This is a genomic window from Brevundimonas sp. TWP3-1-2b1 (genome assembly GCF_049896165.1).
GTDB lineage: Bacteria > Pseudomonadota > Alphaproteobacteria > Caulobacterales > Caulobacteraceae > Brevundimonas > Brevundimonas subvibrioides_B.
Map to the genome: position 1 here is coordinate 167905 of NZ_JAFCTT010000003.1, position 54379 is coordinate 222283.

Here is a 54379-nt window from a genome sequence, read left to right on the forward strand (position 1 = left end):
CCCGCAACAGGGCCGCCGCCGCGAACACCCCGGCGCCCAGCCAGATGAAGGCGAAGGATACGGCCCGGAGCGGCGTGAACAGTTCGCCGGCCGCCAGCCCGATGCCGAACTGCATCGTCGGCGCCAGGAACTGGATGAAACCCATGGTCGACAGGGGCATCCGCCGGGCCGCCCAGGCGAACAGCACGAGGGGGAACACGGTCGCCGGCCCGTTCAGCAGGGCCCAGCCGAAGCCCTCCCATGTCGCGAACCCGTGGCCCAGCCCCTGCGTCTGCAGCCAGATCACGAACATCAGACCGAACGGGAGCAGCAACAGGCATTCGATGAACAGCCCCGTCTGGGCGTCCACCGGGATGCGTTTCTTGATCACCCCATAGGCGCCGAAACTGAGCGCGAGGGCGATGGATATCCACGGCGGCCGCCCCAGCGCCAGGGCCTGGAACAGAACCCCCACGGCCGCCAGGCCGATGGCGACCCAGCCCCATTTGTCGATCTTTTCGCGGAACAGCCACAGCCCCACGATCATGTTGAGCAGGGGGTTGATGTAGTAGCCGAGGCTGGCTTCCAGCGTCGCATGGTGGGTCGTGGCCCAGACGTAGATGCCCCAGTTCACCGCGATCAGCACGGTCGCCAGCGCCAGCCAGGCGAGCGTCTTCGGCTGCCCCAGCACGGCCCGGACCTGTTTCGACTGACCGGCCAGCAGCACCAGCCCGCCGGCGAACAGAACAGACCAGAGGGCGCGGTGCGACAGGATTTCCGGCGCGGAAAAGCCCAGGGCCGCCTGGCCCATGAACAGCAGGGGCATGAACCCCCACATGACATAGCAACCCACCGCCGACAGGAAGGCGGCGCGTGTCGGGGTGGGGGGAGAGGACGACGTCATTCTCTATCCTTCCCCTCTCCCGGAGGGAGAGGGCTTGAGGCTCGCAGAGCGCAGCGAGGCGCCAGCCGAAAGGGTGAGGGGTTACGGTGCGAACCGGTGAGGGCATAACCCCTCACCCTTTCGCGCCAGAACGACGGCTATCGCCGCCGTGCGCTCAAGCCCTCTCCCTCCGGGAGAGGGATCGCTAGACCGTCAGGGTGCGATACCCGCTCTTCGGCTTGATCGTGCCCGTCTCGTCCAGCAGCTGGGCGATCTGGACGGCGTTCAGGGCCGCGCCCTTGCGCAGGTTGTCGGACACCACCCAGAAGACCAGGCCGTTCTCGACCGTGTGGTCCTTGCGGATGCGCGAGACATAGACGGCGTGCTCGCCGGCGGCGTCGACGGGGGTGATATAGCCGTCGTGCTCCTGCTTATCGATCACCTGCACGCCCGGCGCCTCGCGCAGGATGGCGCGCGCCTCGTCGGGGCTGATCGGCTTTTCGAACTCGACCGTCACGGCCTCGGAGTGGCCGACGAAGACCGGTACGCGGACGCAGGTGACCGTCAGCTTGATGTTCGGGTCCAGCATCTTGTGGGTCTCGTCCGACATCTTCTGCTCTTCGTCGGTGTAGCCGTCCTCGTTGAACGAGCCGATGTAGGGGATGACGTTGAAGGCGATCTGCTTGGGGAATTTCTTCGGCTTGGCATCGCCCAGGCCATAGATGGCCTTGGTCTGGTTCCACAGCTCGTCCATGCCTTCCTTGCCGGCGCCCGACACGGATTGATAGGTCGAGACGACGACCCGCTTCGCCCTGGCCGCGTCATGCAGCGGCTTCAGCGCCACCACCAGCTGGGCGGTCGAGCAGTTCGGGTTGGCGATGATGTTCTTCCTGCCCGCCAGCTTGATCGCGTCCGGGTTCACCTCGGGCACGATCAGGGGCACGTCCGGGTCCTTGCGGAAGGCCGACGAGTTGTCGATCACCATCGGGCCCAGCTTGCCGATCTTCTCGGACCAGGCGCGCGACACGTCCCCGCCCGCCGACATCAGGACGATGTCGACCTTCGAGAAATCGAAGCTCTCGATGTCCTGGCATTTGATGGTCTTGTCGCCCCAGGCGACATCCATCCCCTTGGATTTTCGCGAGGCGACCGCGTGCATCTCGTCGACGGGGAACTCCAGTTCCTCGAGGATGGTCAGCATTTCGCGCCCGACATTGCCGGTGGCGCCCACGATAGCGACAACATATCCCATAAGCGTAGTCCTTCGGACGCGCTAACGCTCGCCACGCGGTGGCTCGCTGCTTGAGCGCGAAAGTTGGGGAGTCCGAGATAAGCAAATCTCGGGGTTCCGCATTTAGGCGTTCGCGCCTGCGAAGCAACCGCTTTTCAGCCGAAGGCGGGCCGGTTAAGGCCCAGTTCCATGCCGTCACACATCGCCCGCGCTTATGCCGATCGCCTGAAGTCGGGGCTGCTGACCGCCGATCCGGCGCAGCAATCCGCGATCGCGGCCCTGACCCGGCTGGAAAAGGACCTCGGCAAGCGCGGCGTCTTCGGCGGCCTGCCCGAGGTGCGCGGCCTCTATCTCTGGGGGCCTCCGGGGCGCGGCAAGTCCATCCTGATGGACCTGTTCTTCGCCAGTGCGCCCGAGCCGCGAAAGACCCGCGCCCATTTCCACGCCTTCATGGCCCGGGTCCACGACCTGATCCGCCAGTGGCGTACGGGCGACCAGAAGGCGCGCCAGGCCGTCTTCGGCACGCACAGGGGCGATGACCCCATAGCCCCGGTCGCCGCCCTGATCGCCTCGGAGGCGCGCCTGCTCTGCTTCGACGAACTCCAGGTCACCGACATCGCCGACGCCATGATCCTCGGCCGGCTGTTCGACGCCCTGTTCGAGAGGAAGGTCGTGGTCTGCATCACCTCCAACCGCGCCCCGGATCAGCTCTACAAGGACGGTATCAACCGGCCCCTGTTCGTCCCCTTCATCGAACGCATCAGGGAGCGCTGTCAGGTCGTCGCGCTCTCGGGCGCGCGGGACTGGCGGCTCGACCGGATCAAGGCCTCCCGCGTCTGGTATGACCCTGGAAGGCAGCAGGGGGGCGAGGCCGGCGCCCGGCGCGAGGGCTTCGAACAGCTGTGGACCGACCTGAAGGGCGACATGCCCGAATGCCCGGCGCATCTGGCCGTTCTGGGCCGCGACGTGGTCATCCAGCGCACCGCCGGCGGTCTTGCCCGCGCCACCTTCGCCGAGCTGTGCGAACACCCCCTGGGGCCACAGGACTATCTGGCCATCGCCGGGCGGTTCCATACCCTGTTCCTCGACGGCGTGCCGCTGCTGACACCCGACAATCGACAGGCCGCCCGCCGCTTCGTCACCCTGATCGACGCCCTGTATGAGGCGAAGACACGCCTGGTCGCCCTGGCGGCCGGCGCCCCCGAAGGCCTCTATCCGACCGGCGACGGCGCCTTCGAGTTCGAACGCACAGTGTCCCGTCTGAACGAGATGTCGTCGCAGTCCTGGCTGGAACGGGCCGAGCACACGGACTGAACCCCTTGCCGGCCTTCCGTTCGCCGCAAAGGCCTCTAGGCTCGCCCTCTCAACGGAACATGCCCATGAAATCCCTCGCCGCCGCCGCCGCCGCCGCCCTCCTCGCCGTCACCACCGCCCCGGCCCTCGCCCAGGAAGCGCCCGCTGCGCCCGCGACCCAGTCAGCCCCGGCCCGCTGGAGCGGCCTGACGGTGGCGGAGATAACCGGCCGGCTCACCGCCGCCGGCCTGACCGTCGCCCCGCCCCAGACGAATGCCGACCGGGTCTATCTGCGCGTCGATGACGGCCAGATGCGCTGGGTCATGACCCTGTATTCCTGCACCGACGGCGCCTGCCCGGACGTGCAGTTCACGGCCGTCTTCTCCGGAGCCGACGCCACGCCGGACATCGTCTCGCGCTGGAACGGCGACCGCCGCTTCGTGAAGGCCTTCTACGCCGCGCCCGAGACCGAAGGCGCCGACCCCCAGGCCGTGGCCCAGTATGACGTCCTCCTCAGCGCGGGCGCGGGCCCGCAGCAGCTCGACGACCCCATCCAGGTCTGGCGCAGCCTCGCCAACGACCTCGGCCGCACAGTGGCGACGCCGAAGGCGAACTGAGCCCTCATTTCCTTGCGGGCCGGCGCCAGGCGCCGGCGGCGCGGCGGAGCGTCTCCGCTGACAAGTCCGTGTGACGGTATGCGGCCAGGCAACCCGATCGGGTAAAATCGGTTAAGGCCGTACCGGTGATGCTTCCCGGTGCGCACGATCGCCAGCTTCCAGGGGCCGAATGGACACGTTTCTGCTGTTTCTGCTGGTCGGCCTGGTCGCCCAGGCGGTCGATGGCGCCCTCGGCATGGCCTATGGAGTGATCTCCTCGTCGGTGCTTCTGGCCTTTGGCGTGCCGCCCGCGACGGCTTCGGCCAGCGTGCACGGGGCCGAGGTCTTCACCACCGCCGCCTCGGCCGGCAGCCATATCTGGCATCGCAATGTGGACTGGCGGCTGCTGACGCCGCTTGCGATCGCCGGGGTGATCGGCGGCTGTCTGGGCGCCTATGTGCTGGCCGGCATCGACGGCAGGGTCATCAAGCCATTCGTGGTCGCCTATCTGGCGCTGATGGGGGTCTACATCCTGTGGCGCGCCGGGCATGATATCCGCCCGCGCCGCATACGCTCATGGGTGACGGCTCCGCTGGGGCTGATCGGCGGCTTTCTGGACGCCATCGGCGGCGGCGGCTGGGGCCCGACGGTGTCCTCGACCCTCGTGGGGGCCGGTCAGGAGCCGCGCCGCGCCATCGGCACGGTCAACACCGCCGAATTCTTTCTGACCGTGGCCATCTCGGCGACCTTCGTCTGGGCCCTGGTGACCGGACACTGGAAGGATGCGGACGCCCTGACCAACCATGCCTCGGCCGTGGCCGGACTGGTGGTCGGCGGGCTGGCGGCGGCGCCCTTCGCCGGCCTCATCGCCAAACGCGTGCCGCGGCGGGTTCTCGCCTATGGAGTCGGGATCGTGCTGGTGCTGCTGGCCGGCGTCCAGGGATTGCAGCTGGCGGGCGTGCTGGCCTGAGGCCGGATCAGGCGTCGAGGGTGGCGATGTAGAGCTTCATCGTCACTCGGCGGCTTCGAGGGCGGCGGTGCGGGCGGCGTCCAGTTCGGCCGCGCGGGCCTCCACCAGCTCGACGATGTGGTCGATCATCCCGCCATTGGCCAGTTTGTGGGCCATCTTGCCGTTCAGGTAGACCATGCCCGAGCCGGCGCCGCCGCCGGTGAAGCCCACGTCGGTGTAGAGCGCCTCGCCCGGGCCGTTGACGACGCAGCCGATGATCGACAGCGACATGGGCGTGGTCACATGAGCCAGCTTCTCTTCCAGAAGGCCGACCGTCTCGATGACGTTGAAGCCCTGGCGCGCGCACGACGGGCAGGCGATGATGTTGACGCCCCGGTGGCGCAGGCCGAGCGACTTCAGGATGTCGAACCCGACCTTGATCTCCTCGACCGGATCGGCGGCCAGGGAGACCCGGATGGTGTCGCCGATCCCGGCCCAGAGCATATTGCCCATGCCGATGGCCGACTTGATCGTGCCCGAGCGCAGCGGGCCGGCCTCGGTGACGCCGAGGTGCAGGGGGCAGTCGATGGCCTCGGCCAGCTGCTGGTAGGCGGCGACGGTCAGGAAGGGGTCAGAGGCCTTCACCGAGATCTTGAACTCGTGGAAGTCGTGGTCCTGAAGGATGCGGGCGTGGTTCAGGGCCGATTCGACCATGGCCTCGGGGCAGGGCTCGCCGTATTTCTCCAGCAGCTCCTTCTCCAGCGAGCCGGCGTTGACGCCGATGCGCATGGAGCAGCCGTGGTCCTTGGCCGCCTGGATGACGTCGCGGACGCGGCTGGCATTGCCGATATTGCCCGGATTGATGCGCAGACAGGCGGCGCCGGCCTCGGCCGCCTCGATGCCGCGTTTGTAATGGAAGTGAATGTCGGCGACGAGCGGGACCTTGGCCTCACGGGCGATGGTGCGGAAGGCGGCCGTCGAGGCCTCGTCGGGGCAGGAGACGCGGACGATATCGGCCCCGGCCTCTTCCAGCTCGCGGATCTGACCGATGGTCGCATTGGCGTCCGAGGTCAGGGTGTTGGTCATCGACTGGACGCTGATCGGGGCGTCGCCGCCGACCGGCACATTGCCCACCATGATTTGGCGAGACTTCCGGCGCTCGATGTGGCGCCAGGGACGGATGTGGGAATGGTCGCTCATGAGGGGGTCAATATAGGCGCGGAGCGGAGACAAGGCCATGACGGCTTCAGGGTCTGACTTCTCCCTCCCCGTTCGGGGAGGGTGGTCGGAGCGCAGCGGAGACCGGGTGGGGGCGGTAAGGCGAGACCCCACAGGCCTGTCTCCGGGTTACCGGCCGTCCCCACCCCGTCGCTGCGCGACGACCCTCCCCCGAGGGGGAGGGAGATATCAGCGCGCCAGGGTCTGTTGTCCGGTCGATACGGTCTGAACCACGGCCGCCTGCTGGGTCGAGGCCGCCGCGCGGGCTGCTGCGGCCTGGGCGGCGAGGGCTTGGGCCTGGACCTGGGCCGCAGTCTGGCGGGCGAGGGCGGCGGCGCGGGTGTTCAACTGGCTGAGCGGCGTCAGTGCGGCGGTCAGGGCCCCTCCATGCTCTCCGTTCAGATAGACGTCGAAGGCGGTGGGATCGGAAACGTCGATGGTCCCGGACAGGCCGATCGGAGCGCGCCAGGCCTCTCCGGCTGCGAGCTGGCGGGCGAACAGGACACTGCCGTCAGACAGTTTGACGATCAGGGCGCCGGTCTTGCGGGCCTGGAGCACGACCTGGGATGCGGTGGCCGAGGCGCCGTAGACAGCGCCGCGCGGGTTGAAGGCGGCCTGGACGGGCGGGGCGTTCGCCACCCCAGCCGCCGCGACGGCGGCGGTGTCGGACGGATCGACGCCGGTCAACTGCGCCTCCAGGCCGGGCGTGATGTAGAGGACAGGCGTGGTCTGGTCGGCCGGAGCCGGTTGGGGCGCGCCGACGCGCAGGCCGCTCTGGCCCGGAACGTCTCCGAGGCTCCAGCTTTCGGGAACCTCGGCGATGTCGGAGGGCTGGGGCGCGCGGATCAGGCTGACGCGCTGGAACACGTTCCAGCCGATGACGGCCACGACCACGATCAGGATGCCGCCGACGATGCGCGGCGAATAGCGACGCACCTCCTCGAAGGCGACGCCGGCCGGCGCCTGCAGCGGCACCGAGGCGTCCGGCGTCTCGCGTTTGTAGCGTTCGACCGCCAGCTGCTCGTCGAGGCCCAGGGCGCCGGCATAGGCGCGCACATAGCCGATGGCGAAGACGCGCGACGGCAGGCCGGAGATGTTGTTTTCCTCGAGCGCGTTCAGATAGCGCTGGTGCACCCGGGTGTCGGCGGAAAGTTCGGCCATGGACTTGCCGGAGAGTTCGCGCGCCCTGCGCAGGCCGTCGCCCAGAGTCGCCGCGTCGGTGATGGAGGGCACAGGGTCCTTCCAGTCCGGATGAGCCCGAAATTCATCGGGGACATTCCCCGTATCCAGCGCCATGACGCTTCGCCCCACACTCGGCCCGACCGGGAATTCCAGCCGCGCCGTACTCGACCAGGGCCCGCTTACCACGTTGGCATGACGGATCCCGCCTCCCCCCGGAGGCCCACGCATATCGTCCTGTGGATAACCCATTTCAGCCGCCGGTTCAACGCCTTGTTAAGCTTGAATCCGTCCCCGGACGGGACGGATCACAAACCGACGTTCAACTTCCGGGCCAGGCTTTCGATTTCGCTGCGGATCGATCCGGCCGAGGATCCGAGCAGGTTGTTCATGCCGCGCTTCGCCGCTGTCAGATCGGTCGTCAGGATCATCCGTTTGACCGGTCCGATGCCGCCCGCCGGGGCCGACAGGCGGGTGAAGCCGAGGCAGATCAGGGCGAAGGCTTCCAGCGGCCGGCCGGCCAGCTCGCCGCAGACCGAAACGGGCGTGCCGGTCTCGGTGCAGGCCTTCTGGATCGATTGCAGGGCGCGCAGGGCCGGCGGCGACAGGGCGTCGTACCGATCCGAGACCAGGGGATTGGTCCGGTCGGCGGCGTACATGTACTGGAACAGGTCGTTGGAGCCGACCGAGACGAAATCGGTCATCGGCAGCAGGGCGTCCAGGTGCCAGAGCAGGCTTGGGCACTCGATCATCGCCCCGACGCGCAGGGTCGCGGGCAGGGGCCGACCGCGACGCCGGGCCCATTGGCATTCCACATCGACCAGTTCCCGGGCGGCGCGGAATTCGTCCACCGTGGCGATCATCGGGAACATGACGCGCAGCTCCCGCCCGGCCCCCGCGGCCAGAAGCGCGCGCAGCTGGAGACGCAGCAGGGACGGGCGGTCGAGACCCAGGCGGATGGCGCGCCGTCCCAGGGCGGGATTCTCCTCCCGCTCGGTGGTCTCCATATAGGGCAGGACCTTGTCGCCGCCGATGTCGAGGGTGCGGAAGGTGACGGGCCGGTCACCGGCCGCGTCGAGCACCAGTTTGTACAGGGCCGTCTGGGAGTTCAGGCGCGGCAGTTCCTCCGACACCATGAACTGGAACTCGGTTCGGAACAGGCCGATGCCCTCGGCGCCGGTCTCGTCCAGGTTCTCCAGGTCGACGGCGAGGCCCGCGTTGGTCAGCAGGGTGATACGGGTTCCATCGACGGTCACGGCCGGGACGTCGCGCAGCTTGGCGAATTCGGCCTGCCGCTGTTCGCGCACGGCCATGCGCGACTGGATCGATTCCAGCATGTCGGGACGGGGTCGCAGATACGCCTCGCCGGTCTCTCCGTCGACGATGACGAGGTCGCCCTCGCTCAGCCGGTCGCGCACGCCCTGCAGACGGCCGACGCAGGGAATCTGGAGGGCGCGCGCGACGATGGCGGCGTGGCTGGCCGCCGAGCCCTCCTCAATCAGCAGGCCCTTCAGCTTGTGACGTGGATACTCCAGCAGGTCGGCCGGACCGAGGTTGCGCGCCACCAGGATGGCGTCGTCGGGCAGTTCGCGCTGGCCCGGATTGTCTCCGGCCAGCACCCGCAGCAGCCGGTTGGCCAGGTCCTCGAAGTCGTGCAGCCGTTCCTTGATATAGGGATCGCGGGCCTGGGCGAAGCGGGCGCGGTGTTCATTGCGCACCCGGTCGACGGCCGCCTCGGCGGTCAATCCGCCCCGGACCGCCTCCTCAAGAGACCGGTTCCAGCCCCGGTCGTCGGCGAACATGCGGTAGGTTTCCAGCACCTCGAACGACTGGCCGGACAGCTTGCCCTGTCCGCCGTCGAGCAGGGCGTCGATGGAGTTTTTGAGGACCGTCAGCCCCTCGCGCAGGCGGATTTCCTCGACCTGCTGGTTCTCGGCCAGCAGTCGTTCCGGCGGCAGGGGCGCCTCGTGCAGGACCACGCGGCCGAAGGCCAGACCTTCGGCGAACCGTTGGCCCTTGATGCGTTCGGGTCGGTGGGGCGCGACCTCGATGTCACGCAGCTCCTCCTGGGCCAGCAGTTCGCCCGAAGCCACGGTCTCGGCCAGGACCATGGCGATGGTCTGGATGTCCTCGACCTCGTCGGGATCGTAGCGGCGCTCGGCCCGGTTCTGGACGACCAGGACGCCGATGGCCCTGCCCCCGCGCAGCAAGGGGGCGCCCAGGAAGGCGTGATAGGGATCCTCGCCCGTCTCCGGCCGGTAGGAGAAGCTGGGGTGGCTCGGCGCGTCCGACAGGCTGATCGGCTGGGCCAGGCGCGCCACCTCGCCGACCAGACCCTCGCCGGGCTTCAGGCGGGTGGCGTGGACGGCGTCGCGGTTCAGGCCGTGGGTGGCGAACAGTTCAAGCTCGCCCGAGGCCCGGCGCAGATAGATGGAGCAGACCTCGGCCACCATCGACTGGGCGATGGTGGTGACGACGACGTCCAGACGGCCCTGGGCGGGGCCGCCATCGGCCATCGCCTCGCGGATCTGGCGCAGGAGGACGCGCGGTCCCCTGGTCATCGCTCCGCCCGCTATGGCCATCCGGTCTCCCTGTCCGCCCCCGGGATGGGGACGGGTTCAGCCGATACTATACCGCTTCCAGCCCATAGGCCGAATGCAGGGCGCGAACGGCCAGCTCGGCATAGGCGGCGTCGATCAGGACGCTGATCTTGATTTCCGAGGTCGAGATGGCCTGGAACTTCACGCCCTTGTCCGCCAGGGCCTTGAACATGGTCTGGGCGACACCCGCGTGACTGCGCATGCCGACGCCGACGACCGAGACCTTGGCCACGTCCTCGTCGACGCGGATTTCCTCGAACCCGATGTCCTTCTGGGCCGCGCGCATCAGGTCGGCGGCGCGGGCGGCATCGCGGCGGCCGGTGGTGAAGGTCAGGTTGACCGCCCCCTCGGTGCGGGCCTGGGACTGAACGATCATGTCCACGTTGACGCTGGCCTCGGCCAGGCGGGTGAAGACGTCGGCGGGGGCGTCGACCCGATCGCCGAGACCCAGCAGGGTGATACGGGCCTCGTCGCGGCTCATGGTCACGCCGGACACGATGCGTTTTTCCACGATTTCCTCCTCGTCGCAGATCAGGGTGCCGGACTTGGCGGGCAACACGCCGTTTTCGTCGGGTTCGATGAAGCTGGACAGCACGCGCACCGGCACCTGCATGCCCATGGCCAGTTCGACCGAGCGGGTCTGGAGCACCTTGGCCCCGAGCGACGCCATTTCCAGCATCTCCTCGTAGGAGACCTTCTGGAGCCGACGGGCCCGGCTCTCGATGCGCGGGTCGGTCGTATAGACCCCGTCCACGTCCGTATAGATGTCGCAGGCGCAGCCCAGAGCGGCGGCGACGGCCACGGCCGAGGTGTCCGATCCGCCCCGGCCCAGGGTGGTGATCCGGCCGGTCGGCGACACGCCCTGGAAGCCCGGGATGACCGCGATCTCTCCGGCGTCCAGCGCCGCGCCCAGTTTCTCGCCCGGCACGTCGACGATGCGGGCGCGGGCGTGATCCTCGTCGGTGAGGATCGGAATCTGCCAGCCCATCCAGCTGCGCGCGTTCAGGCCCATGTTGCGCAGGGTGATGGCCAAAAGACCCGAGGTCACCTGTTCGCCCGAGGCGACGACGACGTCGTACTCATCGTCCGACAGGGGCAGGCCGGCGGCGGCGCTTCCCGCGCCGTCGGTCCAGGCCACCAGTTCGTTGGTCTTGCCCGCCATGGCGGAGACGACGACGGCGACCGAATGGCCGGCCTTGACCTCGGCGGCGATGATCCGGGCGGCGCGACGAATACGCTCGAGGTCGCCCATCGACGTGCCGCCGAACTTCATCACCAGTCGTGTGTTGGTCGGCCGCGTCATCGTGGCGTTCGTCCCCGTCTTGCCAGAAAGCCGCAAAAGGGGTTCACCCTTGCGTTCATGGCCGCTTCTACCGACCCGTCGACGATGCGCAAACCCCAAACGGGGCAGGGTTTTGCCGATATCGCAGAAGGCGCCAGCATCGATCCCGCCGACGTGGCCCGGTTCTCGGCCCAGGCGGCGGAATGGTGGGACGCGAGCGGCCCGTTCGCCCCCCTGCACCGGTTCAACCCGGCGCGGCTGGCCTTCATCCGCGACCGGGTGGCCGAACGGTTCGGGCGCGCCCCCCGGACGCGCGCGCCGTTCGAGGGCCTGAGCCTGATCGACATCGGCTGCGGCGGCGGCCTGATCGCCGAGCCGATGCGGCGAATGGGGTTTGCCGTCACCGCCGTCGACGCCTCGTCCGAGAACATCGGCACGGCCCGGGCCCATGCGGCCGAACAGGGTCTCGACATCGCCTATCGCGCCGCGACGGTGGAGCAGGTCGAAGCGGAAGGCGCGGGGCCGTTCGACGTCGTTCTGGTGCTGGAAATCATCGAGCATGTGGCCGACCCGGAGGCCTTCATCCGGGCCTGTTCGCGGCTGATCGCGCCCGGCGGGATCCTGGTCGTCGCCACTCTGAACCGGACGCTGAAGTCGCTGGCGCTGGGCAAGATCGCGGCCGAATACATCCTGCGCTGGGTGCCTGCGGGCACGCACGACTGGCGTCAATTCCTCAAGCCGGACGAGATCCGGTCGATGCTGTCGGCCGAGCCGGTGGCGGTGACCGGTCCCTTCGGCCTGAACTATTCGCCGCTCAGCGACCGCTGGAGCGAGAGCGCCGGGGCCGACGTCAACTACATGATGCTGGCCACGCGGGACTGACCGCAAAGCTTACGGAGATTTCATCCAGCTGTCAGACTTGTAACGGGATTCTGGCCGCGCGCGGTGGCAACGAGGAGCCATCGCAATGGAGCCTCCGCCATGAAACGCCTGCTGATTCTCGCCACCGTCTCCGCCGCCCTGATGACCTCGGGCTGCATCACCGTGATCGACGCCGACGGCGACGACTCCTGGCACGGCAACAACGCCCAGCCGTTCGACGCCGCCCGCGAGGAGTGCGACGACCGCACCGAGAGCCGCGACGCCTTCGTCGTCTGCATGGCCGGGAAGGGCTGGACCCGCAGCTAGCCCGCTCTCGTCATATAGCGGGCGTCGGAGCCGTAGCTGGTCAGTTTGGCCGCCATCTCCGGCGTCTCGCGCACGTCGAACCCGTGTCCGCGCCAGAAGTCGACGGCGTCGTTGACCGCGACCAGGGCGATCGTCGTCCGGCCGCTCGCCCTGGCCAGATCGACCACAGCGGCCACCGCCGGCCTCGACCAGCCCTGCCCCCGCATCGCGGGCGTCAGGACGAGGTCGTGCAGATAGAGGATCGAGGCGTCCGCTGGAATCGCCTCGATCAGGGTGTTGAGCGTCGGCGCTGCGTCCCTCGTCCACGGATAGGCGACCAGATAGCCCTCCAGCCCGCCCGGCGTCTGGAGCACGAAACAGCCCGCCGGGTTGAGGGCGAGCCGGTTCTCGAAACAGTCCCGGCCCTCGAAATGGTTGGGAAAACCGATGACGGCGATCCCGGCGACGCGATCGAGGTCGGCTTCGGTCATCGGCCGCCAGCCGGTTGCAGTCGTCACGGGGTGGGACATCTCGTATTCAGCTCGGCCTTGTCGAATCGCCAGTCCATCGCCTGGTCGCGGTCGCCCATCCGTCCCTCGATCCGGGCCGTCAGGACGTCGCCCGTCCGCTGATAGATGACGCGCTGGGGAAAGTCGTTGTCGAGGTTCTGGAACACCACTCGCGAGGCCGAGGCCGCGAGCACTGGAAAGGCGGTCGCCGCCGCGCCGCCGGGCTGGGCGACATAGGCCATGACGCCGTCGATCGGGGCCACCCGCGCATACTCGAACGACGTCTCGCCCGAGGCCACCGTGACCGCCGCGCCGATCAGGACGCTGCCGCGCGGGTCGGTCCAGGTCTCCGATGCCTCGCGCCCTTGCGAACAGTCCAGCCAGTAACCGGCCATCCAGGCCAGATCGGGCCGGGCCGGCGCGGTCTGCAGCGCTGCAGCGGCGAACAGGGCGGTCAGGATAGTCATCGGCGTCCTCCAGGCGGCCGCGTCGTGCGGCGACGGGTCAAGCCTAGGCCAGGTGCGGCGCGCCGGGCTTGTAGGTTTGCGACGCGATGGCGCGGGCCAGTTCGACCTGTTCGCGCGCCCATTCCGTCGCCGTGCAGCCGAGGAAGCGGCGGAAGTCGCGGGCCATCTGCGGCTGGTCGAAATAACCCGCGCCCAGACCGGCCTCCAGCCAGCCGCCCGCCTCGGGCGTCGGCTCCAGCGCATGGTCGAACACCCGCCGGAACCGCAGCACGGAGCGCAGCATCCGGGGCGAGACACCGACCCGGTCGAGAAAGCGGCGCTGCATCGCGCGCTGGTCCCCGGGGGGGCGCACGGCGGCGGGCGCATCGTCCATCATCGCCTCAACTTCGGCGCGGACGACCGGATCGACGGTCCAGCCCTGTTGAAGCCGCAGCGCCTCCAGCCGGTCGGTCATGGCCTTCGTCTGGGCCTCCGGATCGCCGGCGGGCGGCCGGACGCCTCTGAGCCGGTCGACCATGTCCAGCCGCCCGTCGGTCGCCGTGCTCAGCGGGGCGCCCAGCCAGTCGCGGGCGCCGTCGGGGTGGAAGCGGACGGCGACCAGTTCGACCGCGCCGACCGGGCGTATGGCGATGGGCCGTGTCATCTGGCCGGCGAACAGGGCGGACGGCTGCAGGCGCCAGACCCCGTCCGGCCCCTCCTCCTCATAGGGGGCGCCGATGTCGAGGATCAGTTCGGGACAGCCGTCGGGGGCGATCCGCTGGACGGTGTCCGACGGTTCGGGATTGGCGTAGGTCCAGATCACCTTGACCCAGGGGGCCAGGGACGGCGGCGGCGGGAACTCGGCGTAGCGTTCTTCGATGTTCAAACGGCGATCCCCCAATCCTGTTCACCGTGCACCCCGGCGAAGGCCGGGGTCCAGATGGAATGACGCGTTTCAGGGGGGGAGCCGGTACGTCGTCCAACCTGCCCGAGTCCGTGATCTGGAACCCGGGCCGGAGTTTAGCCTCGGGCTGGCGTAGCCAGACCCGGGGGCCGGGATGCACGGAGGGAAGGGACCTCAGTTCGCCTTGCCCGGATCGATCGGGGCCGGCGGCAGGGCGGCGCAGGGGACGCCGTCCTCCTTCAGCGCCCTGACCTCGGCAGGCGTGGCTTCGCCGTAGATCTCGCGCTTCTCGGCGGCGCCCTCGTGGATGGCGCGGGCTTCGCGGGCGAACGTATCCCCGACATAGTCAAAATTCTGCTCGACGTGGCTGCGCACCTCGCGGGCGGCCTGCATCATCATCGTCTGGACCCGGGCCGTCATGTCGGGATCGGCGCCGCGAGTCTTCGTGCCCGCGACGGCCGGCGCCATGATCTGTTTCGACACGGCGTGGGAGCCGCAGAACGGGCATTCGACGAGGCCGCGCACCGCCTGATCGTCATAGGCGTCGGACGACCCGAACCAGGCTTCGAACGGGTGGGCGTGATCGCAGACGAGGGCGTAACGGATCATGGAGCGGTGAACTCCCGGTCGTGACGCAGGGCGGGCACGGAAGAGCGGGCCTTCTCGACGGCCGAGACGTCCAGCCTTGCGTGCAGTACGCCCGGTTCGTCGTGATCCAGTCTGGCGATCACCTCGCCCCAGGGACCGACGACGGTCGAGCGGCCCCAGGTCCTGCGGCCGTCCTCGTGCGTCCCGCCCTGGGCCGGGGCCAGGACGAAGGCGCCGGTCTCGATGGCGCGGGCGCGCAGCAGGGTCTCCCAGTGGGCCTCGCCGGTCGGGACGGTGAAGGCGGCCGGAACCGAGATCATGCCGGCGCCGGCCTTGGCCAGCTGGCGGAACAGATGCGGGAAGCGAATGTCGTAGCAGACCGTCAGGCCCAGACGGCCCCAGGGCGTATCGGCCACGACCGCGCCGTCGCCGGGCCGGATCGTCGAGCTCTCGCGGTAACTTTCGCCATTCGGCAGGTCGACGTCGAACACGTGCAGCTTGTCGTAGCGGGCAACGATGCCGCCGCCGGCGTCGATCAGCAGCGAGCGGTTGGCGGCCCGGTCGTCTCCGGCCTGCTCCGACTTGACGATGGCTGAGCCCATCAGGATCCAGACGTCCAGCTCCGCCGCCAGATGGCGCAGGCCCAGGACGACGGCGTCCTGCCGTTCGCTGACGATGGCGAGACCGCGGCGGTCCTTGCGCTGTTCCAGCAGGTTCGACCCCTCGGGCGTCAGAATGAATTTCGCGCCTTGTGCCGCCGCTTGCCGGATCAGGGGCTCGACATGGGCCAGCGCCGCAGCCTGCGTCCCCGGGGTGCGGGTCTGGATCAGAGCGATGGGCAGGCCCGAAGACATCAGGCGGCCAGAAGCGCGTCGAGCTGGCCGCGCCGGTCCAGGGCGTGCATGTCGTCGGAGCCGCCGATGTGTTTTCCATCGACGAAGATCTGGGGGAAGGTGGCCTTGCCGCCCGACTTCTGGATCATCTCGGCCTTCTTCTTCGGGTCGTTGGAGGCCACGATCTCGGTGAAATCGACGCCTTTGCGCGCCAGCAGGCCCATGGCCGCCATGCAGTAGGGGCAACCGGGTTTGGTGTAGAGGACGACGTCGGCCAAGGCGGCAGCTCCGAAAAATCAGTGTGATCGACCGTGCACGGTGCAAGGCGTACGGATCGAACCGTTCCCCTATCTAGGCAGTTCCCGCGCCGTTCGCACCCTCGCGATGACGGCCAGGTCCACGGCGCGGGCGCCGGCCTCGAGAAGCGCGCGGGCGCAGGCCTCGGCCGTCGCCCCTGTGGTCAGGACGTCGTCGACCAGCAGGATGCGCCGCCCGCGTACCTGTCGCGCCGCAGCTTCGGACACGGCGAAGGCCGATTTCACATTCAGCTTGCGGCCGCGCAGGCTGCGTCCGCCCTGGGTTTCGGTGGCGCGGGCGCGGATCAGGGCCTCGGGCAGATAGTCGCGGTTCGCCGCCCGGGCGATCGGCCGCGCGATCTCGGCGGCCTGGTTGAAACGCCGGGCCAGCAGGCGCGAGCGATGCAGCGGCACAGGCACGACGGCGTCGCAGTCCTCGATGAGAGGCGCGGCGGCCCGGCCCATCCAGCGGGCGAACAAAGATGCGAACTGCTGCTGATCGCCATGCTTGAACTTCAGGATCAGGCCGCGCGAGGCCGTGTCGTAGACGCAGGCGGCGCGGGCCCGGGCGAAAACATAGGGCTGGGCCAGACAGGCGGCGCAGCGATCCGAGGCGAAATCGCCGCCGTCATATTCGAACGCCGCCCCGCAACCGTCGCAGACGGGGTCTTCCAGAAAGATCACCCGGCTCCAGGCGCCGGCGGTCAGGCCGGCGGCGGCCGTCGCTTCGCGGCTGTCATGGGCCATGGGCGGCAGGATCAGGTCGGCCAGGCCCCGGCCGAAAGACGTCAGCCTTCGACCGATCCGCGACCGGCCGTCTTCCCAACGCTCGCTCCAGCCCCCATCCTCAACAGCCATGACCGAACCGGGCCCTCCCCTGATCTTCGACGCCGCGCGGCGGGCGGCCCGGCTGGCGCGGTCGGAGCGCCGTTTCGCCGACGCCGACTTCCTGCATCACCGCGCCGCCGAGAACGCCGTTCTCAGTCTCGAGGCGACCTTGCGGGAGTTTCCGGTCGCCGTCGACCTGTCTGCGCACCCGGGACCGTTCGCCCAGGCTCTGGCCGGGAGCGATGCCGCTGGCCGGGTCGGATCGCCGCGCGCGGTCGGGGATCGGACGGATCGCGCCGGACCGGGCGCCAGGACCCCGGACATCGAGCCGGGGTCGGCTGATCTGATCGTGTCCTTGATGACCCTGCACTGGGCCAACGACCTGCCCGGCGCGCTGAGCCAGATCCGGCGGACGCTGAAGCCGGACGGGCTGTTTCTGGGGACGCTGCTGGGCGCGGGGACGCTGAAGGAGCTGCGCGGCGTGCTGACCGAGGCGGAGCTGGCCGAACGTGGCGGGGCCCAGGCGCGGGTGTCGCCCTTCGCCGACGGCTTCGACGGGGCCGGCCTGCTGCAGCGGGCCGGGTTCGCCCTGCCGGTGGCGGACGTGGATCGGTTGACGGTCCGCTATCCGGACCTGTTCGCCCTGATCCGCGACCTGCGCGCCATGGGCGAGACCAATGTGCTGGCGGGCGCGGTCCGGCCCCTGACCCGGCCGATCATCGCCCGGGCGGCGGCCCTCTATTCAGAACGATATGGCGAGGCCGATGGCCGCATCCCGGCGACGTTCGAGATCGTCAACCTGGCCGGCTGGGCGCCGCATGAGAGCCAGCAGAAACCGCTGCCGCGCGGATCGGCCAGGGTCCGGCTCGCCGACGCGCTGGGCGTCGTCGAGCACGGACGGCACGATCCTTAGCGAGGCGTGGCCTCGACCAGAACTTCGGTGCGGCGGCGCAGGGGTTCGGCCACGCCTGAGGACGTCGTGGCACCCTGATCGCCTGCAGCCGTGAGCTCAAAAGCGGGCGTCGGCCATCCGGCGGCGGTCAGGGCCTCGGCCACCGCGAGGGCGCGTTGCTCGGACAGGGCCTGATTGGCGTCGGCGCTGCCCGTAGACGACGCCAGGCCCAGCACCCGGACGGTCTTGATCTCGCAGCCCTGAAGTTGGGTCGCGGTCAGGCCGATCGCCGTCCGCGCGGCCGGCGTCAGGCTCGCCTGGTCCTCGGCGAAATAGATGTCGAACCGTTTGGCGGCGCAGGCCGAGGGCTCGGTCACCAGCTCGTCACGGCTGGGCGTCCGCAGGGTTGAACACCCCGCCAGCGCCATCGCCGCCAAACTGGCCGCCAGAATCGTCGATTTCATCGTCATGTCGCCGCCTCCCTGAATTCTGTCACGGAAAGGGCGGCCCGCCGTCGACGAGCCGCCCCGAAAAACCTTGCGGTTCAGTATCCTAGTAGCGACGCTGACCGTTTTCCCAGTAGCACTCGTCCTGGCGGTTGTCGTAGCAGTAGTAGTAATTTCCGCGGTTATCGCGGTAGCGCTGCTGGGCGTTGCGGTCGGCTTGCGAGCCGCGGACAGCGCCGACAGCGCCGCCGGCGAGGCCGCCGATAAGAGCGCCGGTCGCGGCGTTACCCGAACCGACGTTGTTGCCGATGATGGCGCCGGCCACTGCGCCGATGCCGGCGCCGATGGCACCCTGACGGACGGTCTGGTTGCTGCTGCTGTTGCCGTACGGGTCGCTGGCGCAGGCCGTGGCCAGCAGACCTGCGGCGCCGATCGCGAGAATTGCCTTGTTCATTGGATGGTCCTTCATTCCTGATGTTTCGCCCCGGGAGCGAGAACGCTGGATTATGGCAGAGGTTCCGCGCCTATGCTCCCGGTTAACGATGACATATGACTGCAGTGCGGGCGCGCGAGGGGCGTGGTCCGCGTCACGGCAGTCCGAGGGGGTTATTTATGATGCGTTTTCCTGAACCGGTCCGTATGGCGGACGACGACCAGGCCAGCCCTGTGTGGGCCCGCTCGAAACGGCGAGGCGGTGGCGGAGGCGGGTTCGTGGGCCTGATCGTCACCCTGCTGGCGCTGTTCGGCGTTCTGACCGCAGTGCTGGGCGTCAAGGAGCAGTCGCTGGCCGAGGGCGGGGCGATGATGGACGGCTGGATCACCGCCGGCGTCGACCAGGGCAGGAAACTGATCGGTCAGGCCCCCGAGGCCGCCGAGGTCGCCGCCGACAAGGCGGGCGCGGCCGCAGAGAAGACCGGCGACGCTCTGGAAGCCGGCGCGGCGACCACGGCCGAGAAACTCCAGACGCAATAGTGAAGCTTCGCCGGAACGCCCGGCGAAACGACGCGTTCGGGGCGAATGACCGATACGACACTGCCTGACGTCGAAATCTCGACGCCCGACGACGCGGCCCAGGACTTCGGTTCCGGGCCGCGCAGTCTGACCGCTCATGTGGCGATCACCCGGGTGGTGGTGCTGGTCAATCCGCTGTCCGGTTCGGTGGGCCCGCGCGCGGCAGCCGAGGTCGAGGCGATCCTGGCCGACTATCCGTGCGAGGCGGAGGTCGTCGAACTGGTCGGCGAGACTATGGACGCCCAGATCAACACGGCCATTGCGTCCTCGCCGGACGTGCTGTTCGTCCTGGCCGGCGACGGCACGGCGCGGGCGGTCGCGTCCAGGGCCGGGCCGAACGGCCCGCTGGTCGCCCCGCTGCCGGGCGGGACGATGAACATGCTGCCCAAGGCGCTTTACGGCACAGCCGACTGGAAGGTCGCCCTGCGCCGCGCGCTCGAGCACGGCGCGCCGCAGTGCGTATCGGGCGGCTCGGTCGAGGGCCAGGCCTTCTATTGCGCCGGCATCTTCGGCTCGCCCGCCCTGTGGGCTCCGGCCCGGGAGGCGATGCGCACCGGCAAGCTGAGCCTGGCCTGGACCTATGGCCGACGCGCCCTGCGCCGCGCCTTCTCGGGCAAGATCCGGGTTGAGCTGGATGGCGGCAGGTCGCGGCGCAGCGAGGCCCTGGTTCTGATCAGCCCGATGATCTCCCAGGCCATGGACGCGCCCGTGGGACTGGAGGCGGCAGCCATGAACCCGGCCGATGCGGCCCAGGCCTTCCGGCTGGCGGCCGCCGCCCTGTTCAGCGACTGGCGTCAGGATCCCTCGGTCATGACCCAGCCCGCCAGACGCATCCGCATCCGGGCCAGGTCGCGGATTCCGGCGGTGCTCGATGGCGAGCCGACCCTCCTGCCGCACGATACGACGGTGACCTTCATCCCCAAGGCCTTTCAGGCCCTGGTCCCCGAGCCGCTTCCGCCCGAGTCCTCCGGGTCCGGGACGGCCGCGGACGGCGTTTGAGCATGGGGCGGGTTCTCCAGTTTTCGGACGTCCATTTCGGAGTCGAGCACAAGCATGCCTGCGCCGCCGCGCTCGACTATGCCCATGCCGCGCCCAGCGATCTGATCCTGATTACCGGGGACATCACCCAGAAGGGCTATCCGGACGAGTTCGCGGCCGCCGGCGCCTGGATCAAGGCCATGCCGAGGCCGCGTTTCGTCATCGTCGGCAATCACGACGTGCCCTACTGGGACGTGGCGGCGCGGCTGTTCTGGCCGTGGAAGGCGTTCGAGACGGCGACCGGACATCCGGCCCATGACGGAGAGTTCGTTTCCGACGCCGTCATGGTGCGGGGCGTCACCACCGCGCGCGGCTGGCAGGCGCGGGCCAACTGGTCCAAGGGCGTCATCGACCTGGACCAGACCCGACGCGCGGCCGAGGCCCTGCGCGCGGCGCCGGTCGGGGCGCTGAGGATCCTGGCCTGTCACCATCCGCTGATCGAGATGATCGGCGCGCCGATGACCGGCGAGGTCAAGCGCGGCGAGGCGGCGGCGACGATCTTCGCCGAGGCGGGGGTCGACCTGATCACCACGGGCCATGTGCATGTGCCGTTCGCCCTGCCTATCGACCTGTCGGACCGTTGTTCCTACGCCATCGGCTGCGGGACCCTGTCGCACCGCGAGCGCGGCACCCCGCCCGGCTTCAACGAGATCCTCTGGGACAGGCGCCAGATCACGGTGAACGCCATCGCCTGGACCGGCGACCGGTTCGAATGCAGCAAGTCCTGGAAGCTGCCGCGCCGTCAGGACACGCGTCATGCGGAGACCGCGCCTGATCCGGCCGTGCCGGGGATGAAGGAGGCGGCGGCGGTTTGAAAGGGCGCGGATCGGGATGTCGCCCTATCCGGCCGCGAGCGCCGCCCAAACAAAAAGCCGCGACCCGAAGGCCGCGGCTCTTGTCTACGGTGCTGGCCTCAGCCGGCTATATGCGCGTCCCGCGTCCCCGAAGTCCGCCCGCGACCAGCGAGATGACGAACAGGATGATGGCGATCACGGCGACGAACTTGGCGATTTCGAACGAGAAGTTGGCGATCCCGCCGAAGCCGAGAACGGCGGCGACGAGGGCGACGACGAGGAAAATAATGGCCCAGCGAATCATGGATGGCCCTCCTTGAAAGGGGTTGATGACAGGCGCCGCCCAACCTCGACGCCGCCTGTCTGATCAACGTGCAGAAGGCGTAGCCGTTCCGCCTATCGCCGGTACCGCGTGTGCGATTTCTCGGTGAAGGCCGCCGCGACCATGGTCGCCAGCGCCGGGTTGCGAAGGAAGATCCAGCCCCCGGCAAGCGCGGCGACCGTGCCGAGGATCGGACGCGTGCGGAACAGGGCATAGGCCCGGCCGCCGAGACCCTCGGGCTCTTCTTCCTCGACCTCGTCATCCATCACGCCGGCGGCGTTGAGGAAGACGACGGCCACGATGATCGCGATCAGGGCGAAGACCCCGGCCGTGATGGCGGCGGCGCCCAGGGCGGGCAGGACCAGGGCGAGCGCATAATACAGGGTCGCGCCCAGGGCGACGATCGCCACGAAGGCGCTGGCGGCGACCACGAAGGCCGCCGTCAGTTTCTTGATCAGCCCCTTGCCGATCATCAGCGGCGACGACCCGCCAGCAGCAGGCCGAGCACGACGCCGACACCCAGGGCGATGGCGGTCGACTGGACCGGACGCTCCTGGACGCGCTCGGTGATGTAGCGCTGGGCTTCATCGAAACGCTCCGAGGCGTCGTCGTAATATTCGCGGCCGCGCACGCGGGCCTGGTCGTAATAGCCGCGCGCCTGGTCGCGCAGTTCGTCGGCGCGCTCACGGATGCGGGCGTCGGCCTCGGCGGCCTTTTCGCGCAGGCGCGCCTCGGTCTCGGCCGCCCTGGCCTTCAGCCGCGCGGTCTCCTCGCGGGCGCCGACCTTGAGATCCTCCTTGAGGGTGTTCAGGTCGTTCTTGATGTCTTCTCTAGCCTTCGTGGTCGCCATGGTGCCGCGCTCCGTTTTGACAGCTTGGCCCTAGATACAGGCCCAGGCCGGTGAACGCCAGATTGCGGCGGCGGTTCCTTTGCGGTGCAGCAAGAAGGGTGGCGGGTGGTGGGTGATTGCTGACGGGTGGAGGCAGGGTTTCAGCCGCCGGTCACGAGCCGCCAGCCACTTCTCAAAACCCGCGAGCGCTCTACAACCGCAACCATGACCTCTTTCCTGTTCCCCCCCGCCCCGACCGTTTCCCTGCCCGTCGTCGGCGATGCGCGCCGTTTTCCGGTGCGGCGCATCCTGTGCGTGGGCCAGAACTACGCGGCCCATGCGCGCGAGATGGGCAACGATCCGACGCGCCAGGCACCCTTCTTCTTCTCCAAACCCGCCGACGCCATCGTTACGGACGGCGGCGACCCGGCCTATCCGTCGGCGACGGCGAACCTGCACTACGAGGTCGAGCTGGTCGCTGCGATCGGCGAGGGTGGGGCCATCGTCGGATGGGCCGTCGGCGTCGATCTGACGCGGCGGGACCTGCAGGCCCAGGCGAAGGAGAAGGGCCGTCCGTGGGATGCGGCCAAGGGATTCGACCAGTCGGCGCCCTGCGGCCCCCTGACGCTCGGCGCCCTGCCGGAGCCGGAGGGAGCCATCGTCCTCACCGTCAACGGCGAGACGAAACAGTCGTCGACCCTGGCCGAGATGATCTGGAACCCCGCCGAGATCGTCGGGAAGGCGGGCGAACTGTGGGCGCTCCGGCCCGGCGACCTGATCTTCACGGGCACGCCCGAGGGCGTCGGGCCCCTGGTCGCGGGCGATGTGGTCGAGGCGACCGTCGCCGGTCTCGAAACCTTGGGGTTCACGGTTCGATGATCCTGCACGGCTATTTCCGTTCCAGCGCCGCCTACCGGACGCGCATCGCCCTGAACCTGAAGGGCGTCGCCTACGAACAGCAGGACATCGACCTGCGCACCGGGGCGCAGCGGTCGGAGGCCTTCCTCAAGCTGAACCCGCAGGGGCTGGTGCCCGCGCTGGAAGTGGACGGTGTGGTCCTGACCCAGAGCGCGGCCATCCTGGAATGGCTGGACGAGACCTATGCCGAGCCGCCGCTGATGCCCGGGAGCGCCATCGGCCGGGCCCAGGTGCGGGGGCTGATCGGGCTGATCGCCTCGGACATCCATCCGCTGAATAATCTGCGCGTCCTGACCGAGCTGCGGACGACCTTCGGGGCCGATCAAACGCAGATCGACGCCTGGGCCGGACGCTGGATGGTCCCGGGGTTCGAGGCCCTGACCGCCCTGACGGCGAAGCAGGGCAGGGGCTGGCTGCACGGCGACGCCCCGACCCTGGCGGACTGCTATCTGATCCCGCAGCTCTATTCGGCACGGCGGTTCAATGTGGACCTGGCGCCCTTCGCCGCCCTGACGGCGATCGAGGCGCGGGCCTTGGCCCACCCCGCCTTCGCCGCCGCCCATCCGGACCGGCAGCCCGGCGCCGACTGACCGATTCACGTTCCGCCGGTAAGGAACAGGTAGGGTCTCCCTCAGCATCGCTTAAGCATTGCCGGTGCAGAATGGTCGGGTGAAATCAGGCGTTTCCCCTTCCCCGGCCGCGAAGCTGGCCCTCGCGGTCGTGACCGAGCCTGAGCGCGCGCTCCCGATTCCCGTCGGCGCACGCGAAGAGGCGATGCGCACCCTGTTGCAGACGGCCGCAGACGCCGGCGTCGCCCTGATCGCCACCCGCCCGCAGGGCGACGGCGAGCGGCTGCTGGGACAGGCCTGGCCCTTCCCCTCGCCCTTCTCCGTTTCCGTGCGCACCGTGGCCCTGTCCGAAGGCCTGGACCGGGTCGAGGCCCGCGCCCGGCGTTCGCTGGAGCGGATGGGCCTGCCGCGCGGCGACGTTCTGCTGGCGTCCGGGGCGGGCGATCTGGCCGGGGCCGAGGGTCGCGCCCTGTGGGACCGGATGCAGGCGCTGAAGGACCGCGGCCTGTACAAACGCATCGGCTTCATGGCGACGATGGAGGACGGGCCGGCGCTTCTGGCACGCCGCTTCCAGCCCGACGTCGTGCAGATGCCCTGCAATATTCTCGACCAGCGGCCGGTGACCGAGGGCGTGCTGAGCGACCTCGCCGGGATGGGCGTCGACGTCCATGTCTCGTCGGTGTTCGCACGCGGCCTGTTGTTCACCAATCAGGAAAACCTGCCGCCGCATCTGGCCGGTCACGGGGTCGCCCTGTCGCGCACCCGGCGTCGGCTGGCCGAGGCGCGGATCGATCCGATGCAGGCGGCCCTGGCCTTCTGCCTCGGCCTGCCGCCGGCTGCGGCGGTGGTCGCCAGCGTCGCCTCCGCCGCCGAACTGCGCGCCGTCCTTGCCGCCGCCCACGCGCCGCGTCCCGACCTGGACTGGGACGCCCTGGCCTTCCAGGAACCCGCCGTCCTCAGCGCCGGATACCGCCGGCAGTTCGCGGCCTGATCCTCCAATCCTCCCCCGCTGGGGGAGGTGGCGCGGCGCGCCTTCGCGACGTGACGGAGGGGGCTCGCACCCGTTTCCGTGTTCGCGGATGGCCCCCTCCACCCCAGCGCAAGGGCGCTGCGGTCCCCCTCCCCCGATGGGGGAGGAATAGCTTGAGCCGACGCCGACGATCCGTCACCCTGACGGACCGTCATGAACGCCCCCCTCTTCCATCCGCCGAAGACCGACGCGACCGCCCCTGACCCCGGCGTCGTCACGCCCTTTATGGCCCAGTATCTGGCCGCCAAGGCGTCGCAGCCGGATGCCGTGCTGTTCTTCCGCATGGGCGATTTCTACGAGCTGTTCTTCAAGGACGCCGAGGTGGTCGCCGCCGCCATCGGCCTGACCCTGACCAAGCGGGGCAAGCATCTGGGCGAGGACATCGCCATGTGCGGCATGCCCCACCATGCGGCCGAGGGCTATATCGCCCGGCTGATCCGCCAGGGCTTCCGCGTCGCCATCTGCGAACAGATGGAGGACCCCGCCGAGGCGAGGAAGCGCGGCTCCAAGTCCATCGTCCGGCGCGACATCGTGCGGGTGGTGACGCCCGGGACCCTGACCGAGGATTCGCTGCTCGATGCGCGCGGCGCCAACCGGCTGGCGGCCGTGGCGATCCGCAAGGGCCGCGCGGCCGTGGCGGTGGTCGAGCTGTCGGCGGGCGCCGTGGACTGCGTCGCCTGCGACATCGGCGATCTGGGCGCGACGCTTGCGGCGTTCAGGCCCAGCGAGGTGCTGGTCACCGACAAACTCTATTCCGATCCCGATCTGAAAGGCGCGCTCGACGGCTCCGGCGGCGTGGTCCAGGCGCTCGCGTCCGCCGTGGCCGAACCGGCGGCGGCTGGCGGTCGGGTGGCGCGCCTGTATGGCGTGGCCTCGCTGGACGGGTTCGGGGCGTTCGAGGAGGCGGAGGTCTCCGCCCTCGGGCTGATCGCCGCCTATCTGGAGACCACCCAGGCGGGCAAGGTCCCGGCCCTGGCGCCGCCGCGCCGGTCGGGCGATGCGGGCTTCCTCGCCATCGATCCGGCGACGCGGCTGAGCCTCGAGATCGACCGGACCCAGAGGGGCGAACGCGAGGGATCGCTGCTGGCCTGTATCGACCGGACGGTGACCTCGGGCGGGGCGCGGGCCCTGGCCGAGCGGATCGCCCGGCCGCTGCGCAATCCGGTCGAGATCAATCATGGACTCGACGCAGTCGAATGGCTGCTGGAGCGGCGCGCGCTGCGGCGGGACTTGCGCGACGGGCTGAAGGCGTCGGCCGATGTGGCGCGCGCCGTGTCGCGGCTGGCGCTCGGCCGCGGCGGACCGCGGGACCTGGCCGCCATCCGGGCGGGCCTGACCATCGCCGAGGCTCTCGCCGGCCTGTTCACGGTCTCGCCTGACCCCCTCACAGGTCCGCCGGCGCGGATCGTCGCCTGTCTCGACCGGCTGACCCTGTCGCCCGATCTGGCGCGGCTGATGCTGGATCTCGCCGAGGGGCTGGCCGAGGAGCCGCCGCATCTGGCGCGCGACGGCGGCTTCGTGAAGCCGGGCTTCCGGCCGGAGCTGGATGGGGCCCGCACCCTGCGCGACGACAGCCGCCGGGTCGTCGCCGATCTGGAAGCCCGCGCCGTGGCCAACAGCGGCGTGCCGTTCAAGATCAAGCACAATGCGGTGCTCGGCTATTTCCTCGAGACCACGGCCAAACACGCCGAACCCCTGTTCCGGGCTGGACCGGAAAGCCCCTTCATCCACCGCCAGACCCTGGCGGCCCAGGTGCGGTTCACGACGGTCGAACTGTCGGAGCTGGATGCGAAGATCAGCCAGGCCGGGCACCGGGCGCTGGCCATGGAGGGCGAGACCTTCGAGGTCTGGCGTCAGACGGTCCAGGCGCTGGCCATGCCGTTGCAGGCGGTGGCCGACGCCCTGGCCGAACTCGACGCCACCGCCGCCCTCGCCGAATGGGCCGAGGAGGTCGGGGCGGTCCGACCCGTGGTGGACGATTCGAAGGTCTTCGCGGTCGAGGCCGGTCGGCATCCGGTGGTCGAGGCCGCGGTGAAGCGGGCCGGCGATCCGTTCACGCCCAACGACTGCAGGCTGGACGGCGATGGCGTCGGGTGCGCGCGCCTCAGCATCGTCACCGGGCCGAACATGGCCGGCAAGTCGACCTTCCTGCGCCAGAACGCCCTGTTGGTGGTGCTGGCGCAAGGGTCCTGTTTCGTGCCGGCGAAATCGATGCGGCTCGGCGTCGTCGACCGGCTGTTCAGCCGCGTCGGGGCCGGGGACGATCTGGCCCGGGGCCTTTCCACCTTCATGATGGAGATGGTCGAGACGGCCGCCATCCTGACCCAGGCCACGCCACAGAGTTTCATCGTTCTGGACGAGATCGGGCGGGGCACGGCCACCTATGACGGCCTCGCCATCGCCTGGGCCTGCGCCGAGGCCCTGCACGACGTGAACCGGTCGCGAACCCTGTTCGCCACCCACTATCACGAACTGGCGCGGCTGGAGGAGCGGCTGGATCACGTCTGCAACCTGTCCATGCGGGCACGGGAGTGGAACGGCGAACTGGTCTTCCTGCACGAGGCCGTGCCGGGGGCGGCGGACCGCTCCTATGGCGTTCAGGTGGCGAAACTGGCGGGTGTGCCGCCGGCCGTGGTCGCCCGCGCCCGGGCTGTTCTGGACCGTCTGGAGACGGAGAAGGCGGCGCACGGGCGGCTGGACGACCTGCCCCTGTTCGCCGTGATGGAGCCTCCGACGCCGGCGCTGAAGTCGGCCGTCGATGACGCGGTGGCAGCCCTGGACCCCGATGCGCTGAGTCCGCGCGAGGCGCTGGAGGCGCTCTACCGGCTGAAGGGGCTGGCCCGGTGACGCCGCACCATTCCTCCCCCATCGGGGGAGGGGGACCACGAAGTGGTGGAGGGGGCCAACCCCAGACTCCGAATGCGCGGCGGGCCCCCTCCGTCACGGCGCAAAGCCGCGCCGCGCCACCTCCCCCGAGGGGGGAGGATTAGATGTCGACCCTCGACGCCCGCCTCGACGCCGTCGTTTCCGGTCCGGGCGTGCGGCCCGCCGTCGCCGCCATCCTGAAAGCCCACTACGACGCGGCGCGCGAGAAGATCGCGGCGAAACTCGCAGCCGGTCTGCCGGGCGTGGACGTGGCGCGCCTCTATTCCGCGGCGGCCGACGAGCTGTTGCGCGCGCTGTGGCGGTTCACGACCGAGACCCTCTATCCGTCCCACAACCCGACCGAGGCGGAGAAGCTCAGCCTGATCGCGGTCGGGGGTTACGGGCGGGGCGTGCTGGCGCCGTTTTCGGATCTGGACCTCGTCTTCCTGCGGCCGTGGAAGACCACAGCGCGGACCGAGACGGTGGCCGAGTTCATGCTCTACGTCCTGTGGGACCTCGGGCTGAAGGTCGGGTCGTCGGCCCGGTCGGTGGACGAGGCCCTGTCGCTGGCCCGCTCCGACATGACCATCCGCACGGCGCTTCTGGAGGCCCGGCCTCTGGCGGGCGACGAACAGGTGACCGAGAATTTCCTCTGGCGCTTCCGGGGCATGGTCACCAACGCCGATCCGCGCCCCTTCATCGCCGCCAAGATGGAGGAGCGCGATGGCCGCCACGCCAGGGCCGGCGCCGTCCGCTATCGCGTCGAGCCGAACATCAAGGACGGCAAGGGGGGGCTGCGCGACCTCAACACCCTGTTCTGGATCGCGCGGTCGCTGGCGCCGGAAAGCCCGCTGGGCGCCCGGGTGCTCGATGAACTTCTGACGCCGCGCGAGCGCCGGGCCTTTGAAGAGGCCTTCGACTTCCTGTGGCGGGTGCGGGCGCATCTGCATCTGGCAGCGGGTCGCGCCGAGGAAAAGCTGACCTTCGACCTCCAGCCCGAGGTGGCGCGGCGGATGGGGTGGCGCGGCCGCGGCGACGAGCCGGCGGTCGAGCGGTTCATGCGCCGATATTTCCTCGTCGCCCGCGACGTCGGCGGCCTGACCCGGGCCATGAGCGCGACGCTGGAGGCCCGCCATCAGAAGAAAACGATGAGCCTGTCGCGGCTGATCCCGGGACGCCGGCGCGACCTGGGCGTGCCCGGTTTCATCGAGGATGGCGGGCGGCTGTCGGTCACGGGCCCGGAGGTTTTCGCCGAGGACCCGGTCAAGCTGCTGTCGCTGTTCGTCACCGCCGACCAGCACGACCTGGACGTCCATCCCCATGCCTTTTCGGCCGTCACCCGCTCGCTGTCGCTGGTGACGCCCCGGCTGCGGCGCGACCCGCGCGCCACGGCCGCCCTGCTGCATCTGCTGGCCCACGGCCAGCGGCCCTACCGGGTCCTGACCATCATGAACGAGGCCGGGCTTCTGGGCCGGTTCCTGCCGGAATGGGGCCGGATCGTCGGCCAGACCCAGTTCAACATGTACCACGCCTACACGGTCGACGAGCACACGCTGCAGGCCATCGGCATCATCAACGACATCCAGCGCGGCAAGCTGAAGGAGGATCACCCGCTGGCCACCGAGGTGATCCATCTGATCGCCGACCCCGAGGCCCTGATGCTGGCCATGCTGCTGCACGACGTCGGCAAGGGCGGGGAGCGGGGGCAGCTGGAGGACGGCGCCATCGCCGCGCGCCGGGCCTGCGAACGGCTGGGGGTCGATCCCCGGCGGATCGAGATTGTGGTCTGGCTGGTGCGGCATCACCTGGCCCTGTCCGACTACGCGCAGAAGCGGGACATTTCCGATCCCGCGACCGTGCAGGCCTTTGCCGAGATCGTCGGCGATCCCGAGCGGTTGCGGATGCTGCTGGTCCTGACGGTGGCCGATATCCGCGCCGTCGGGCCGGGGGTCTGGAACAGCTGGAAGGGCCAGTTGATGCGCAGCCTCTACGGCCGGGTCGAGGCCCTATTCCGGGGCGAGACTGCCGTTGGGGTCGACCCCCTGGCCGACCACGCTGACCTCGTCGCCCGCGCCTGCGCCACCGGGGCGGCGGCCGAGGCGCGCCGGGGACCGGGCACGATGGAGGCCACGACCGAAATCGCCCTGGCCGCCCGCGACCGACCGGGCCTGTTCGCCGATTTGACGGCAGTGCTCGCGGCGGCGGGGGCCGACGTCGCCGGGGCCCGGGTGGCGACCGCCGCCGACGGCACGGCCCTGGACGTGTTCCAGGTCCAGGACGGAGCCGACCGTCCCTATGGTCACGACGAGCCGCGCCGCCTCAAATCCCTGATCGCGGCGCTGGAGGCGGCGGCGCGCGGCGAGACGCCGATCGCCCCCCCCGCCATGCCCGCGCCTTCGCCCCGGCGTGCCGTGTTCGACGTTCGTCCCGTGGTCATGATCGACGCCGCCGCCAGTGAGGGAGCGACGGTGATCGAGGTCTCCGGCGCCGACCGGCCGGGCCTGCTGGCCGAGCTGTCCCGCACCCTGTCGGATCACGCCCTGTCGATCCGTTCGGCGCATGTCGCGGGGTTCGGAGAGCGGGCGGTGGACAGCTTCTATGTGACCGATGCCGAGGGCCGGAAGATCACGTCGGACGCCGTGCTGGACGAGGTCCATGCGGCGCTTGAAGCCGTGCTGGACCGGGCGCCCGAGCAGCCGCAGGGCCGTCGCATCACCGCCGCCCGCGCCAGCGCCCGCGACGTGTCCGACCTGAGGCCCCGCAAGGCCGTTTCGCCCGGGCCGGAACCGCGCTAAGGGCCTTCAAATCCCGCTCATCCCGGCGAAAGCCGGGACCCAGTTCTTTGGACGATCGGCGCCGCCTTGTTCGCATTGACGTTGATCCCGCGCACCAATGCCCAGCGAAAGCACTGGATCCCGGCTTTCGCCGGGATGAGCGGAAGTGGATACCCATGAGCCTGGCCCGCAACACGCTCGTTCAGGCGACCCTGACGCTGGGCAGCCGTATCCTGGGCTTCGCCCGCGACCTGGTCCTGTCGGCCCGCTTCGGCCAGGGGCCGATGATGGACGCCTTCACCACGGCCCTGATGCTGCCCAACATGTTCCGCCGCCTGTTTGCGGAAGGGGCCTTCGCCCAGGCCTTCGTGCCCATCTATGGCGGCGTGCGCGCCCGTGACGGCGAGGAAGCGGCGGCCGTGACGGCGTCCGAGGCCCTCAGCTTCATGTTCGCGGTCGTGGCCGGGTTCTGTATCGTCCTGCAGGTCGCCATGCCCTGGATCATGCCGGTGCTGCTTTCGGCCTATCGGGACGACAGCGGCGTGATGTTCGCGGCGACCACGGCCGCCCAGCTGACCATGCCCTATCTGGCCTGCATGACCATCGCCTCGCTGCTGTCCGGCGTGCTGAATACCTCGGGCCGGTTCGCCCTGTCGGCGGGCGTGCCGGTGTTCCTGAACCTGTGCACCCTCGTGCCCCTGCTGGCCCCCAGCTTCCTTCCGATGAGCCCGCCGACAACCCTGCTGGCCGTCTCGGCCGCCGTCACCGTGTCCGGCGTGATCCAGGCGGGGCTGTTGTGGTGGGGCGTGCGCCGGCTGGGCATCCGGCTGAACCTGTCCTGGCCACGGCTGACGGCGGGCGTGTCGCGTACGCTGAGGCTGGCCATTCCCGGCGTGCTGGCGGGCGGCGCCCTGCAGCTGAACTCGGTGGTCAGCCAGCTGCTGACCGGGTCGAACGAGGGGGCCCGCTCGGTGCTCTACAACGCCGACCGGCTGTACCAGCTGCCGCTCGGCCTCGTCGGCGTGGCCATCGGCCTGGCCCTGGTGCCGCGCCTGACCCGGGCCTTCGTCTCGGGCGACCACGAGGGCGGGCGGCGCACCCTGGACGACGGCATCACCCTGTCGATGGCCTTCACCCTGCCCGCCGCCGTGGCCCTGTTCGTCATTCCCTTCTTCATCATCGACGCCACGGTGACGCGCGGGGCCTTCACCAGCCTGGACGCGGCCCGGACCGCCGATGTGCTGCGCCAGTTCGCCTGGGGCGTGCCCGCCTTCGTCCTGGCCAAGGTCCTGACCCCGCCCTTCTTCGCGCGGGAGGACACGCGCCGCCCGATGATCTTCGCGGTGATTTCGGTCGTGGTGACTGTGGCCCTGGGTTCAGGTCTGTTCTTCTGGTTCAGCCGGATCGGCGTCGACGGGGTGCTGGGCCTGGCCATCGCCACGTCCGTCTCGGCCTGGATCAACGTCGCGCTTCTGGGCGGGACCCTGATCCGCGAAGGGGTCTGGGCCCCCTCCGTCCGGTTCGTCGGCAGGTTCTCGCGCGTGCTGGCCGCATCGGCCGTCATGGCCGTCGTCCTGATCCCCGCCAGCCTCTTCTACCGCGAGCTCAGCCAGAGTCTGTTCGCCAAGGAGATCGCCGTGATCGCGGTCGTCGGCGTGGGCGCTCTTGTGTATGGCGTCTGCATCGTGCTTTTCCGCGCCGTCAGCCTCTCCGAACTCAAGGCGACGCTGCGACGTGAACCGGGGGCGTCCACCCCCACCGGACTCGAGTAATGACTGACGCTTCTGCGACCGTTCCCGCCTACACCGGCCCCCGCCGCATCCTCAGCGGCATTCAGGCCTCCGGAGCCCTGCACCTGGGCAACTATCTGGGGGCTTTGAAGCGGTTCACGGCGCTGCAGGACAGTGGCGCGCCCTGCTTCCTGTTCGTGGCCGACCTGCACGCCATCACCGTGTGGCAGGACCCGGCCCTGCTGGCCGCCCAGACGCGCGAGATCGCGGCCGCCTATATCGCCTCGGGCCTGGACCCCGCGAAATCGACCATCTTCCCGCAGTCGGCCGTGCGCGCCCATGCCGAACTGGCCTGGATCCTGAACTGCGTCGCCCGCCTCGGCTGGCTCGACCGGATGACCCAGTTCAAGGAGAAGTCGGGCAAGCACAAGGAACGGGCCTCGGTCGGCCTCTACACCTACCCGGTGCTCCAGGCCGCCGACATCCTGCTCTACAAGGCGACCGAGGTGCCGGTGGGCGAGGACCAGAAACAGCATCTGGAACTGACCCGCGACATCGCCGGCAAGTTCAACACCGACTTCAACGCCCCGGGCTTCTTCCCCCTGCCCGAACCCCTGATCCAGGGGCCGGCGACGCGGGTCATGAGCCTGCGCGACGGGGCGGCCAAGATGTCGAAGTCCGATCCGTCGGACCAGAGCCGCATCAACCTGACCGACGACGCCGACACGATCGCGTCCAAGATCCGCAAGTCCAAGACCGACATGGGCGTCATGCCCGAGCCCGGCGAAAGCCTGGACGAACGGCCGGAGATCAAGAACCTGATCGCCATCTACGCGGCCCTGTCCGACCGCACGCGCGAAGAGATCACGGCCGAGTTCGCAGGCCAGGGCTTCGGCGCCTTCAAGCCGGCGCTGGCCGACCTGGCCGTGTCGTCGCTGGCGCCCGTCACGGCCGAGATGCGACGCCTGATGGATGACCCGGCCGAGATCGACCGCGTCCTCAGGGACGGCGCCGAACGCGCTGCCGAGATCGCCGACCCGGTCATCGCCGAGGTCAAGCAAATCGTTGGCTTCTGGCAGGCCTGATCGCATCCTCGCCTGCCCTGGGATGACGAGGGTGAGCGGTTTTCGGACCTGGCCTCGTCACCGGGGCTGACGCGAAATCTCCTGCGCGCTAAGGCGTGGCCATGACCCATCCGCTGGACCGCGCCGTGTGGAACGCCCTGACCAGCCGGTTGTCGGGCTTCGTCACCGCCGACTCCGGTGCGCGCGCCGTGAGGATCGATCCGGAGGTCGGGATCTTCGTCTCCGGCGCCGATGCGGAACCCGAAACGCTGAAGGCGATGGCCGCACTGGCCCGGGCTCACCCCGGCGCGGGACTGGTCGAGAAGACCGGCGGGCCGCTGGCCGAAGTCGACCTGCCCGGCGTCGAGGTGATCAGCCGCATCCCGCTGCTCCAGATGGTCTGCGAGGTCCTGACGCCGGGTGGACCGGACTTCGCGTTCGAGACCCTGACCGAGACGGATGCGCCCGAGATGCTGGCGCTCGCGACCCTGACCCGGCCCGGCCCCTTCCGATCAAGGACGCGGCGGCTGGGGCCGTTCATCGGGGTCAGGCAGGACGGGCGACTTGTGGCCATGGCGGGGCGGCGGCTGCGGGTCGACGGCTTCACCGAGCTCAGCGGCGTCTGCACCCATCCCGATCATCGCGGACGCGGCTATGCGGGGGGGCTGTCGCGGGCGGTGGTCGGCGAGATCCTGGCGACCGGCGAGGCCGCCTTCCTGCACGCCTTTGCCGGGCATGACGCGACCATTGCCTTCTACCGGTCGCTGGGATTCGAGGCCCGGGCGCCGATGACCTATACGATCCTCAAGTAGCGGAGAGCCGGATGAGCGAGCACGTCGCGACCATCGCCTGGAGCCGGGGCGACCAGCCCTTCACGGACAAGCGCTATTCCCGCGCTCACGACTGGACCTTCGACGGCGGGGCGGTGGTGCGCGGGTCCTCGGCGCCGTCGAGCGTCCGGGTTCCGTTCTCCGACCCGTCGGCGGTCGACCCGGAGGAGGCTTTGGTGGCCTCCCTGTCCAGCTGTCACATGCTGTGGTTCCTCGACTTCGCGGCTCGCGCCGGGCTGGTCGTGGACCGGTATGTCGATCAGGCCTCGGGCGTACTGGGCCATGATGGCGCCGGGCGAAGATATATGAGCGAGGTGACCCTGCGGCCCGTCACGGCCTTCGCCGGTCGCCAGCCGGATCAGGCCGAACTGGACCAGCTGCACCACGAGGCGCACGAGAGTTGCGACATGGCCAACTCGGTCAGGGCGAAGGTCCGGGTCGAAGCCTCGCTTGGCTGACCCGGCGCTCCGCCAAGGGGGTGCATCAGGCTGCGGCGTGAACCGGACGCGGCGCGACGGCGACGTCCTCCAGCAGGGCCCTGAACCGGTGGATGGCCTCACCGGTCAGTTCGGAGTCGTATTTCATCGGCAGGGCCGTCATCGGCTCGTCGAAACTGTGGGTGCCGGGCGCGATCCAGGTCTCGACCTCGGCGCCGCAGTTGCGGACCATGGCATGCACGCGCTCGGCGTTGCGGACCGTGGTCAGGTGGTCCCGTTGCGAGATGACCGCCAGGGTCTTCGGACAATGCCGCCAGGGCCGCATCCGGTTCAGGGCCGCCACACCGACATAGGGATAGGCCAGATACGTCGCCTTGACGCCCGACAGGTCGGCGGTCTCCGCGTCCCTGACGCCGAGCGCCTTCGCCGGACCCGGATCACAGCTCATGGCCTCCATGATGCCCCAGCCGCCGTGGCTCCAGCCGGCCAGGGCGATGCGGGTCTCGTCGACGTCGGGCCGGGCCGAGACGCCCTGGATCGAGGCCACGACGTCGCCGCCCCGCTCCCAGCCGCGCAGCATCAGACCGGTGCAGACCGTGGCCATGGCGAACTCGCGCGACCAGCCGCGCGGGGCGTAGGAGTCGACGATCACCGCCCGCCAGCCGGCCGCCTTGGCCGCCTGGGCGTACATCGGCAGGTGGCCGCGCAGGCCGCCGCAGCCGTGGAACAGGATCGCCGTCGGCCGCGGCCGGTCATCGTCGGGGCCGACGACTGTGGCGTAGGGCTCAAGCTTCGCCCAGCGGTCGGAGAGGGTGTCCATGGTGGGATCCTATGACGTCCCCTCTCCCGTTGGGAGAGGGCTTGAGCCTCCGGGAGCGTAGCGATCGGCCAGGCGAAAGGGTGAGGGCCGTGCGTCACCGGTGAGGCCGAACCCTCATCCGTCTCGCTTCGCGAGCCACCTTCTCCCAACGGGAGAAGGAAGACGGTTCAGTGGCGGAACACCCGCACGCCGGTGAAGGCCATGGCGATGTTCTGTTCGTCCGCCGCCGCGATGACCTCGGCGTCGCGCATGGAACCGCCCGGCTGGATCACCGAGGTGGCGCCGGCCGCTACGGCTTCCAGCAGACCGTCGGCGAAGGGGAAGAAGGCTTCCGACGCACAGGCCGACCCCTGGGCCAGCGAATGCGCCAGACCCTTGGCCTCGCCCGCTTCCCTGGCGCGGATGGCGGCGATGCGGGCCGAGTCGCGGCGGTTCATCTGGCCGGCGCCGATGCCGGCGGTCTGGCCGTCCTTGGCATAGACGATGGCGTTGGACTTGACGTGTTTGGCGATCGTGAAGGCGAACAGCATGTCCTCTATCTCCTGAGGCGTCGGCTGGCGGCGGGTGACGATCTTGAGGTCGGCGGGTTTGATCAGCGAACGGTCGCGCGACTGGACGAGGAAGCCGCCGGCGACCGAGCGGAAGACTTCGCCCGGGCCATGCGGGTCGGGCAGGCCGTCGGTGATGAGCAGGCGCAGGTTCTTCTTGGCCGCGAAGACCGCTCTTGCCTCGTCGTCGGCGCCGGGGGCGATGACGACCTCGGTGAAGATTTCGGTGATGGCGCGGGCGTCGGCCCCGTTCAGCGGGCGGTTGACGGCGATGACGCCGCCGAAGGCCGAGACGGCGTCACATTCCAGAGCGCGTGCATAGGCCTCGCCAAGGTCCTTGCCGACGGCCACGCCGCAGGGGTTGGCGTGTTTGACGATGACGCAGGCGGGGCTTTCGAACTCGGCGACCAGCTCATAGGCGGCGTCGGCGTCGGCGATGTTGTTGTAGCCCAGTTCCTTGCCCTGGATCTGGGTGGCGTGGGCGACGCCCGGGCGGGTTTCTCCGGTGCGGTAGAAGGCGCCCGTCTGGTGCGGGTTCTCGCCGTAGCGCAGGGTCTGAGCCAGCGAACCGGCGATGGATTTGCGGGCCGGGGCGGCGTCTTCCAGCTGTCCCGCGAACCAGCCCGAGACGGCGGCGTCATAGGCGGCGGTGCGGGCGAAGGCGCGGGCGGCCAGCTGTTTGCGCAGGGCCAGCGACGTCGAACCGGAGGTCTTCAGGGCCGCGACGATCAGGCCGATGGACTCGCCGTCGACCGCGACGGCGACATAGCCGTGGTTCTTGGAGCCCGAACGGATCATGGCCGGGCCGCCGATGTCGATGTTCTCGATCACGGCGTCGAAACCGGCGCCCGAGGCAACGGTTGATTCAAACGGATAGAGGTCGATCCAGACGATATCGATCGGACCGATGCCGTGCTCGTCCATCGCCGCCCTGTGATCGGCGGCGTCGCGCACGCCCAGCAGGCCGCCGTGGACCACGGGATGCAGGGTCTTGACCCGGCCGTCCATCATCTCCGGGAAGCCGGTCAGGTCGGCGACGTCCTTCACCGGCAGGCCGAACCCGGCGATGGCGGCGCGGGTGCCGCCGGTCGAGACCAGTTCGACCCCGGCCTCGTGCATCGCGCGCGCGGCGTCCTCCAGCCCCGTCTTGTCCGAGAGCGAGATCAGGGCGCGGACGGGCGTGACCGCGTCGGGGGCGGGCGGAAAGTCGGGTGCGGCGGGCATGGGCGTATCCGGGGGAGGGGGAGGATGCGCGCGCGTCTAGCACCACGGGGCGCCGGGGTCACCTGATGGCGGGTCGCGAACCTAGACCCGGATGTCGAGCAACTGGCCGAGACGAGGCAGACGGGGGGACTCCGGCTCGCTCGTCTGGGGGGTCTGGAGCGTCTGCGCGGCCTGCGGACGGGTCTGGGCCGCCTGGACCTCGTTGAGCGCTGCCCGGAAGAAGGCGGCCTGCGCGGCTTTCGCCTGGGCCGACGGCCCCGCCGGGGTCGTGGCGGGCAGGGTCTGCGGGAGGTCGGGTCGAATCGCGCTCATGCCGACAGGGTTAACGAATGCTGTCGAGAAAGGGTTAACAACAGTCCTGGCGAGCTATCGCTCGCGGCTTGAGCCCGGGTCAGCTAGGTCGTCTCGCCAGCCGCGTTGAGGGACATCATCCGGCGCAGACGGCTCTCGACATCCGCCATGCGGTAGGGCTTGGTGAAAATCTGCGAGCCCGCGAGATGCTCCGGCAGGATGCTGGTCTGGTCGTATCCCGTGCTGAAGGCGAACGGGATACCACGGTCCTTGAGAATACCGGCGACTTCCCAGGACATCTCGCCGTCGAGGTTGACGTCCAGCAGAGCGGCATCGAACGTCTCGGTTTGAGCGAGCCTGATCGCCTCGCCCAGGCGTGTGGCCGGACCGACCACCGTCCAGGACAGATCCTCGCACATCGCCTCCAGGGTCAGGATCACCAGATAGGAGTCCTCGACGATCAGGAGTCTCGGCTTGTCGGGAATCTCATAGGCGGGAACGGGAGCCGCCGGCGGTTCGACCCGCATCAAGGCTCTGTCGCCGATTTCCACCAGGGCCGATTTGGGCAGCATGATCTCGCAGACGACGCCCGTCGGCGCGTAACCGATCGTAGCCCTGCCGCCGGTCTCCAGGGCGAGGGCGCGCTCGATCAGGCTGGAGCCGAAGCCGCGTTGGGTCGGCGTCATCACCGTCGGCCCACCGGTCTCCCGCCACGTCAGGATCAGGGATCCGTCATCGGAAACGCCCCAGGAGACGGAGACCTGCCCCTCGACCCGCGAAAGGGATCCGAACTTGGCCGCGTTGGTGGCCAGTTCGTGCAGGGCGAGCGACAGAGACAGCGCCGACTTGGGGGTCAGGACCGCGTCATCACCGTCCAGATGAACGACCCCGGAACCCTGGATATAGGAGCCCAGTTCCTCGGTCAGCAGGCCCTCGACCGAGACGCCTTCCCAGCGACTTTGGGTCAGCAGGCTGTGCGCCTTGGCCATGGAATGGATCCGCTGGTCCAGGCCTTCGACAAAGCCGATCAGCGAGGCGGCGTTTCGGCTGGATTGGGTGACCAGGGCCTGGATGTTGGCCAGGGTGTTCTTCACCCGGTGATCCAGCTCGGCCATGAGCAGCTTGTCCCGCTCATGCGCCTTGGCCCGTTCCTCCGACGCCGCCTCGATCCTGCGCAACACGACCTGAAGCAGGGAGACCCGCAGGTCGAAGGCCGAATCGACCTCGGCCACGGTCCAGGGCAGGGCGCGGTTTCGCACCGTCTGCTTCCAGACCTCGAACGATTTGCGCGGAGACAACCGATCACCGTTCGGGCCGGAAATCATCGGCTTTTCCGGATCGCCGGCCCACAGCGCCGTTTCGACCAGCTCGGGTCTGAACCACAGGATGAAGTCGGAGGGATCGCGCGACACGGCGATGACCAGAAGGCCCGACGCGACGTTGGCGAAATCCCTGGCCGGCGGGTAGATCTCGCTCAACCGATCCGTTGCGAACACGCCCTCGGTCTCCGTCATATAGGACGTCAGCCATTCCACCAGGGCCGTGATCTGCGCCCTGTCGGGCGTGGCTCCCAGAGAGGTGGTCGCGCCTTCCACCCGGACTGCGACCCCGCCGCTTCGCTGCCCATCCAGAGCGATATCGCCGCCGTGGATGTAGTCGAGCAGATTGGGCGTCTGCTGCGTCAGGCCGTAGGCATAGTCCTCGACGCCTGCGAGGTTCAGCATCAACTCCTGGAGGATCTTGCGGCTGGCCAGACGGGCCTCGAACTGTTCGCTCCTTTCGCGGGCCTCGAGCTGCAGCGAGAACATCGAGCCGAACAGTTCGCACACCGCCCGCAAATGTCTGGGCAGCCGTCGGGGACTGTCATTGTGGCAGGCGATCAGGCCCCAGAGCTTGCCCGCCACGATGATGGAAATCGACATCGAGGCATTGATGCCCATGTTGCGCAGGTATTCACGGTGGATCGGCGAAACGTCGCGCAGGACCGCATGGCTCATGTCCAGCGGCTTGTCGGTGCGCGGATTCAGCTCCGGCGTCAGCGGCGCCGGATCGTAATCGACCTGGGTGATCAGCCGTAGCCAGCTCTGGAGGTAGAGCGCCCTGGCCTGTTGGGGAATGTCGGCGGCGGGATAGTGGAGGTCCAGGAACGGCGCCAGTTCGGGGGCGCGGCTTTCGGCGATCACCCAGCCGGACCCGTCCGGCATGAAGCGATAGATCATCACCCGGTCGTATTGCGCCACGCGCCGCACGCTGGCCGTCGCCATCTGGCAGAGCAGGAACAGCGACGGCGCGGCGCTGAACCCCTCGACCATCAACTGCACGGCGGCCAGCGGATCCGTGACGAAGGCATCGTCGGTCGCGGCGGCCTCGAACTCCAGCACCAGATCACCGTCGACGCGGTGCGCGCTGGCGTCGAGGGGGGCGCCCCCCGCGATGCGCAGAACCGGGTCGAGCAGGTGGCGCGGCTTGACCAGGTCCGGCTCCTGGCTAAGGGCGCGAATGCGATTGATCTGTTCGCTGGAGAACAGGTCGTCGAGCGGTCGGGACAGAAGCGCGCTGACGGGGCGACCGAGCAGGCCTTCGGTGTCGCCCGCCGCCTGGAGCACACGAAGACCGGCGCCGTCGAGCACCAACATGGCTTCGTGCGGCAGGATCGCCCCCGGGATGTGGATCGGTTCGCGGTCGCAATTGGTGAGGTCGACCTGGTCACGGGCGAGGATGGAGTCAGTCATCGGTATCGTTCCATCCGCCAAGCCAGCATTCGAACAGTGCAAAAGTCGCGGTCGCGGTGGCGATGATCGTCGCCTGCTGTTCCGCCGTCCAGTCTGTGGCCGATAACCGGGCGAGATAGGCGCGCCATGCGCGACCGGTTTCGGACTGATGGCCGGTGAAGAAACGACGCCCGTCCAGAACGCCGACGCCAACGAGCCCCTCCAGGCCACGCGCCAGGGTGACGCCCCCGAGGGCGGAGCCCTCGACGACGTAGAGCGCACCGAGGCGCGCTTCAGGCAAGACCAGGGCCGGAAATCCGCGACAGAGGGGCAGGGCGGCCCTGCGCTCTGGAGTCATCCCCAGCGCCGCGAGGTCCCTCTCAAGCCAGACGCTCCGTTCCGGCTTGATCCTGGCGGCGCGTTCGAAGGCGATGTGGAATCCGTACAGTCGCGCCAAGAGGCGACGGTAGGCCAGGCTGTCGATGGCGCCGGCCTGAACCGCGGCCAGCGCCGGATGCTGATGGAGCCGCTCATGGATCTCGTGCGTCGCGGCGCGCAGGGCCTGGCGCACGACATCCGGGGGTCGGTGGGCGACGCGTACAGGGTCGCGTGCATCAGAAGACGCAAGATGGTCCGTGGCCATTGAGCCTACGAAAAGCACGTTTTCCCCGCCTGAGCGAGGATCACCGGGATACGGTGATAGAACTGCGCCAGTCGCGGAACGGCGAAGCGGCAAGAGGGTTCCCGCGAAGGCAGAAAATGCTGAAGCTCCGCGTCCCACCCACGGCGGACATGTCGAGATCGCCAGAGCCTGGAGGGCGGCGAATGCCCCGGCTCAGTCCTTCGTCGGACTGACCGCGTTCGCATCCCCGTAGGTCAGGGCCAGGAAGACGTCCTCCAGGTCCGGGTCCTCGGTGGTGATGTCCGAGATGGTGATCCCGGCGGCGCGCACGGCGGCCAGCACCTGTTCGACCGACGACTGACCCTTCCTGTAAGTGATGGCGAAGGCGCCGTTGGCTCGCGCCACGACATCGAACCCGGCCACCGTCGGCAGGCCGTCCAGCGGGTGTTCGGGCGTCACCACGACGTTCCTCGTATCCAGACGGCGCAACAGCTGCGGCGTCGGCTCGCAGGCCACGACCTCGCCCCGGTTCATGATGGCGATGGTGTCGCAGAGCTCCTGCGCCTCCTCGAGGTAGTGGGTGGTCAGCAGGATGGTGACGCCCTCGGCGTTGATGCGCCGGACGTATTCCCACAGCTGGCGCCGCAGCTCGACGTCCACCCCCGCCGTCGGCTCGTCCAGGATCAGGATCGGCGGATTGTGCACCAGGGCCTTGGCCACCATCAGCCGCCGCTTCATCCCGCCCGACAGGGCCCGCACATAGGCGTTGGCCTTGTCGGACAGACCCAGGGCCGCCAGCAGCTCGTCCGACCGCCGCTCCGACTTCGGCACGCCATAGAAGCCGGCCTGCACCTCCAGCGCCTCGCGCGGGGTGAAGAAGACATCGGCGACGATCTCCTGAGGGACGACCCCCAGGGCCGCCCGGGCGTCACGCGGCCGTTCGTCGATGTCGCGGCCCCAGATGGCGGCGGTCCCGCCGGTCTTGTTGACCACGCCCGCCAGGATGTTGATCAGCGTCGACTTGCCCGCCCCGTTCGGGCCCAGCAGGCCGAACATCGACCCTCGCGGGATGACCAGGTCGACGCCCCTCAGGGCGGTCTTGGGCGGCGACTTCTTGTTGCCGGCATAGGTCTTTTCCAGCCCGTGCACCTCGATGGCGTTGACGGGCAGGGCTTCGGTCTCGGTCATAAGGGGCTTTCGGCTCGCGTCTTTCGACGCGACGGGGCTTTCAGGCTTGGGGCAGTCCGTCTAACTAGGCGTCACGCCCTTCCGCGCCAAGACCACGGAACGATCCATGCCGCCGCGCCACCCCGATCAACTCGTCCTCCCGCCCGAGGAAATCACGGTCGCCACAAAGCGCGTGGCCTGCGACGGCGGCGGCGTGCTGGGCCATCCCCTGGTCTATCTCGACATGGGCGGGGAGAATTTCGTCGAATGCGGCTACTGCGACCGCCGCTTCGTCCTCTCGGCCCACCCTCATTCCGAGAACGAATACCTCGACCCCGCCGCCCGGCCGCCGGAAGCGCACTAGATCGGGGCGTACTGATCGCTGCGGGGCGTAGCCGGCAGCTTCCGTCTGAAGATTGTCGTTCTCAGAGTGATGTCGCGCTGATAAGCCGATTAACGGAGGACAGCCCATGATGATCCGCAATCTGATGCTTGCGTCGGTCCTGACGCTCGGGGCCTGCACACAACCGGCCGCTCCAGACGACGCCCGCGACACGGCTCCGGGCGCCGCCAGTACCGATCAGGCGACGGCGCCCGCGCCCGATCCGCACTCACCCGGCAACGAACTGCCGGTCGCCGCAGACCTCCTTGCCGGCGCGCCCCTGTCCGGTCGATGGGAAGATGTCGGCGACGGCGCCACCGTGGGCGTGCTGTTCACGTCTCCAGACTACGCCGATACGCTCGCGATCGGCTGCAACACCGGCTCGGGCGAGGCCTATATCAACTGGACCATCCAGAACCCTGCCGAGGACGGAGAGGTCCGCATCTACACCGAAGCGAAGACCGAGATCTTCGCCGCCACCGGCACAAATGCGGGGGCCGCCATCCGCACCATTGACGTCACAGGCTCCGACCCGCGTCTCGCCGTTCTGAAGACGACCCAGGCGAAGTTCGGCGTCCAGGCCTCGGGCGAGGCCATCGTCGTGCCCTGGGATCCGTCGATCGCCCGGGTGCTGAACGAGTGCGCGGGCTGACAGGTCAAATCAGGCCCTAGCAGGCCTGCCCCGCCGCCCAGCCCGAGCTCCAGGCCCACTGAAAGTTGTAGCCGCCCAGCCAGCCGGTGATGTCGACCACCTCGCCGATGAAATAGAGGCCCGGCACGGATTTCGTCGCCATGGTCTGCTGGTCCAGCTGGTCCGTCGCCACCCCGCCCAGGGTGACCTCGGCGGTGCGATAGCCCTCCGACCCCACCGGCTTGACGGTCCAGCCGTTCACCGCCGCATCCAGCCGCGCCAGCACCTTGTCCCCGACCTCGGCCAGCTTGCCGTTCGCGCCTTCGCGCGCGGTCAGCACCTCGGCCAGCCGCCGCGGCACGATATGGCCGAGCGCCGTGTGCACCGCCTGTTTGCCGCCGTTCTCGGCCTTCGCCGCCTTCAGCCGCGACAGCACGTCGACGCCCGGGGCCATCTTCACCGTGATCGCCTCACCCTCGCGCCAGTAGGAGCTGATCTGCAGGATCGCCGGCCCCGACAGCCCTCTGTGTGTAAACAACATGGCCTCCTCGAACCGCGTCTTCCCCGCCGAGACCACCGCATCGACCGCCACCCCCGCCAGCGGCGTCGTCTGTTCCAGCAGCCCCGCCTCGAATGTCAGCGGCACCAGGGCCGGCCGCGTCTCCGTCACCCGCAAGCCCATCTGCCGTGCGAGGTCATAGCCCCACCCCGTCGCCCCCATCTTGGGGATCGACTTGCCGCCCGACGCCACGACCAGCGACGCGCAGCGCACCACCGATCCGTCCGACAGCGCCGCCTCGAACCCCTCGCCGACCCGCTCGACCCGGTCGACCCCGACGCCCGTCGACAGGACCACGCCCGCCGCCCTCATGTCGTCGGTCAGCATGCGGATGATCTGTTTGGCGCTGTCGTCGCAGAACAGCTGGCCCAGGGTCTTCTCGTGCCAGGCGATGCCCGCCCCATCGACACGCTTGATGAAGTCCCGCTGGCTGTAGCGCTTCAGCGCCGAGGCCGCGAACATCGGGTTCTCACCCAGGAAGTTGGCGACGCTCGTGCCCGTATTGGTGAAGTTGCACCGGCCCCCGCCGCTGATGCGGATCTTCTCGCCCGGCGCCCGCGCATGATCGACGACGCGCACGCTGCGCCCCCGCCGCCCCGCCTCGATCGCGCACATCATCCCGGCCGCGCCCGCGCCGACCACCAGAACGTCGAAGGTCTCAGTCTTCATCCCCGTCGCTTAGCATGCCGATCTTGCGGAAGCGGCGCTGCGCTGACGCCCGGCCCTTGTGTGGTCGCCGGGCCACACCCAGATCAATCGCACCGGACGGCGCGTTGCTTGCTACGGAGGACGCGCCGGCCGGAATTCCGCCTCTGAAGGGGATACGCCTTGAACCTCGACCTCTATTCCGACCGCGCCAAACAGGCCGTCCAGTCCGCCCAGTCGCTGGCCCTCGCCCGCAAGCACCAGCAGTTCGCGCCTGAGCACCTGCTCAAGGTGCTGCTGGAGGAGCGCGACGGCCTGGCCCGCAACCTGATCACCGCCGGCGGCGGCGACCCGGCCAAGGCCTCCGAGGCCGCCGAGGCCCTGCTCAAGAAACGCCCCCAGGTCGAGAGCGCCACCAGCCAGCTCTATCTCGACGGCGCCACCGCCCGCGTCTTCGCCAATGCCGAGGAGACGGCGAAGAAGGCCGGCGACGCCTTCGTCACCACCGAACGGATCCTCGCCGCCATCGCCCGTGAAGGCGGCCCCGCCGGCGACGCGCTGAAATCCGCGGGGGTCACGGCCGAGAAGCTCGATGCCGCCGTCGCCGATGTCCGCAAGGGCAAGACCGCCGACAGCGCCGCCGCCGAGGACGGCTACGACGCCCTTAAACGCTACGCCCGCGACCTGACCCAGGCCGCCCGCGACCAGAAGATCGACCCCGTCATCGGCCGCGACGAGGAGATCCGCCGCACCATCCAGGTCCTGGCCCGGCGCACCAAGAACAACCCCGTCCTGATCGGCGAACCCGGCGTCGGCAAGACCGCCATCGTCGAGGGTCTGGCCCTGCGCATCGTCAACGGCGACGTGCCCGAGAGCCTGAAGGACAAGACCGTCATGAGCCTCGACATGGGCTCCCTGATCGCGGGTGCGAAATACCGCGGCGAGTTCGAGGAGCGGCTGAAGGCCGTGCTGGGCGAGGTCACCGCCGCCGAGGGCCAGATCATCCTCTTCATCGACGAGATGCACACATTGGTCGGCGCCGGAAAGGGCGACGGCGCCATGGACGCCTCCAACCTGCTCAAGCCTGCCCTGGCGCGTGGCGAGCTGCACTGCGTCGGCGCCACCACGCTCGACGAATACCGCAAGCACGTCGAGAAGGACGCTGCCCTGGCTCGCCGCTTCCAGCCCGTCTTCGTGGCCGAACCGACGGTCGAGGACACCATCTCGATCCTGCGCGGCCTCAAGGAGAAGTACGAGGTCCATCACGGGGTCCGCATCAGCGACAGCGCCATCGTCGCCGCCGCCACCCTGTCGAACCGCTACATCACCGACCGCTTCCTGCCCGACAAGGCCATCGACCTGATCGACGAGGCCGGCAGCCGCGTGCGCATGGCCGTCGATTCCAAGCCCGAGAGCCTCGACGAGATCGACCGGCGTCTGGTCCAGCTGAAGATCGAGCGCGAGGCCCTGAAGAAGGAGACCGACAGCGCCTCGGTCCAGCGCCTGGAGAAGCTGGAAGACGAAATCTCCGACCTCGAGATCGAGTCCGACGACCTGACCGCCCGCTGGAAGGCCGAGAAGGACAAGGTCGGCCAGGGCGCCCAGCTGCGTGAGACCCTCGACCGCCTGCGCGCCGAACTCGCCGCCGCCCAGCGCAACGGCGATCTCGGCCGCGCCTCCGAGATCGCCTACGGCCAGATTCCGCAGATCGAGAAGTCGCTGGCCCAGGCCGAGACCGACGAGAAGACCGCCTCGCCGCTGACCCCCGAGGTCGTCGACGCCCAGCAGATCGCCGCCGTCGTCTCCCGCTGGACCGGCGTCCCGGTCGACAAGATGCTGGAGGGCGAGCGCGAGAAACTGCTGTCGATGGAGGACGCCCTGCGCGGCCGCGTCGTCGGTCAGGACGCGGCCCTGGAAGCCGTGGCCGACGCCGTCCGCCGGGCGCGCGCGGGCCTCAACGACCCCCACCGCCCGCTCGGCTCCTTCCTGTTCCTGGGCCCGACCGGCGTCGGCAAGACCGAGCTGACCAAGGCCCTGGCCGCCTTCCTGTTCGACGATGAGACCGCCATCACCCGGATGGACATGTCCGAGTACATGGAGAAGCACAGCGTCTCCCGCCTGATCGGCGCCCCTCCGGGCTATGTCGGCTATGACGAGGGCGGCGCCCTGACCGAGGCCGTGCGCCGCCGCCCCTATCAGGTCATCCTGTTCGACGAGGTCGAAAAGGCCCACCCCGACGTTTTCAACGTGCTCCTGCAGGTGCTCGACGACGGCCGGCTGACCGACGGGCAAGGGCGGGTGGTCGACTTCCGCAACACCCTGATCATCATGACCAGCAATCTGGGTTCAGAAGCCCTGGCCAACCAGGGCGAAGGCGACGATGTCGAGGCCGTGCGCCCCTTCGTCATGGACGCCGTCCGCGCCCATTTCCGCCCGGAGTTCCTCAACCGCATCGACGAGATCATCCTGTTCAGGCGTCTGGGTCGCGACCAGATGGCCGGCATCGTCCGCATCCAGCTGGCGCGTCTGGAAAAGCTGATGGCTGACCGGAGACTGACCCTGTCGATCGACGACGGCGCCCTGGCCTGGCTGGCGGACAAGGGCTACGACCCCGTCTACGGCGCGCGGCCGCTCAAGCGGGTGATCCAGAAGGACCTCGTCGACCCGATGGCCAAGAAGCTGCTGGCCGGCGAGCTGGAGGACGGGTCGGTGATCGCCGTGTCAGCGGGGACGGACGGGCTGGAGATCGGGAAGGCGCGGGTGCATTAGGCGCGTTTAGCTGCCCAAGTTTCGATCAGGAACGTGGCCATCGTGCCAGCGAGATTCACCGCTAACTGGGCATGACGAGGAGCGGGCTTCACCGCCCGCTTCCCTTGGCCATGAGAATCGCTGACCCGATTTCGCAATGTGCCAAGACCGACGACGACGCTGATGCAGCCGCCGAGTATTTGCTTGAAGACTTCTTCCGTATGCTGTGACGGGGCGATATTGAGCAGCTTGGACGCGTCCCCATATAGCTTGGGCAGGTCATCCTTGTCATTGTAGGATGAGCCTTCTTCTTCGATGACATGCTTGCACACGGTTTCGAGCAGCGTCCTCGCTGCAGTGATCGCTCCCTCCGGGTCCATCTGCCGCCGCGCGAGCGCCTTCTCCCAAATGCTGTGAACACCATCCGCGTCGAAAGACGCCAAAGTCTCGGATGCTGAAGCATCGAGTGGTGCACGGTTTCGCCCCTCAAGAACGTCCAACAGCGGCTCGAAGGCCTCACGTATGAGAGTCCGACGCTCGGCGTAGGTCCCCTTCTCGTACTTTATCCATTGCCAGAAGGAGGCAAGGTCCCGACAAGTTCGAACAAACCTCGGAAGCAAGTCAGCAGTCTGTGGGTCGCTAGAGAACTCTCTCCTCAACTCACTGTAGACACCTTCATCGGCGATACCGCCCGTCGCATGAACGATGAGCAGGTTTTGCAGGACTAGCGCCCGTTCGTCACCGGCCGCTGGCAAATCTTGTGGGGTCATAATCTCAGATTACGCCGATTCCATTCGAGACCAGCCCCAAGTCGTCATCCTCCGGCAAGCCGCGCCTTCGCGGCGCAGACCGGGGGACGCAGCGGCGCGCGGGAGCGCGAAACTGTCGCGGACACAGGCGGCTGACATCGAGACTGAACAGGTCGCCTTCGGCGCCGCTGCGTCCCCCGGTCTTCGCTTCGCTACGCCGGAGGATGACGAAAGGAAGGGAAGGCAGCGAGCGGGGGATGACGAAAGGAAGGGGTGCGCATAGGTTGTGCAAATGGCGACGCATCGCACCTTTATCGCGACCTATATCATGGCCAGCGGGCGAAACGGCTGGGTCTATGTCGGGATGACCTCGAACCTCCACGCGCGGGTGTGGAGGCACAAGAACGGCCGCTACGACGGCTACACGGCCGAGCACGGCTGCGATCAGCTCGTCTGGTACGAACAGCACCAGTGGGTGGTCGAGGCGATCCGGCGCGAGAAGCGGTTGAAGAAATGGCTGCGCGACTGGAAGCTGAAGCTGATCGAGGAGGCGAACCCGGAATGGCTCGACCTCGCGGCCGACTGGTATCCGGTCACCGATCCGAACTGGGTTCCGCCGTCCGAAGACGACTGATACCCATCAACGGACGCCCGGATTCCGCCCGTGATTTCAACGGTCGGCCCTGACGAGGGGCTTTTTACGCGCCGCCCCTGACGGCGGGTGTATCTTGCACGAGGTCCCGAACCCGGCCGAACGCTTCGGACGCAACAGACGCTTCGGACGGTGTTTTGCCGTCCGGCTAGACTCTACGGACTATCCAGACTCCCTTTCCGGAGTCTGGTCTGACCCACCGACTACGGCAGGGACGACGCTGGCGAAGACGCCCTAGTTCCGGGTCAACCGGCTGGCCCCGCCCCGGACTTCGCAGGCGTAGTCGGTCTGGGGCCGGCCCGTCTGGGCGCCCGAGATGGGGCTGAGGATCCCGCCCCGCTCGCGGCAGTCGGCGGTCAGCTGGTCCAGCTCCTGGCCATAGGTCGGACGGGAGCCCGGGGTCGTGGCGCAGGCGCTCAGGGAGGCGGCCAGCAGAAGTGATGAAAGGAGGATACGCGCGGTCATCGGCAAGTCTCCGGTGGAGGATCAGCCCCGGACCGCATAGTGCGCCCGAACGGCTCCGCTGGCCACCTGTCCATTGACGCAGGGAGGCGCGCAGAGGTGTTCGTTCGCGCATCGCGACCGGCCATGCGTCGCCGTTCACGAAGCCGGGCCGTCCGTCGCCGCAACTCCGCTGGCGCCCCGGTCGGGGCGGGGCGACCGTCGGGACATCGAGATCCCCACGAGGCTTCACCTGACGCCTCTCCTCACAAGGACCGCCAAGATGATCCGCACCGCCGCCTTCGCCCCCTTCCTGCTCGCCACGACCCTCCTGACCGCCGCCCCCGCCCTGGCCTCAGACCCGGCCAGCCTCGCCCTGACCTTCGACACCGGAGCGAACACCGGGGCGGTGATGGTCGCCCTCTATGACGAGACCAGCTACGCCGGGGGCCAGCCGGTCCGCGCCGCCCGCATCGACGTCGCCGCCGGCGAGCACAGCGTCACCTTCGAAGGTCTCCCGGCCGGCGACTACGGGGTGAAGGCCTTTCACGACCTGAACGGCAACGGCCAGATGGACACCAACCCCTTCGGCATGCCGGTCGAGCCCTACGCCTTCTCCAACAACGCGGTCGGCAACATGGGTCCGGCCTCCTGGGAGCGCGCCCGGTTCGCGGTCTCAGGCGAGACCGCCCAGACGATCAGCATTCGCTAGTCGGCCTAGCGCTCGCCGCGCGGCGGCTCGCTGCTTGAGGCCGCGCCGTAACCCCCATCAGGAGAGATTCCCATGCTCACGTCCCGCCGCAACTTCCTCATGGGGGCCGCCGCCCTCTCGGCCGCCGTGGTCACCCCGGAAACCGTCCGCGCCATGGCCGCGATGCAGGCGTCCGCCGACTGGGCCCTGGCCACCGCCGACCTCGAGGCCGACGTCGCGCCCCGGGCCATGCGGCTGGTCCATGGCCGCGCGCCCGCCGGCCTGACCGGGACCCTGTTCCGCAACGGCCCGGGCAAGTTCCGGCGGCCCGGCGGCTCGGCCACCCACTGGTTTGACGGCGACGGCCTGATGCGCGCCTTCCGCGTCAACGACGGCCAGGTCACGCTCGACGCCCGCTTCGCCGACACCCCCAAGCGGCGCTGGGAGACCGAGATCGGCGCCGTCGTCACCCCCGGCTTCGGCACCCCGGGCGACGCCCGGGCCCGCGTCGGCTCCAATGACGACGCCAATGCCGCCAACACCGCCGTCATGACCGCTGGCGACGAGGTCTGGGCCCTGTGGGAAGGCGGCGCGCCCATGGCCCTGTCGGCCTCGGACCTGTCGACCAAACGGTTCGTCACCCTGCGCGACGACCTCAAGAGCATGCCGTTCCAGGCCCATCCGCGCTACGATCCGGACGGCACGATCTGGAACATCGGCCTGAACGGAGGCCGGGTTATCGTCTGGCGCCTCAACGCCGACCGCAGCCTGCATACGGCCGCCGTTGTCGATCTGCCACGCGCCAGCTTCATGCACGACTTCACCGCCACGGCCCGCCACCTGATCCTGGTGCTCCAGCCGTGGGTCTTTGATCACCGCGGCATGCCCTATGCCTCGCAGTTCGCCTGGAAGCCCGAGCTGGGCACCCAGGTCCTGGTCATCGACAAGGCCGACCTGTCGCGCCGCCGGATCTTCGAGCTGCCGACCTTCAGCTTTTTCCACCTCGGCGACGCCTGGGAGGACGCCTCGGGGACGATCCGGTTCGACGTCGCCGCAGGCAAGGACGTGGCCTTCGCCGTCGACGGCGCCCGCGTGCTGGTTGAGCAGCGCGGCGTCGTGCCCGGCGAGCATGCGGTGCTGAAACTCGTCACCCTGCACACCGACGGCCGCGCCGAACTGGCGTCGTCGGGCATCACCGCCGAGTTCCCCAAGAACGATCCCCGCCGCGCCGGCCTGCCGCGCCGCCTGACCGTCCATGTCGCGGGCGAGCGCCCCGACCGCCCCCTGCCCAGCGGTCTGGCGACCTGGGACTGGGACAGCGGCCGTTCCGACCGCTTCCTGTTCGGCGAGACCCAGATCCTGGAGGAGGCGGTGTTCGTACCGCGCGGCCCGGACGAGGCCGACGCCTGGCTGATCGCCCCCTCCATCAACCTGACCGAGGGCGTCACCGAGCTTCACGCCTTCAACGCCGCCCGCGTCTCCGACGGCCCGGTCGCCACCTGGCGTGCCGATATCGCCCTGCCCGCGGGCTTCCATGGCGTGTGGGCGGGGTAGCCGGTTCAATTCGCGCGACCGCGCGATAGCCCGGAAATCAGTACCAGCCGGCTTCGCGCAGGGCCCGGGCATAGCGGCGGCTGACCGGCGCGGTCAGGCCGCCGTCCAGGGTCAGGGTCGCGCGACCGTCCCCCCGGGCCACGTCGCGGACCGCGTCCCTGGCCACCCACCAGCTGCGATGGGTCTGTGCCCCTTCAAGACCCTCCAGCTCCTCCAGCGCATCGGACAGCCGCATCAGGATCAGGTCCGAGCCCCGGTCGGTGTGGATGCGCAGATAGTGGTCCTCGGCCTGCACCGCCCGGATCGCGGCCCCGCGCAGCTTCATCGGCAGACGGTCGGGAAACCGGGCGGGAGCGGCGCCGGCCGGGGCCGCATGGGTCTGGACCGGTTGGGCCTTGCCCAGGAAGACATTGATCGCGCTCATCGCCACCGTCACGGTCAGGACCGGCCCCACCATCAGGGGCAGGGCGCCGACGCGATAGACCTGGCCCTCGAACACCAGGCCGGTGACGAACCAGACCAGAAGCGACACGGGCCCGGTAACGGAGGCACTCAGGGCCGCCACCGTCATCCAGGGTCTCTCGTCCATGTCGATCCAGCGGTCGACGAGCCATGAACAGACATGGCCCCAAAGGCCGCCCGCCAGCACGACCGGCACCCAGTACGCCAGCCGTAGCGAGAGCGGTTCCCGCACCGTGCCGAATGCGCCGGTCAGGGCCAGAACGACGCCGGCAGCCGCCGCGATGATCACGCCGCGCAGCAGACCCAGGGTGGCCGGCCGTTTCGGACGCGGAGGCGAGGCGGTCGCGGTCATGGGTGGACGAAGCGCTCCGGCGCGTTGACTGTGGATCGGACTTTCACAGACCAAAGGGCGCTTTGATGAAGTTGGCAATCTTGGCTGGCGCTTTTGCGATGTTTCTCACCGGTTTGGCTTCGGTTGCAACCGCCGCCGATTTGATCCTGAACCTGTCGACGCGGGGTTCGGGCGGGCGGATCGCGGTCGCGGTCTATCGCGATGCCGAGGCCTTTCGGCGCGGCGAAGGACCGGTCGCGAGCCGCATGGTCGCGCGCACCGGCACCGTCACCTCGTTGACGATCACCGGCCTGGCTCCCGGCCGCTATGCCGTTGCGGCCTTCCACGACACGGACGGAAACGGCGATCTGACCCTTTGGCCCATCGGTCTTCCGCGCGAGGCCTACGGCTTCTCGAACGACGCCCGGGGCCGCTTCGGTCCGCCACAGTTCGCCCAGGCAGCGTTCGACCTGCCCGCCTCGGGCACGACCGAGGCCTTCGCCCTGCGATAGACCGTCCAACGGCGAACGTGGGGTGTTCGCTGGCGAAGCACGACTGGTGAACGGTCCAGGCCGGCTCGAAAGTCACGGCCTGACAAGGAGCCGCCCGTGACCCATGCCCTGCCGCCCTCTTCCCTGAGCCGCAACCTCCTGACCGTCGGGCCGGCGCTGATCGGGGTCGCCGTAATGTCGGTCTTTCTGTTCGTCGTGGGGCCCGCGTCCGGTCTGCCGATCCGGCTGCACGCCCCGGACTGGGCCCTGCTCGCCGAACAGGGGCCGGTGCTTCAGGTTCATGTCGCCGCCGCGACCGTCGCCCTGGTGATCGGCATCCTTCTGCTGGCCGGGGTCAAGGGCAACACCCTGCACCGGACCCTGGGCTGGACCTGGGCCGTGGCCATGGCGACGTTGGCGATCAGCTCCATCTTCATCCGCAACATCAATGACGGTGCCTTTTCGTGGATCCACCTGTTCACCGGCTGGACCATCATTATCCTGCCCATGGCCCTCTATGCCGCCCGCCGTCACGAGATCGCCAACCATCGCGCACGAATGACCGGCCTGTTCGTCGGTGCGCTGCTGATCGCCGGGATGTTCACCTTCTTCCCCGGCCGGCTGATGTGGCAGGTGTTCCTGGGCTGAATCGCAGGCTCATCGTGCTCAAGTAGCGAGCGACCGCGTGGCGAGCGGTAACCTACTGGGGAGACGGGCAGACCGCGCGGAACCCCGCTGCCCCGAACCGGACCATGTAGTCGCAGGCGGTTTCCAGATCACCAGACCGGCACAGCCCGCCGGACAATCGGTCCAGCCGCCCGGTCTCGCCCAGCGTCAGGGTCAGTGCCCCCGACAGATTGTGCCAGGCCCAGTAGAGGTCGACATCGCGGGCCTGCGGCAGGATCAGCTTGATCAGCTCGATCAGCCGCCGGATGGCCGGGTCATAGTATCGGGCCATGGTCTCGCCGCCGAAGGTCGGGTTGGCGTTGGTCTGGGCGACCAGGGCGGAATAGTGCTTCCATCCGGGGCCGCCCTTCAGCGACCACTGGAACGGCGGCTCCAGGAAAGCGCGTAGCAACCCTTCCAGCGTCATCGTCCCGACATTCGCTAGGGCATAGCGGTTGATCGCCTCGACCCGCTCATTGTTCCAGACCTCGGCGCGCCTCAGAAAGACGGCGTCGAAGAGGCCGCGCTTGGCCCCGAAATAATAGTGGACCAAAGCCGTATCGACCCCGGCTTCACGCGCCACCTCGCGGATCGTGACGCCATAGAATCCATGTTTGGAAAACAGGTCTTCAGCCGCGTCCAGGATGGATTCGCGGGTGTCGCCGCCGACGCCCTCGGCCTTGACCTTTGGCGGGCGGCCGCGACGGGCGGGGGCGACGGGAACCGGGGCCGTGACGTCCAGCTTGCTCATGAAGCCAAGCTAGTCACGAAAACCCCCTTCGGTGCAACGGCGCCACAGACGAGCCCCGACGTGCCGCCGGGCAAGCTCTGCCGTTTGACACCGGGGCCAAAGGTCGTCAGTTTCCCGGTAAATCATCGAACGCTGAATAAAAGCGTCTCGGCTGGAAACATCATTGGAAGAGGGTTTCGCATGAACAGAGTCATGAAGAGCGTGCTGCTGGCCGGGGCCGCGTGGAGCGCCGCGTCATCGATGGCCATGGCGCAGGACGCCGCGCCGCAAAACGACCAGACCGCGCTGGACGACGTCGTCGTCACGGCCCGTCGCCGCGATGAACAGCTGAAGGACGTTCCAGTCGCCGTTTCGGCCCTGTCGGCCGAACAGCTTGAGCGCACCGGCGCCGCCGACATCACGGCCCTGCAGCAGCAGACTCCGAACGCCACGGTCCAGATCGCCCGCGGCTCCAACTCGACCCTGATCAGCTTCATCCGCGGCGTCGGCCAGCAGGATCCGCTGTGGGGCTTCGAGCCCGGCGTGGGTCTTTATATAGACGACGTCTATGTCGCCCGCCCGCAAGGTGCCGTGCTTGACATCTTCGACGTGAACCGCATCGAGGTCCTGCGCGGTCCGCAAGGCACCCTCTACGGCCGCAACACCATCGGCGGCGCGATCAAATACGTGACCAAGCGTCTCGGCGACGAGTTCGCGTTCATGGGTCGCGGCACGATCGGCAGCTACAACCAGCGCGACGCCCTTGTGTCGGCCACCATCCCGCTGGGCGAGACCTTTGCCGTCGGCGGCGCCTTCGCCAAATACGACCGTGACGGCTTCGGCACGAACCTGTTCACCGGCGAAGAACAGTACGACAAGGACGTCACCGCCTATCGCGCCAGCGCCGAGTGGACCCCCACCGACCAGCTGTTCG

56 protein-coding genes (2 of these 56 running past the window's edge) are annotated in these 54379 nt (G+C 69.0%); 27 read left to right on the forward strand and 29 right to left on the reverse strand.

Going from position 1 to position 54379, the window contains the following annotated elements; genetic code table 11:
- Both rarD and ACP7AB_RS04280 read right to left on the reverse strand, forming a co-directional pair.
- Window positions 1-883 carry the 5' portion of an EamA family transporter RarD gene (rarD, locus tag ACP7AB_RS04275; protein ID WP_425990201.1) on the reverse strand. Its footprint begins 47 nt before the window's first position, so only the first 883 of its 930 coding nucleotides appear in the window; its start codon is at window positions 881-883; its stop codon lies beyond the left edge, outside the window.
- 184 nt (window positions 884-1067) lie between these two features.
- The gene (locus tag ACP7AB_RS04280) at window positions 1068-2114 is read right to left on the reverse strand and encodes an aspartate-semialdehyde dehydrogenase (RefSeq protein WP_425990199.1); all 1047 of its coding nucleotides are present in this window, start codon (window positions 2112-2114) and stop codon (window positions 1068-1070) included.
- Window positions 2115-2282: 168 nt separating this feature from the next.
- On the opposite strand from ACP7AB_RS04280, the gene zapE reads away from it, so the two are divergent.
- The 3 genes from zapE to ACP7AB_RS04295 all read left to right on the forward strand — a co-directional run bounded on the left by zapE (window position 2283) and on the right by ACP7AB_RS04295 (window position 4952).
- Window positions 2283-3407: a cell division protein ZapE gene (gene zapE, locus ACP7AB_RS04285; RefSeq protein WP_425990197.1), complete on the forward strand. Its 1125-nt coding sequence runs from the start codon at window positions 2283-2285 to the stop codon at window positions 3405-3407.
- Window positions 3408-3472: 65 nt separating this feature from the next.
- Window positions 3473-4003 carry a YbjN domain-containing protein gene (locus ACP7AB_RS04290; protein WP_425990195.1) on the forward strand — a complete coding sequence of 177 codons (531 nt, stop codon included), beginning with the start codon at window positions 3473-3475 and terminating at the stop codon, window positions 4001-4003.
- A gap of 169 nt (window positions 4004-4172) precedes the next feature.
- Window positions 4173-4952, forward strand: a complete 780-nt coding sequence (locus ACP7AB_RS04295) for a sulfite exporter TauE/SafE family protein (protein WP_425990193.1) — start codon at window positions 4173-4175, stop codon at window positions 4950-4952.
- A 42-nt stretch (window positions 4953-4994) separates the two neighbouring features.
- Here ACP7AB_RS04295 and ispG read toward each other — a convergent pair whose 3' ends face one another.
- The 4 genes from ispG to ACP7AB_RS04315 all read right to left on the reverse strand — a co-directional run bounded on the left by ispG (window position 4995) and on the right by ACP7AB_RS04315 (window position 11231).
- Window positions 4995-6170 carry a flavodoxin-dependent (E)-4-hydroxy-3-methylbut-2-enyl-diphosphate synthase gene (gene ispG / locus ACP7AB_RS04300; protein ID WP_425990192.1) on the reverse strand — a complete coding sequence of 392 codons (1176 nt, stop codon included), beginning with the start codon at window positions 6168-6170 and terminating at the stop codon, window positions 4995-4997.
- A 168-nt stretch (window positions 6171-6338) separates the two neighbouring features.
- Complete coding sequence (locus tag ACP7AB_RS04305; RefSeq protein WP_425990190.1) at window positions 6339-7382, reverse strand: helix-turn-helix domain-containing protein; 1044 nt, start codon at window positions 7380-7382, stop codon at window positions 6339-6341.
- Between the two features lie 254 nt (window positions 7383-7636).
- On the reverse strand, window positions 7637-9910 hold the full coding sequence (ptsP, locus tag ACP7AB_RS04310) for a phosphoenolpyruvate--protein phosphotransferase (RefSeq protein WP_425990188.1): 2274 nt from the start codon (window positions 9908-9910) through the stop codon (window positions 7637-7639).
- Window positions 9911-9956: 46 nt separating this feature from the next.
- Window positions 9957-11231, reverse strand: coding sequence for an aspartate kinase (locus tag ACP7AB_RS04315; RefSeq protein ID WP_425990186.1), 1275 nt, complete (start codon window positions 11229-11231; stop codon window positions 9957-9959).
- A gap of 84 nt (window positions 11232-11315) precedes the next feature.
- Between ACP7AB_RS04315 and ubiG the strand changes: the two genes are divergently transcribed.
- Window positions 11316-12092 (forward strand): bifunctional 2-polyprenyl-6-hydroxyphenol methylase/3-demethylubiquinol 3-O-methyltransferase UbiG, encoded by a 777-nt coding sequence (gene ubiG, locus ACP7AB_RS04320; protein WP_425990184.1) that lies wholly within the window; start codon window positions 11316-11318, stop codon window positions 12090-12092.
- 99 nt (window positions 12093-12191) lie between these two features.
- The gene (locus tag ACP7AB_RS04325; protein WP_425990183.1) at window positions 12192-12398 is read left to right on the forward strand and encodes a hypothetical protein; all 207 of its coding nucleotides are present in this window, start codon (window positions 12192-12194) and stop codon (window positions 12396-12398) included.
- On the opposite strand, the gene ACP7AB_RS04330 is transcribed toward ACP7AB_RS04325, so the two are convergent.
- From ACP7AB_RS04330 to ACP7AB_RS04360, 7 genes are all read right to left on the reverse strand, one after another.
- Entirely contained in the window at window positions 12395-12895 is a 501-nt protein-coding gene (locus ACP7AB_RS04330; RefSeq protein WP_425990181.1) for a GNAT family N-acetyltransferase, read from the reverse strand. The genes ACP7AB_RS04325 and ACP7AB_RS04330 overlap by 4 nt on opposite strands.
- Window positions 12892-13353, reverse strand: a complete 462-nt coding sequence (locus ACP7AB_RS04335) for a DUF6265 family protein (RefSeq protein ID WP_425990179.1) — start codon at window positions 13351-13353, stop codon at window positions 12892-12894. The genes ACP7AB_RS04330 and ACP7AB_RS04335 overlap by 4 nt, the downstream gene beginning before the upstream one ends.
- Window positions 13354-13396: 43 nt before the next feature.
- Window positions 13397-14218 carry an AraC family transcriptional regulator gene (locus ACP7AB_RS04340; protein ID WP_425990177.1) on the reverse strand — a complete coding sequence of 274 codons (822 nt, stop codon included), beginning with the start codon at window positions 14216-14218 and terminating at the stop codon, window positions 13397-13399.
- 192 nt (window positions 14219-14410) lie between these two features.
- Window positions 14411-14845 carry a DUF1178 family protein gene (locus tag ACP7AB_RS04345; protein WP_425990175.1) on the reverse strand — a complete coding sequence of 145 codons (435 nt, stop codon included), beginning with the start codon at window positions 14843-14845 and terminating at the stop codon, window positions 14411-14413.
- Window positions 14842-15678: a carbon-nitrogen hydrolase family protein gene (locus ACP7AB_RS04350; protein ID WP_425990173.1), complete on the reverse strand. Its 837-nt coding sequence runs from the start codon at window positions 15676-15678 to the stop codon at window positions 14842-14844. Before ACP7AB_RS04350 ends, ACP7AB_RS04345 begins: the two co-directional genes overlap by 4 nt.
- On the reverse strand, window positions 15678-15935 hold the full coding sequence (grxC, locus tag ACP7AB_RS04355) for a glutaredoxin 3 (RefSeq protein ID WP_425990171.1): 258 nt from the start codon (window positions 15933-15935) through the stop codon (window positions 15678-15680). Before grxC ends, ACP7AB_RS04350 begins: the two co-directional genes overlap by 1 nt.
- A 69-nt stretch (window positions 15936-16004) precedes the next feature.
- Entirely contained in the window at window positions 16005-16811 is an 807-nt protein-coding gene (locus tag ACP7AB_RS04360; RefSeq protein ID WP_425990169.1) for a ComF family protein, read from the reverse strand.
- Between ACP7AB_RS04360 and ACP7AB_RS04365 the strand changes: the two genes are divergently transcribed.
- Window positions 16810-17694 carry a methyltransferase domain-containing protein gene (locus ACP7AB_RS04365; protein ID WP_425990167.1) on the forward strand — a complete coding sequence of 295 codons (885 nt, stop codon included), beginning with the start codon at window positions 16810-16812 and terminating at the stop codon, window positions 17692-17694. The two genes, ACP7AB_RS04360 and ACP7AB_RS04365, sit on opposite strands and share 2 nt — an antisense overlap.
- On the opposite strand, the gene ACP7AB_RS04370 is transcribed toward ACP7AB_RS04365, so the two are convergent.
- Together ACP7AB_RS04370 and ACP7AB_RS04375 are read right to left on the reverse strand one after the other, a co-directional pair.
- Window positions 17691-18143, reverse strand: a complete 453-nt coding sequence (locus ACP7AB_RS04370) for an OmpA family protein (protein WP_425990165.1) — start codon at window positions 18141-18143, stop codon at window positions 17691-17693. The genes ACP7AB_RS04365 and ACP7AB_RS04370 overlap by 4 nt on opposite strands.
- A gap of 82 nt (window positions 18144-18225) precedes the next feature.
- The gene (locus ACP7AB_RS04375; protein ID WP_303694679.1) at window positions 18226-18573 is read right to left on the reverse strand and encodes a YMGG-like glycine zipper-containing protein; all 348 of its coding nucleotides are present in this window, start codon (window positions 18571-18573) and stop codon (window positions 18226-18228) included.
- Window positions 18574-18734: 161 nt separating this feature from the next.
- Here ACP7AB_RS04375 and ACP7AB_RS04380 point away from each other — a divergent pair, with 161 nt between their 5' ends.
- From ACP7AB_RS04380 to ACP7AB_RS04390, 3 genes are read left to right on the forward strand one after another with little or no spacing between them, the layout of a single operon-like run.
- The gene (locus ACP7AB_RS04380) at window positions 18735-19091 is read left to right on the forward strand and encodes a hypothetical protein (protein WP_425990163.1); all 357 of its coding nucleotides are present in this window, start codon (window positions 18735-18737) and stop codon (window positions 19089-19091) included.
- A 45-nt stretch (window positions 19092-19136) separates the two neighbouring features.
- The gene (locus tag ACP7AB_RS04385) at window positions 19137-20129 is read left to right on the forward strand and encodes a diacylglycerol/lipid kinase family protein (protein ID WP_425990162.1); all 993 of its coding nucleotides are present in this window, start codon (window positions 19137-19139) and stop codon (window positions 20127-20129) included.
- 2 nt (window positions 20130-20131) lie between these two features.
- Complete coding sequence (locus ACP7AB_RS04390; RefSeq protein ID WP_425990160.1) at window positions 20132-20983, forward strand: metallophosphoesterase family protein; 852 nt, start codon at window positions 20132-20134, stop codon at window positions 20981-20983.
- Window positions 20984-21089: 106 nt separating this feature from the next.
- On the opposite strand, the gene ACP7AB_RS04395 is transcribed toward ACP7AB_RS04390, so the two are convergent.
- The 3 genes from ACP7AB_RS04395 to ACP7AB_RS04405 form a co-directional block, all read right to left on the reverse strand.
- The gene (locus tag ACP7AB_RS04395) at window positions 21090-21266 is read right to left on the reverse strand and encodes a DUF1328 domain-containing protein (protein ID WP_309628863.1); all 177 of its coding nucleotides are present in this window, start codon (window positions 21264-21266) and stop codon (window positions 21090-21092) included.
- Between the two features lie 92 nt (window positions 21267-21358).
- Complete coding sequence (locus ACP7AB_RS04400) at window positions 21359-21757, reverse strand: hypothetical protein (protein ID WP_425990158.1); 399 nt, start codon at window positions 21755-21757, stop codon at window positions 21359-21361.
- The gene (locus tag ACP7AB_RS04405) at window positions 21757-22134 is read right to left on the reverse strand and encodes a glycine zipper domain-containing protein (protein WP_425990156.1); all 378 of its coding nucleotides are present in this window, start codon (window positions 22132-22134) and stop codon (window positions 21757-21759) included. The genes ACP7AB_RS04400 and ACP7AB_RS04405 overlap by 1 nt, the downstream gene beginning before the upstream one ends.
- 204 nt (window positions 22135-22338) lie before the next feature.
- On the opposite strand from ACP7AB_RS04405, the gene ACP7AB_RS04410 reads away from it, so the two are divergent.
- The 9 genes from ACP7AB_RS04410 to ACP7AB_RS04450 all read left to right on the forward strand — a co-directional run bounded on the left by ACP7AB_RS04410 (window position 22339) and on the right by ACP7AB_RS04450 (window position 34351).
- Window positions 22339-22992 carry a fumarylacetoacetate hydrolase family protein gene (locus ACP7AB_RS04410; RefSeq protein WP_425990154.1) on the forward strand — a complete coding sequence of 218 codons (654 nt, stop codon included), beginning with the start codon at window positions 22339-22341 and terminating at the stop codon, window positions 22990-22992.
- The gene (gene maiA / locus ACP7AB_RS04415; protein WP_425990152.1) at window positions 22989-23621 is read left to right on the forward strand and encodes a maleylacetoacetate isomerase; all 633 of its coding nucleotides are present in this window, start codon (window positions 22989-22991) and stop codon (window positions 23619-23621) included. Before ACP7AB_RS04410 ends, maiA begins: the two co-directional genes overlap by 4 nt.
- A gap of 79 nt (window positions 23622-23700) precedes the next feature.
- A complete protein-coding gene (locus ACP7AB_RS04420; protein WP_426046105.1) occupies window positions 23701-24591 on the forward strand; it encodes an aldo/keto reductase in 891 nt (296 codons plus the stop codon).
- Between the two features lie 192 nt (window positions 24592-24783).
- A complete protein-coding gene (gene mutS / locus ACP7AB_RS04425) occupies window positions 24784-27477 on the forward strand; it encodes a DNA mismatch repair protein MutS (RefSeq protein ID WP_425990148.1) in 2694 nt (897 codons plus the stop codon).
- 143 nt (window positions 27478-27620) lie between these two features.
- The gene (gene glnD / locus ACP7AB_RS04430) at window positions 27621-30290 is read left to right on the forward strand and encodes a [protein-PII] uridylyltransferase (protein ID WP_425992051.1); all 2670 of its coding nucleotides are present in this window, start codon (window positions 27621-27623) and stop codon (window positions 30288-30290) included.
- A gap of 155 nt (window positions 30291-30445) precedes the next feature.
- Window positions 30446-32041, forward strand: coding sequence for a murein biosynthesis integral membrane protein MurJ (gene murJ, locus ACP7AB_RS04435; protein ID WP_425992053.1), 1596 nt, complete (start codon window positions 30446-30448; stop codon window positions 32039-32041).
- The gene (gene trpS / locus ACP7AB_RS04440; RefSeq protein WP_425992055.1) at window positions 32041-33084 is read left to right on the forward strand and encodes a tryptophan--tRNA ligase; all 1044 of its coding nucleotides are present in this window, start codon (window positions 32041-32043) and stop codon (window positions 33082-33084) included. Before murJ ends, trpS begins: the two co-directional genes overlap by 1 nt.
- Window positions 33085-33185: 101 nt before the next feature.
- Window positions 33186-33875 carry a GNAT family N-acetyltransferase gene (locus ACP7AB_RS04445; RefSeq protein ID WP_425992057.1) on the forward strand — a complete coding sequence of 230 codons (690 nt, stop codon included), beginning with the start codon at window positions 33186-33188 and terminating at the stop codon, window positions 33873-33875.
- Between the two features lie 11 nt (window positions 33876-33886).
- Entirely contained in the window at window positions 33887-34351 is a 465-nt protein-coding gene (locus ACP7AB_RS04450) for an OsmC family protein (protein WP_425992059.1), read from the forward strand.
- A gap of 25 nt (window positions 34352-34376) precedes the next feature.
- Here the strand turns inward: ACP7AB_RS04450 and ACP7AB_RS04455 are convergent, their stop codons facing one another.
- The 6 genes from ACP7AB_RS04455 to ACP7AB_RS04480 form a co-directional block, all read right to left on the reverse strand.
- Window positions 34377-35150, reverse strand: a complete 774-nt coding sequence (locus tag ACP7AB_RS04455; RefSeq protein ID WP_425992061.1) for a dienelactone hydrolase family protein — start codon at window positions 35148-35150, stop codon at window positions 34377-34379.
- Between the two features lie 167 nt (window positions 35151-35317).
- A complete protein-coding gene (purH, locus tag ACP7AB_RS04460) occupies window positions 35318-36922 on the reverse strand; it encodes a bifunctional phosphoribosylaminoimidazolecarboxamide formyltransferase/IMP cyclohydrolase (protein ID WP_425992063.1) in 1605 nt (534 codons plus the stop codon).
- An 81-nt stretch (window positions 36923-37003) separates the two neighbouring features.
- A complete protein-coding gene (locus ACP7AB_RS04465; protein WP_425992065.1) occupies window positions 37004-37234 on the reverse strand; it encodes a hypothetical protein in 231 nt (76 codons plus the stop codon).
- Window positions 37235-37317: 83 nt separating this feature from the next.
- Entirely contained in the window at window positions 37318-39945 is a 2628-nt protein-coding gene (locus tag ACP7AB_RS04470) for an HWE histidine kinase domain-containing protein (RefSeq protein WP_425992067.1), read from the reverse strand.
- The gene (locus tag ACP7AB_RS04475) at window positions 39938-40495 is read right to left on the reverse strand and encodes a biliverdin-producing heme oxygenase (RefSeq protein ID WP_425992069.1); all 558 of its coding nucleotides are present in this window, start codon (window positions 40493-40495) and stop codon (window positions 39938-39940) included. Before ACP7AB_RS04475 ends, ACP7AB_RS04470 begins: the two co-directional genes overlap by 8 nt.
- Window positions 40496-40759: 264 nt before the next feature.
- Window positions 40760-41734, reverse strand: coding sequence for an ABC transporter ATP-binding protein (locus ACP7AB_RS04480; RefSeq protein WP_425992071.1), 975 nt, complete (start codon window positions 41732-41734; stop codon window positions 40760-40762).
- A 106-nt stretch (window positions 41735-41840) separates the two neighbouring features.
- Between ACP7AB_RS04480 and ACP7AB_RS04485 the strand changes: the two genes are divergently transcribed.
- Window positions 41841-42077, forward strand: coding sequence for a zinc-finger domain-containing protein (locus ACP7AB_RS04485; protein ID WP_425992073.1), 237 nt, complete (start codon window positions 41841-41843; stop codon window positions 42075-42077).
- A 106-nt stretch (window positions 42078-42183) separates the two neighbouring features.
- Window positions 42184-42747 (forward strand): hypothetical protein, encoded by a 564-nt coding sequence (locus ACP7AB_RS04490; RefSeq protein WP_425992075.1) that lies wholly within the window; start codon window positions 42184-42186, stop codon window positions 42745-42747.
- 16 nt (window positions 42748-42763) lie between these two features.
- Here the strand turns inward: ACP7AB_RS04490 and ACP7AB_RS04495 are convergent, their stop codons facing one another.
- Complete coding sequence (locus ACP7AB_RS04495) at window positions 42764-43954, reverse strand: NAD(P)/FAD-dependent oxidoreductase (RefSeq protein WP_425992077.1); 1191 nt, start codon at window positions 43952-43954, stop codon at window positions 42764-42766.
- 159 nt (window positions 43955-44113) lie between these two features.
- On the opposite strand from ACP7AB_RS04495, the gene clpB reads away from it, so the two are divergent.
- The gene (clpB, locus tag ACP7AB_RS04500) at window positions 44114-46699 is read left to right on the forward strand and encodes an ATP-dependent chaperone ClpB (protein WP_425992079.1); all 2586 of its coding nucleotides are present in this window, start codon (window positions 44114-44116) and stop codon (window positions 46697-46699) included.
- Here the strand turns inward: clpB and ACP7AB_RS04505 are convergent.
- Entirely contained in the window at window positions 46696-47448 is a 753-nt protein-coding gene (locus ACP7AB_RS04505) for an abortive infection family protein (protein ID WP_425992081.1), read from the reverse strand. The two genes, clpB and ACP7AB_RS04505, sit on opposite strands and share 4 nt — an antisense overlap.
- Window positions 47449-47719: 271 nt before the next feature.
- Here ACP7AB_RS04505 and ACP7AB_RS04510 point away from each other — a divergent pair, with 271 nt between their 5' ends.
- Window positions 47720-48061: a GIY-YIG nuclease family protein gene (locus ACP7AB_RS04510; RefSeq protein ID WP_425992083.1), complete on the forward strand. Its 342-nt coding sequence runs from the start codon at window positions 47720-47722 to the stop codon at window positions 48059-48061.
- Between the two features lie 252 nt (window positions 48062-48313).
- On the opposite strand, the gene ACP7AB_RS04515 is transcribed toward ACP7AB_RS04510, so the two are convergent.
- Complete coding sequence (locus ACP7AB_RS04515) at window positions 48314-48544, reverse strand: hypothetical protein (RefSeq protein WP_425992085.1); 231 nt, start codon at window positions 48542-48544, stop codon at window positions 48314-48316.
- 259 nt (window positions 48545-48803) lie between these two features.
- On the opposite strand from ACP7AB_RS04515, the gene ACP7AB_RS04520 reads away from it, so the two are divergent.
- Both ACP7AB_RS04520 and ACP7AB_RS04525 read left to right on the forward strand, forming a co-directional pair.
- A complete protein-coding gene (locus ACP7AB_RS04520) occupies window positions 48804-49232 on the forward strand; it encodes a DUF2141 domain-containing protein (protein WP_425992087.1) in 429 nt (142 codons plus the stop codon).
- Window positions 49233-49304: 72 nt separating this feature from the next.
- Window positions 49305-50765: a carotenoid oxygenase family protein gene (locus tag ACP7AB_RS04525; protein WP_425992088.1), complete on the forward strand. Its 1461-nt coding sequence runs from the start codon at window positions 49305-49307 to the stop codon at window positions 50763-50765.
- A gap of 37 nt (window positions 50766-50802) precedes the next feature.
- Here the strand turns inward: ACP7AB_RS04525 and ACP7AB_RS04530 are convergent, their stop codons facing one another.
- The gene (locus ACP7AB_RS04530) at window positions 50803-51579 is read right to left on the reverse strand and encodes a LytTR family DNA-binding domain-containing protein (RefSeq protein WP_425992090.1); all 777 of its coding nucleotides are present in this window, start codon (window positions 51577-51579) and stop codon (window positions 50803-50805) included.
- Between the two features lie 98 nt (window positions 51580-51677).
- Between ACP7AB_RS04530 and ACP7AB_RS04535 the strand changes: the two genes are divergently transcribed.
- Both ACP7AB_RS04535 and ACP7AB_RS04540 read left to right on the forward strand, forming a co-directional pair.
- Complete coding sequence (locus ACP7AB_RS04535; protein ID WP_425992092.1) at window positions 51678-52070, forward strand: DUF2141 domain-containing protein; 393 nt, start codon at window positions 51678-51680, stop codon at window positions 52068-52070.
- 96 nt (window positions 52071-52166) lie between these two features.
- The gene (locus ACP7AB_RS04540) at window positions 52167-52697 is read left to right on the forward strand and encodes a DUF2306 domain-containing protein (protein ID WP_425992094.1); all 531 of its coding nucleotides are present in this window, start codon (window positions 52167-52169) and stop codon (window positions 52695-52697) included.
- 52 nt (window positions 52698-52749) lie between these two features.
- On the opposite strand, the gene ACP7AB_RS04545 is transcribed toward ACP7AB_RS04540, so the two are convergent.
- Complete coding sequence (locus tag ACP7AB_RS04545; protein WP_425992096.1) at window positions 52750-53466, reverse strand: TetR/AcrR family transcriptional regulator; 717 nt, start codon at window positions 53464-53466, stop codon at window positions 52750-52752.
- Window positions 53467-53646: 180 nt separating this feature from the next.
- Between ACP7AB_RS04545 and ACP7AB_RS04550 the strand changes: the two genes are divergently transcribed.
- Window positions 53647-54379: the beginning of a TonB-dependent receptor gene (locus ACP7AB_RS04550; RefSeq protein WP_425992098.1), read on the forward strand. It continues 1475 nt past the right edge of the window; 733 of the gene's 2208 nt are visible here — the first part of the coding sequence; the start codon lies at window positions 53647-53649; the stop codon falls past the right edge of the window.

What these genes read in the sequence shown, in the direction of transcription:
- ACP7AB_RS04280 (WP_425990199.1), bottom strand. Translation starts at nt 2,114, where the DNA reads ATGGGATATGTTGTCGCTATCGTGGGCGCCACCGGCAATGTCGGGCGC.
- zapE (WP_425990197.1), top strand. Translation starts at nt 2,283, where the DNA reads ATGCCGTCACACATCGCCCGCGCTTATGCCGATCGCCTGAAGTCGGGG.
- ACP7AB_RS04290 (WP_425990195.1), top strand. Translation starts at nt 3,473, where the DNA reads ATGAAATCCCTCGCCGCCGCCGCCGCCGCCGCCCTCCTCGCCGTCACC.
- ACP7AB_RS04295 (WP_425990193.1), top strand. Translation starts at nt 4,173, where the DNA reads ATGGACACGTTTCTGCTGTTTCTGCTGGTCGGCCTGGTCGCCCAGGCG.
- ispG (WP_425990192.1), bottom strand. Translation starts at nt 6,170, where the DNA reads ATGGCCTTGTCTCCGCTCCGCGCCTATATTGACCCCCTCATGAGCGAC.
- ptsP (WP_425990188.1), bottom strand. Translation starts at nt 9,910, where the DNA reads ATGGCCATAGCGGGCGGAGCGATGACCAGGGGACCGCGCGTCCTCCTG.
- ACP7AB_RS04315 (WP_425990186.1), bottom strand. Translation starts at nt 11,231, where the DNA reads ATGACGCGGCCGACCAACACACGACTGGTGATGAAGTTCGGCGGCACG.
- ubiG (WP_425990184.1), top strand. Translation starts at nt 11,316, where the DNA reads ATGCGCAAACCCCAAACGGGGCAGGGTTTTGCCGATATCGCAGAAGGC.
- ACP7AB_RS04325 (WP_425990183.1), top strand. Translation starts at nt 12,192, where the DNA reads ATGAAACGCCTGCTGATTCTCGCCACCGTCTCCGCCGCCCTGATGACC.
- ACP7AB_RS04335 (WP_425990179.1), bottom strand. Translation starts at nt 13,353, where the DNA reads ATGACTATCCTGACCGCCCTGTTCGCCGCTGCAGCGCTGCAGACCGCG.
- ACP7AB_RS04345 (WP_425990175.1), bottom strand. Translation starts at nt 14,845, where the DNA reads ATGATCCGTTACGCCCTCGTCTGCGATCACGCCCACCCGTTCGAAGCC.
- ACP7AB_RS04350 (WP_425990173.1), bottom strand. Translation starts at nt 15,678, where the DNA reads ATGTCTTCGGGCCTGCCCATCGCTCTGATCCAGACCCGCACCCCGGGG.
- ACP7AB_RS04365 (WP_425990167.1), top strand. Translation starts at nt 16,810, where the DNA reads ATGACCGAACCGGGCCCTCCCCTGATCTTCGACGCCGCGCGGCGGGCG.
- ACP7AB_RS04360 (WP_425990169.1), bottom strand. Translation starts at nt 16,811, where the DNA reads ATGGCTGTTGAGGATGGGGGCTGGAGCGAGCGTTGGGAAGACGGCCGG.
- ACP7AB_RS04370 (WP_425990165.1), bottom strand. Translation starts at nt 18,143, where the DNA reads ATGACGATGAAATCGACGATTCTGGCGGCCAGTTTGGCGGCGATGGCG.
- ACP7AB_RS04375 (WP_303694679.1), bottom strand. Translation starts at nt 18,573, where the DNA reads ATGAACAAGGCAATTCTCGCGATCGGCGCCGCAGGTCTGCTGGCCACG.
- ACP7AB_RS04380 (WP_425990163.1), top strand. Translation starts at nt 18,735, where the DNA reads ATGCGTTTTCCTGAACCGGTCCGTATGGCGGACGACGACCAGGCCAGC.
- ACP7AB_RS04385 (WP_425990162.1), top strand. Translation starts at nt 19,137, where the DNA reads ATGACCGATACGACACTGCCTGACGTCGAAATCTCGACGCCCGACGAC.
- ACP7AB_RS04390 (WP_425990160.1), top strand. Translation starts at nt 20,132, where the DNA reads ATGGGGCGGGTTCTCCAGTTTTCGGACGTCCATTTCGGAGTCGAGCAC.
- ACP7AB_RS04395 (WP_309628863.1), bottom strand. Translation starts at nt 21,266, where the DNA reads ATGATTCGCTGGGCCATTATTTTCCTCGTCGTCGCCCTCGTCGCCGCC.
- ACP7AB_RS04400 (WP_425990158.1), bottom strand. Translation starts at nt 21,757, where the DNA reads ATGATCGGCAAGGGGCTGATCAAGAAACTGACGGCGGCCTTCGTGGTC.
- ACP7AB_RS04405 (WP_425990156.1), bottom strand. Translation starts at nt 22,134, where the DNA reads ATGGCGACCACGAAGGCTAGAGAAGACATCAAGAACGACCTGAACACC.
- ACP7AB_RS04410 (WP_425990154.1), top strand. Translation starts at nt 22,339, where the DNA reads ATGACCTCTTTCCTGTTCCCCCCCGCCCCGACCGTTTCCCTGCCCGTC.
- maiA (WP_425990152.1), top strand. Translation starts at nt 22,989, where the DNA reads ATGATCCTGCACGGCTATTTCCGTTCCAGCGCCGCCTACCGGACGCGC.
- mutS (WP_425990148.1), top strand. Translation starts at nt 24,784, where the DNA reads ATGAACGCCCCCCTCTTCCATCCGCCGAAGACCGACGCGACCGCCCCT.
- glnD (WP_425992051.1), top strand. Translation starts at nt 27,621, where the DNA reads ATGTCGACCCTCGACGCCCGCCTCGACGCCGTCGTTTCCGGTCCGGGC.
- murJ (WP_425992053.1), top strand. Translation starts at nt 30,446, where the DNA reads ATGAGCCTGGCCCGCAACACGCTCGTTCAGGCGACCCTGACGCTGGGC.
- trpS (WP_425992055.1), top strand. Translation starts at nt 32,041, where the DNA reads ATGACTGACGCTTCTGCGACCGTTCCCGCCTACACCGGCCCCCGCCGC.
- ACP7AB_RS04445 (WP_425992057.1), top strand. Translation starts at nt 33,186, where the DNA reads ATGACCCATCCGCTGGACCGCGCCGTGTGGAACGCCCTGACCAGCCGG.
- ACP7AB_RS04450 (WP_425992059.1), top strand. Translation starts at nt 33,887, where the DNA reads ATGAGCGAGCACGTCGCGACCATCGCCTGGAGCCGGGGCGACCAGCCC.
- ACP7AB_RS04455 (WP_425992061.1), bottom strand. Translation starts at nt 35,150, where the DNA reads ATGGACACCCTCTCCGACCGCTGGGCGAAGCTTGAGCCCTACGCCACA.
- purH (WP_425992063.1), bottom strand. Translation starts at nt 36,922, where the DNA reads ATGCCCGCCGCACCCGACTTTCCGCCCGCCCCCGACGCGGTCACGCCC.
- ACP7AB_RS04465 (WP_425992065.1), bottom strand. Translation starts at nt 37,234, where the DNA reads ATGAGCGCGATTCGACCCGACCTCCCGCAGACCCTGCCCGCCACGACC.
- ACP7AB_RS04470 (WP_425992067.1), bottom strand. Translation starts at nt 39,945, where the DNA reads ATGACTGACTCCATCCTCGCCCGTGACCAGGTCGACCTCACCAATTGC.
- ACP7AB_RS04480 (WP_425992071.1), bottom strand. Translation starts at nt 41,734, where the DNA reads ATGACCGAGACCGAAGCCCTGCCCGTCAACGCCATCGAGGTGCACGGG.
- ACP7AB_RS04485 (WP_425992073.1), top strand. Translation starts at nt 41,841, where the DNA reads ATGCCGCCGCGCCACCCCGATCAACTCGTCCTCCCGCCCGAGGAAATC.
- ACP7AB_RS04490 (WP_425992075.1), top strand. Translation starts at nt 42,184, where the DNA reads ATGATGATCCGCAATCTGATGCTTGCGTCGGTCCTGACGCTCGGGGCC.
- ACP7AB_RS04495 (WP_425992077.1), bottom strand. Translation starts at nt 43,954, where the DNA reads ATGAAGACTGAGACCTTCGACGTTCTGGTGGTCGGCGCGGGCGCGGCC.
- ACP7AB_RS04505 (WP_425992081.1), bottom strand. Translation starts at nt 47,448, where the DNA reads ATGACCCCACAAGATTTGCCAGCGGCCGGTGACGAACGGGCGCTAGTC.
- ACP7AB_RS04510 (WP_425992083.1), top strand. Translation starts at nt 47,720, where the DNA reads ATGGCGACGCATCGCACCTTTATCGCGACCTATATCATGGCCAGCGGG.
- ACP7AB_RS04515 (WP_425992085.1), bottom strand. Translation starts at nt 48,544, where the DNA reads ATGACCGCGCGTATCCTCCTTTCATCACTTCTGCTGGCCGCCTCCCTG.
- ACP7AB_RS04520 (WP_425992087.1), top strand. Translation starts at nt 48,804, where the DNA reads ATGATCCGCACCGCCGCCTTCGCCCCCTTCCTGCTCGCCACGACCCTC.
- ACP7AB_RS04525 (WP_425992088.1), top strand. Translation starts at nt 49,305, where the DNA reads ATGCTCACGTCCCGCCGCAACTTCCTCATGGGGGCCGCCGCCCTCTCG.
- ACP7AB_RS04530 (WP_425992090.1), bottom strand. Translation starts at nt 51,579, where the DNA reads ATGACCGCGACCGCCTCGCCTCCGCGTCCGAAACGGCCGGCCACCCTG.
- ACP7AB_RS04535 (WP_425992092.1), top strand. Translation starts at nt 51,678, where the DNA reads ATGTTTCTCACCGGTTTGGCTTCGGTTGCAACCGCCGCCGATTTGATC.
- ACP7AB_RS04545 (WP_425992096.1), bottom strand. Translation starts at nt 53,466, where the DNA reads ATGAGCAAGCTGGACGTCACGGCCCCGGTTCCCGTCGCCCCCGCCCGT.